Genomic DNA, 57,671 nt, shown 5'->3' with positions numbered 1-57,671 from the left:
GATTGCTTTAGCATACAAGACTTCTGCTGCAGGCGTATTGACCTGGTAAAATGAGGGTGCAGAAATATCATATTTGCGACCTAACATGATGTCGGTGATGAAATCTTGCCCAAACAAGATGTTCCAGTCACTTCCGAAGATGTTATTGCCGGTAGAGGCGTTAACGTTTTGCATGATCGACTTGATGGCTGGAAATTGTTTGGTAAGAGCGCTTATAACACCGTCAACTTTGAAGAAGGAAACCTTGCGTGTGACGAAAATCACCATGATTTCGCCAGTAGCGTGGGCACGACGGACGACAACATTGCGAACAAAACCAGTATTTTCAATCTCGTTATAGGCTTTAAGTCCAAATTGACGCAGTAAATCACGAACGGCAATCACAACTTCATCAATTTCCGGCTGTTGGATAAAGAAATCTTCAACCGGAACCAGTGTGTGAGAATGTTTGCGGAAGAAACCAGTTTCCAGAACGCCGTTAACTGAACGGACAGGAATGCTGGCTTTATTGCGGTACTTTGTAACGCCTGGGCTAGCGATGGTCTCTAGGACTGGAAAATCAGCCTTGTGCGCTGTTTTAGAGAGCAGCTCGACAATTTGCTTGCGTTTGAATTTCAGTTGCTCAGCATAGGCTAAATGACCGAAATCGGCAATGCCTGTTCGTAAGTAGTCAAGATTGATATCTGTGACGCGATGTTCAGATATTGTAAGGTAAGTTTCAACCTTACCAAAACCAAATTTCTTACCTGTTTTCAAAATGCGCATCTCGATTGTCTCACCGGGTAGAGCGTTTTCCACAAAAAACGGATAGCCGTCAATCTTTACGACACCCGAGCCTTCGTGGGTCAAATCTATTACTTGAACTTCAAAAATATCATTTTTATTAAAATTAGTCATGACCTCATTATATCATATCTTTGCGTATGTCGTGCTATCAGCCATGAAAAAACCGAGTCTCCTCGGCAATTCTTCATTTATCAATCCTTCCAATCCCACCAATTTTGCTTATCAGCAGGCAGTTCACCATCGTGATTAGCATAGGTTACGGCTAAGCGGTAAGTATAGAGAACGCATCTATCTAGTTCGCCTTCCCCCAATCCTTGTGCTAAACAATCCGCAGCATAAATTTCTTCTGGGCTGTGACCTCTCAAAGAGGCAATCGTTGGAAAGCCTGCTTTTATCAGGTGATTGGACATCTTTACACCGATACCAGGAATATTCATTAAGTCAGAGGTCATTTTGTCACCTACTTCCGATACATCTTAAACTCCAAGAATAAATCATTGTAAATCCCTAAATATTCAGGACCAAGATTTTGATAAACTTCCAAATTCTTCATGGCTGTCGCATCTGGATAGAAAGCTTTATCTGACGTCATTGCCTTAGGAAGTATGGCTTTAGCTTTCATATTTGGTGTGGCATAGCCAACATACTCAGCATTTTTAGCTGCATTTTCAGGTTTTAACATAAAATTGATAAAGGCATAAGCTGCATCATAATTTTTAGCCGTCTTAGGAATCACGATATTGTCAAACCAGAGATTTGAGCCTTCACTCGGCACAATATAATGCAGATGCTCATTTTCACTCACCATTTCAGCTGCTTCCCCTGAAAAAGTGACCGCAACAGCAGCTTCATTGTTAATCATATACTGCTTGATTTCGTCAGCAACGATTGCCTTGACATTAGGTGTTAATGACTTGAGATGATTATAAGCCTTATTTAATTGCCCCATATCTTTCGAATTGACACTATCACCTTGCTCATTAAGCGCAAGACCGATCACTTCACGCGCCCCATCAATCAACATCAGATTGTTTTTATACTCAGGCGACCACAAATCTCGCCAATGCGCGGGTGGTGTTTTAACCTTCTCATCATTATAGATAATCCCAAGCGTTCCCCAAAAATATGGAATCGAGTAGGCATTGTCAGCATCAAAACTCTGATTTAAGAACCTAGGGTCGATATTCTCCAACCCTTTAATTTTAGAATGGTCAAGCTTATTTAACAGTTTTTCTGACTTCATCTTATCAATCATGTACTCACTGGGAATCGCGATATCATAAGTTGTGCCACCCTGCTTAATCTTCGTGTACATCGCCTCATTCGAATCAAAAGTCACATAGTTAACCTTGTAACCCGTTTCTTTTTCGAAACTTTTCAGTAAACTTTCATCGATATAATCACCCCAGTTGTAAATGGTAAGCTGGTTATTAATCGCTGAACTGCCGCTATCAGCGGATAATTTAACGGATAACAACCCAAGCACAGCAATAATGGCGAGAACTCCCCCCATAAAGTAGACTAATCTTTTCATTTATTTACTGCTATCACCAAAGTTAACACTTGGTGCATCTTTAGCAGAGCCAGCAGCTTTAAAGTAGTCTTTTTTAGTTGCGCCACGCATACCCGCTACAATAGAAGTTGGAAAAAGTGAAATTTTTGTATTGTAAGATTTCACCGTATCGTTATAACGCGTTCGTGCTACTGCAATACGATTTTCAGTACCGGCTAATTCATCTGATAACTGCGTAAATTGTTTATCCGCCTTGATATCAGGATAGCTAACTTGCAAGCGTAATAAACCATTCAAAGCTGAACTAACTTGGTCGTTAGCTGCCGCTTTATCTGTAACAGTTTCAGCTTTACTCATCGCACTTTGCGCCGTAGATATTGCCGTAAAGATTTTTTCTTCATGTTCAGCATAACCCTTAACTGTTTCAACCAAGTTAGGAATTAAATCATTCCGACGTTGTAATTGCGTATCAATATCAGCATAGGCTGAATCTACACTGTTTTCTTCTTTTGTAATCCCATTGCCAATGCTGAAAAATGCAACAATCACAATGACAAGTACTGCTAATATACCTACAACTAAACCATTCTTTTTAATAAAATTCATCTTTTTTCTCTTTCCTATTTTGTAAAGTCAGACACTTATTTAAATGAGTGTCTTATCGACCAGCTCCGCCACCCGATGAAGAACCGCCGCCAAAGCCGCCGCCACCACCTGATGACCCACCAGAACCACCACCATAGCCTCCTGAGCCACCACCACGATTATTGAAAATCGCAATGAGAATCCACAGAAGGATATCGCCATGTCCGGTTAAAATCATACCTAAAATAAAAATAAATATAATCCCGAAAACAATCAAACCACCTATTGAATTACCCGAAGATTGTTCTTGATTATTCTCATAATCATGATGAGAAGGTGATTCAGATGTTTGCTCACTATTAGCATTGCCAGTTAAGACATCTGAAAATGCTGTAATGGTTTGAGAAACTGCAGTATCATAATCATTTTTGGTACGATAGGGGACAAAGTCATTGTCTAAAATTCGACCGACTTTGCCGTCGTTCAACTCTCCCTCGAGGCCTTGACCAACCTCCACCCATACTTTTTTCTCATCCTTTGCAATGAGCATGAGTAAGCCGTTATCACTCTCCTTATCTCCAATACCTGTTTGATTAAAGACCGTATTGGCATATTCTTGAATCGTTTTATTTTTCAACGTATCAACTGTTAAAACAATAATCTGAGCTTTTTTACTCACATCTAGGTTTTCAAGTTGATGATTCAAGTCATTTTTAGTCGTATCGGATAATAAATCAGCCTGGTCATAAATATAGGTATGTTCTTGCCAGGTAATTTTCGATACTGCTTCACCAGCTTTATGGTCACCTTGCCACTTAAAAAAGCCGAAAATACCAGCTAAAGCTACTAGCATGATGGTCATGAAGATGATTTTTTGGGTAAATTTATTTGTCTTCATCTGCGCTCCTCATAATCATATAATAACCGATTACAAGCAAAATTGAAAGTATAAACACTAATGCAGATAACGCGTTGATTTCAAGCGAAATGCCTTGACGGGCGCGCGAGTAGATTTCGACTGATAAAGTCGAGAAACCATTGCCTGTGACAAAGAAAGTGACCGCGAAATCATCCAAAGAATAGGTAAAGGCCATGAAAAAGCCAGCGATAATGCCTGGTGTCAAAAACGGCAAGATGACTTCTGTCATCGTTTGGCGTTGTGTGGCTCCTAAATCATAGGCTGCATTGATCATATCCTGATCCATTTCCTGCAAACGGGGTAGCACCATGAGTACAACGATAGGAATAGAAAAGGCGATATGTGCCATCAAGACAGAGGCAAAACCTAGTTTAAAACCAATTGATGTTAGCAGAATCAGAAAACTCGCACCAATCATGACGTCAGGTGAAACCAGCAAGACATTATTAAGTGATAAAATAGTATTCTGACGTTTCTTTTTTACTTGATGAATATAGATTGTCCCAAAAGTTCCAATAATTGTCGCAATAAATGCTGATAGGAAAGCAAGTAAAAAGGTCTGAACGACAATTAAGATCAAGCGATGGTCAGCAAATAAAGCTTGAAAATATTCGAAAGTAAAGCCGGTAAAAGCATTCATATTGCCATTTTTATTAAAGGCATAAATAATTAGATAAAAAATAGGCAAGTACAAAAGAGCAAAAACAAAAATCAAATAGGCATTTTCAAATTTAAAACGTCGTTTCATGCTTTGCTACCTCTCTCCCGTGTTAAGAACATCACAACAAACATCGTGATAATGAGGACCATGCCGATGGTTGCGCCCATACCCCAGTTTTGGGTGACAAGGAAATGTTCCTCAATGGCAGTCCCCAAAGTAATCACGCGGTTACCACCGATTAATCGCGTCAGCATGAATAAGCTTAGACTTGGGATAAAAACAGCTTGAACACCTGATCTAACACCGTTCATAGAAAGTGGGAAAATAATTTGTGTGAAATTTTGAAACCGTGTTGTTCCTAAATCATAACCAGCTTTAATCAAATTACCATCAATCTCATCTATCGCATTAAAAATAGGTAGGATCATGAAAGGAATTTCAATATAAGCAGCAACAAAAATAAAAGAAAAATCGGTAAACAAGATTTGTTGACTACCAAGTCCCATAAAGTTCAGGAAACCGTTAACCGCACCAGATTGTCCGAAAATCCCAATAAATGCGTAGGCTTTGAGTAAGAGGTTAATCCAGGTAGGTAAAATAATCAACATCAACCAAAGTTGTTTATGTTTTAATTTCGTCAAAAAATAGGCAGTTGGATAGCTGATGATAAGTGTCACTGCCGTAATAATAGCGGCATAAATCACAGAATTCACGGACATTTTCAGATAAGTCCAACTGGTGAAATACGTCCCATAATTAGCCAGAGTCACATTGCCATCAATATCGAAAAATGATTTATAAACCAATAAAGCAATGGGGGCTAGAACAAATAAGAATAGCCAAAGACAATAAGGAATAGCGGATAGTTGTATTTTTTTAGTCATAAAGTTTTTTTGGTGTCATATCGACAAGTTTAAGTTGCCAGCGACGATGTGATTGCGACAAATCTTGAATCGCATTAATCAACATCACTAGCCAGATAAAGGCAATAACAAAGGCGATGATTTCAAAAAATGTCAGAGACAGATAATGAATCCCTAAAAATAAAAAGGCAGATAACATGAGTAAACCAAGCGTGATAGCAGAAAATACGAGAAATTCTTTAGAAATATCTGGTATGAGCCATTTTAAAAGTAAAATTAAAACAATGATACAAATAACGATACCGAACGCAGACAAGTTATGCACGGTCATCGTCCATGAATAACTATTAGCTGGGAAAATCCCGACACAGGCAATTAAGACTGCAATTAAATAATAGAAGAATCGAACGACTGTACTTTTTTTAGTGTAATAGGTACTTTGTGAAAACTCTGAAAACAAGTAGTCAGTAATCGTCAGTAAAATGAGTGCTGAAAAAATCAGCGTCATATTAAATTCCCAATGTTTTTTAGCCTCGTAGGTCCCTAAAAAACTAAAATTAAATTGCCACCAGTCTCGTTGATTATTCAAAGCCATAGCGACGAGGACGCCACCAATGAAGGTAACAAATAGCATAGTGATTAGATTAGATACCTTGACAGACACGGCAGAAGAAATTAAAACGAAATTGATAACTGCTGAAAAGGCTAGAACAAATAACGAGGCCGTCACTGGGTCAAAACTAACCCCACTAAAGGTGTGGCGCATAATATAAAATGTCATAACAGTCACTGCTAAGGTCACTAAAGAATAGGTTAAAGATAAGGTCAATGTTTCTCGCATTTTCGTCAACCAAGATTGCTTATTCCGAGCATGCGGTGTTTTTCGATAAGCTAAAATGAACGAAATAAAACCTGTGAATATGCCGAAAATCGTACTTGCATGAGCAACGGAAATCACATCGTCGCCGGTAAAAGAAATTTGTGATTTTTGAGTGATCAAGAAAGTCATCAACGCCATAAGCCAAGCAAATAAACTTGGCATTAGTAGATGTCTTAAAGAGAAATTTTGACGATTGCTCATTGAGGCACTTTTTAATTTGATTAAAAACCCATTATCAACAGCTTCCAAAATCAAGTCATCTTCATCACCGTTCAGTACTTCTGAGAGTGTATCTGGTACCTCAATATATTTCTTCATTTCCCCCCCTATTATAAATCAGCTAATTAGCTTTCCTTCAGCTGGGTAAACTTATCAATCATGCAGATGTATCAATAAACCATCCCTTTTTCATTCTTTGATGTTTTCCTCTTCAATTGCATTGATTAAACCAGCTTCAACGACCTCTTCATCTACATATTCTTCAATCCGAGCATCAAATTCTTCTTCTGTTTCATTGAGGCGCATGATATGAATATCTTCCGATTCGAAATCAAGACCAATCACTTCTCCAACAATTGCACGTCGTGTTGAATGAATCATCCACTCTTGTCCGAGCTCGTCAACTGCGATGATTTCATAATGCACACCACGGAAAAGTTGCGTTTGTACCTTAACAATTAGCTTTCCTTCATCTGGTAGCGTCAATCTTAAATCTTCTGGTCGAATGACAACCTCAACTGGTTCATTTTTTCTCATCCCACCATCGACAGATTCAAATCTTTTACCATTAAACTCGACCAGATAATCATCTATCATAATGCCTGAGATGATATTAGATTCACCAATAAAATTTGCCACAAAGCGATTAATCGGCTCATCATAAATATCAACTGGTGTTCCTGATTGAACAATCTCACCATCATTGATGATAAATATCCAATCACTCATTGCTAGCGCTTCTTCTTGGTCATGCGTGACGAAAATAAATGTAATACCTAGTTTTTGTTGTAGCGCCCGAAGTTCGTACTGCATTTCAGTCCGTAGTTTCAAATCAAGGGCGCTCAAAGGTTCATCTAGTAAAACAACCTTGGGTTGATTGACAATTGCTCTCGCAATCGCGACACGCTGACGCTGACCTCCAGATAATTTTTGAATACGTCGGTTTTCAAAACCTGTCAAACGGACCATTTTGAGTGCATCTAGCACACGTTTTTCAATCTGTGATTTTTCAACCTTGCGAATTTTTAAAGGAAAGGCAATATTATCAAACACATTTTTATGAGGCAATAAGGCGTAATTTTGGAAAACAGTATGCACATCACGCTGATTGATTGGTATGTCGTTAATACGCTCATTATCAAGATAAATATCACCAGTCGTTGCGTCAGTCAAACCTGCAATAATATTTAGGATTGTTGATTTACCTGATCCCGATGCGCCTAAAAGCGTATAAAATTTTCCCGCCTCTAACTCAAAATTAATATCTCTGAGAATGAGTTGACCGTTGTCTTCAAAGGACTTAGACACATTCTTGAATTCAATGATTGGGTTAGTCGTCAATTTTTTCTTCTCCTAAAATGCGTACTTCCGGTTCTAATGTCACACCAGAAGATACTTTGACTTGCGCAATGACGTAGGCAATTAACTCCTCATAGTCCTTGGCAGTACCGTTATCAACATTGACCATAAAGCCAGCGTGCTTTTTAGAGACTTGAACGCCACCAATCTGATGACCTTGCAGGCCTGCATCTTGAATCAATTGACCAGCGAAGTAGCCAACTGGTCGCTTAAATACAGAGCCACAACTTGGAAATTCCAGTGGCTGTTTTAATTCTCGCAAATGCGTCAATCGTGCCATTTCAGACTTTATCACTTCATAATCCCCACTGCTTAACGAAAATTTTGCAGATAAAGCAATATATTGCTGACTTTGCAGGATTGATTTACGGTAGCCAAACTGCATATCTTCTGCAGAAATCACGAAAATATCACCTGATTGGTCCATGACTTGAATGCTAGATAGGACTGTTGCAATCTCCCCACCGTAAGCACCTGCATTCATAAAGACAGCACCACCAACTGACCCTGGAATACCACAGGCAAATTCAAAGCCTGTCAATGAATTGTCTAAAGCGACTTGTGTCGTATTGATTAAACTAGCACCTGCCTGCGCTTCAATTACATAACCATTGGCACGAATCGTGTTCATTTTTTCGAGTAGAATAACGAAACCACGAATACCACCGTTTCGAACGATAAGATTACTAGCATTGCCTAAAACGATGAAAGGTGTCTGCGTTTCATTGGCAAGTTTAACCAATGTTTGTAATTGATATTTATCTCTCGGAAAAGCAAGAAAATCAGCTGGTCCGCCAACTTTCGTATAAGTATAATTGGAGAGTGGTTCATTAAATTTCATTGTCAATTCCGGAAATTTTTCAAGTATTTCATTTTGAGTTAACATATTTGCTCTTTTCGTATCAAAAATTTTTTCGTGCAAGACTCATCTAGTCATCACATAAAAAATAGCTTGTACCAAAGGGTACAACACTATTATTTTACCATATTTTTAGTCTTTTTCATCAACATAACTTGTCCGATTGTAAAGACAATGATGGCAAGCCAAATGGCTGTAAAACCATATAAGTTTTCTAGTTTAAAGGTTTCATGGAAAAGGAATATCGCCACTGCCAATTGTATCGTCGGATTGATATATTGCACAAATCCAACGACGTTAAGCGGAGCTTGTTTCAACGCCTCTGCAAATAAAAGCAAAGGAATAGCTGTTATAATCCCTGATAAAATCAGATAGATAATTTGAGAAACTGTATAATCACTTGGTGTGTGCTTAGCAAAAAATAGAATAAATATTAATACAAAGGGTGTCACAATGATTGTTTCCACAAACATAGCAACATCACTTGAGATTGTCACGTTTTTCTTTATCAAGCCATAAGTGCCAAATGAAATGGGCAATAGAATTGATATAATCGGTAAATGCCCACTTTGAATTGTTAAAATTAAGACACCTAATAGAGCAAATGCAAGTGATATCTTGGTGAAGTTTTCCAACTTTTCTTTGAGAAAGATAACAGCCAATAAAACAGAAAACAGAGGGTTGATATAATAGCCCAGACTTGCGGCTGTTGCTTGACCATGACCAACTGCGTAAATAAAAACGAGCCAGTTAATTGAAATCAGAAAACTTGCCAAAATCATTGAGAGTAATTCAGATTTATTCGCAAGTAAACCCGATATCTCAGTTTTTAACTTTTTCATTCGACCAAAAAAGAGGAAATAAAGCAACATGGTCAACATCGTTGACAATATTCGATAAGAGAAAACTTCGTAGGCATCAACTCCACTCAGTAATTTCCAAAATATGGAGAGAAACCCCCAAGCAATATAAGAGCCAAACGCCAATAATAAACCTTTTTTCACATATTCCCCCTTTTGACTATCAAATTATTTATTTCTAGTCTTCCTTATTTTATATACCCTCAATCATGTCCTTGTAAAATTAAAAATAGAATTTCCACGAGTTCAAGATTCAACAAGACCGTAAAAATTCTAATTTTATGCGTAAGATGACTGATTAACGTACAATTTTTAGTATTTGATTTAAAGATAAACTTGATAGTATCCATATAACACTTAATGTACGACTTTAGTACCTTGAGTATCGACTGTCAATTCTAATAACTGACCTGAAAATTTTTGTGCATCAAGTTTTGACTTAATTGTTTCCAATTTATCTAATGGCATCATAATCATAACCGTTGGTCCAGCGCCAGATAAATATGTCGCATAAGCCCCTTGAGCATGTCCTATTTCTCGGATTTTAGAAACTTCTGGCACAAGCTTACCACGATAACTTTCATGGAATAAATCTTGCTCCATGAGTTGACCGGCAAGTGCCATATCACCTGTTAAAAGTGCTGCAATCGCAACGTTAGCAATTGCACTAGCTGCCACTGCATCATGATAGGTAAATTCACTAGGTAGCACCTGACGAGAATCACTCGTTTTCAGTTCATAATCTGGAATAAACGCAAGTAAACCAGTCTCTGGCATTGGTGCCGTGACATGATTTGTTTTTCCGTCGATGCTATTAGCAATGACTAAATTGCCAAAAATTGCAGGGGCAACATTATCAGGGTGCCCTTCGATTTTGGTAGCAATCGCTAACTTATCAGCACCTGACAAATTAAGCTGACCAAGTTGGTTGGCGAGTTCAATCCCTGCAACAATAACTGAACTAGAAGATCCAAGACCACGTGCCAGTGGTATCTCACTAAGCATTTTTATTTTGTGAGGCTGTAAGCTCGGAAGCACCTGTAAGGCAGTCTCAAGTAACAAATTCCGTTCATTAGACGGTACTTCTGCCCCCAACTCATGCTGGATATACCAGTGAGTTGTTGGCTCCAATACCTCAATTGTCAAATAAAGATTAACCGCTAGTCCAACAGAGTCAAAGCCTGGTCCAAGATTAGCTGATGTTGCGGGTACTGATATTGTCAAAGTCATCTGTCTTACCTTTAAATTACTTTAATTGTGTTGCGAAGTGTGAAACCGTCTAGATTTGAGATTTTTTCAACTAAACTGTCAAATTGATTCAAGTCCATTTTGTGCGAAATGATAGCAATACTTGCGCGGTGATTATCACCAATATTTTCTTGGAAAACTTGCTCAAATGACACATTTTCGGCATGAAAAAGTTCTGCCAAATGTAAGAGTTGTCCGGCTTTATCTTCTGTTTCAATCGCAAAGTAGTATTTATCGACTAAATCTTCTTTTGTTGCATAAACTGTTTCGCGAGTAAAGGTATTAAAAGCAGGTAATACTTCACCTCTGTCAATCCCTTTAGCAAGTTCAATGACATCTGCAACAACTGATGTCGCTGTTGGTTTTTGACCAGCACCAGGACCATAGAACATGGCTTCATTGATTCCGATAGATTCAACAAAGACGGCATTCATGACACCATTGACAGTCGCCAATTGATGGTTCTTAGGTAAAAATGTTGGCACAACTTCTGCATAAATACCTGAAGGGCGTTCAACAATTTCACCTACTAATTTAATGACAAAGCCTAATTTTTGTGCTAACTTAACGTCTTCTGGTGTAATATTACGGATCCCCTCATGTCGGACATCTTCAAATTTGATTGTCATACCAAATGCAAATTGGCTGAGAATCACCATTTTATAAGCCGCATCAATACCGTCAACATCATTTGTTGGGTCTGATTCTGCATAACCTAGACGACTTGCCTCGGCTAGCGCTTCATCATAAGTCCAACCTTCATCAACCATCTTGGTCATCATAAAATTACTAGTCCCATTGACAACACCGAGTATTTTAGTAATCTTATCAGCTGTATAAGAATTTGCAAGGGTACGAAGAATAGGTATTCCTCCTGCAACTGCTGCTTCATAATACAAAACCACACCATTGTCAGTAGCAACTTTTAACAAGTCTGTACCATGGACTGCCAATAAATCTTTATTAGCAGTCACAACGTGTTTTTTAGCCTGTAGAGCTTGTGTGATGAAAGTTTTAGCTGGCTCGATGCGGCCCATCAGTTCAATGACGATATCGATTGTATCATCGTTTAAGATGGCTGTTATATCTGTCACGAATTCATACTGATGACCTTGTGCTAATAGCCCTTGTTTCTCAGCATCATCTCTGACCAAAACTTTTGCGATTTGAATCTCAGTACCCGCTTGAGCAGTGATTTTTTCGCCATTTTCTTTTAGTAAAAAAGGAATGCCACTTGCTACTGTTCCGAATCCGAGTAAAGCAATATTGATTGTCATGTGTCTTAACGCTCCTTCAAAATATAAAATATCATTAGTGCAATTATAGCAGAATTTTCAGAACATTTCTATATTTTTTTTAATTTAGATGAGTTTAATCGACAAAACTTTCAATGACTTGCCATGCCTCGTCTAAGCCAGTTTTATCAAAACTTGAAAAAATGACAAAGTCGTCCGTACTATCGAATTGCAAAGTTCTCTTAATTATGCTCTCGTGCTTATTCCATTTACTACGTGGAATTTTATCAGCCTTAGTCGCAACCAAAATAACTGGAATTTCATAATATTTCAGAAACTCATACATTTGAATATCATCAGCCGATGGCTCGTGACGCATATCCACCAAGCTCACGACTGCACGTAAATTCGCACGCGTTGTCAAATATTCCTCAATCATGCCACCCCATTTTTCACGTTCTTTTTTAGAAACACGAGCATAGCCATAACCCGGCACATCCACAAAATGAAGCGTATCATCAATATTAAAAAAATTAAGGAGCTGCGTTTTACCAGGACGTCCAGATATCCGAGCAAAGTTTTTACGATTAAGTAACGTATTGATAAAACTTGATTTACCAACATTTGAACGTCCTGCTAGCGCAATTTCTGGCATATCAGTTTCAGGGTATTGTTTACTTGATGCCGCTGAAATTGTCAAGCTGACATTGTGAATATTAAATTTCATGTTTCTCATTTCTATCGCTGTGACCATTACATCATCACATTTTGAATTGCCGTTTACGCGCCTAAGATTAAAGGTTCTTCCGTTCCCCGAACAGCTTCCTCAGTAATGACGACTTTCGTCACATTTTCCATGCTAGGCACTTCAAACATCACATCCATCATCACTTCCTCAATAATCGAGCGCAATCCACGCGCACCAGTTTTGCGTTCAATTGCCTTTTCGGCAATGGCATCTAAAGCACCAGATTCGAATTCTAAGGCAACATCGTCAAAACTAAGGAGACGCTGGTATTGTTTAACGAGTGCATTTTTAGGCTCAGTTAGGATATGTACCAAGTCATCCTTGGTCAAGCGCTCAAGTGCCGCAACAATTGGCAAACGACCGATGAACTCTGGAATTAAGCCAAATTTTTGAATATCTTCAGCCACAATTTCTTGCATATAGGAGTCATTTTCGCCTAATGCCTTGTTGTTAGCACCAAAACCAATGATTTTTTCGCCTAAACGCTGTTTAACAATTTCTTCTATACCATCAAAAGCACCACCTACGATAAAGAGGATATTTTTAGTATCCAACTGAATCATTTCCTGATTAGGATGTTTGCGTCCACCTTGTGGTGGCACACTTGCAACTGTTCCCTCGATGATTTTTAGTAGGGCTTGTTGAACCCCCTCACCCGAAACATCACGTGTAATGGAGACATTTTCAGATTTTTTAGCAATCTTATCAATTTCATCGACATAGATAATCCCACGTTCTGCACGTTCAACGTGATAGTCAGAGGCTTGTAAAAGTTTGAGTAGAATATTTTCCACGTCTTCTCCAACATAACCTGCCTCAGTCAAACTTGTTGCATCAGCAATAGCAAAAGGCACATTAAGTGAACGCGCTAAAGTTTGTGCCAAGAAAGTCTTACCAGAACCAGTCGGCCCAATCATCAAAATATTTGATTTTTGGAGCTCAACATCATCATTTTCCTTGCTTTCCGAAAAGTTAATGCGTTTATAGTGGTTATAAACTGCAACAGAAAGCGCACGTTTGGCGGTATCTTGACCAATCACATATTCATTTAAGACAGCCAATAATTCTTTTGGGGTTTTACTTTCCAAAACATCAGTTTGGCTTTCGTCTTTAAATTCTTCACGCAAAATGTCCATTGATAATTCAACACATTCATTACAAATATAGACATCGCTGCCAGCGATTATCTTCTTAACTTCATCTTGTGATTTACCACAAAATGAACAAAAAATTTCATTATTCATTATCATTTTTTAGATTTTCCCTCTTCTAAACGTCAATAACTTGGGTAATTTGAGCCTTTAAAATAGTGTCTGATAAACAGCATGAATTGAATTCACAAGGTTAGTAAAGGCACACAGTAAAAAGAGAATGGCTAAACCAAATTTCTTTTTACGAAAACATTGTACCGCACAAATTAAACAAATCCAAGCTAAAACAGCCGTAAACACGCCAAATATTGTTTTTTCCATTATCTCTTAATCTCATATCGTTTGACTGTGAATGCATAGTCATTTTTTTCATCAGCTGGGTGGGTGACACTTGATACTTCTTCAAAATTAGTCATTTCTAACGCTTTTGGAAAATAAGTATCCCCTTCAAATTCCCCCGCAATAATCGTTCGGTAGAGTTGTTCAAATGAATCTTTGAAAGCGATAAACATTTCCGCACCACCAGTGATATACAAATCTTTTGCAGACTCTGGTTCTTGTCCATGATACCAATTTAGGACAGCTTCAGGGCTATGAAATACGAGGACCGCTTTATTTGCAACTTGGTAAGTTTCATCTCGTGTCATGACAATCGTTGTCCGTCCGGGTAAAACACGTTTATGCATCCCTTCAAACGTCTTGCGTCCCATCAAAATGACTTGCCCCATAGTTGTTTGCTTAAAATGTTGAAGTTCACTCGGCAAAAACCACGGTAAAATACCTTTTGAGCCAATCAAACCTTGTGCATCCTCTGCCCAAATTCCTGCAATCATATATCACCTCATCTTTTTTAACTCGCTTATCCAATTATACCGTAAAATGCCTTATTTTACCATCATGCAACACAAGACATCATAATACATGATATAGCTTTATATAGCTTTACGCAATCAAACTTCCGCATATTATAAAGTCAATTGCCTTTTTCGAAATCTCAGAAACAACAAAAAATGTTAGAATATAGACATGAATTATATGACCCATACAATTGAACCTTGGATGCCAGTCGGTGCTACCAAACCAAAAGATGACATTGCAAAAATTGCAAGAAGACAAGGCTGGAAGACTATAGAAATTGAGCGTGCAACACAAGAAACAGTTGCCGACAACCTAACACCCCACCTCACTCCATCTGATCTCGTCGTCCACCAATTTCCCAGTTATCTCCCTCTAGAGTTTGAAGAAAACTTCCGAAATGCAGTTCAACAAACTGGCGCAAAGTTCATCATCTTAATTCATGATTTTGAACCTCTACGTCTATCCGAACGTCAAAATAGTGAGCGAGAATATAACCTACTAAAGCGTTCGGATGGTCTAGTTGTCCACACTGCTGAAATGGCCGAAGCCCTAGCCATACCCATTCCGACTTTTGTTTTAGGTCTTTTTGACTACCTCACTGATGCTAAAATCCCTGATAGAAAACTGACCCAAGACCTCATTTTCGCTGGAACCTTAACAAAAGCCATCTGGCTAAAAAACTTCACATTGCCCATTAAAGTCTTCGGCAACCTGCCCAGAAAATGGTCATCTGATGAGTTAGCGCCCACTCTAAAACTTCAAGACATTTTACCACAAGACACTGCACCAGCTGAGTTACCTAATGGCATCGGACTTGTCTGGGATACAGATAGTTCTGAAAACACCCACTATTATGCTTATCAACAGCTCAATAGTCCTCATAAATTGAGTCTCTATCTGGCCGCAGAACTTCCAGTTATCTTACCATCATTCTCACCATTTGCGCCATTTATCACTTCGCATAAATTAGGTACTACTTTAGATACCCTAACACAACTACCTCTCACTTTTGATTACGACCCTGCTCTTGGAAAAAAAGTGGGGCAAGCTTTAAGAAGTGGAGGAAATACCATCACGTTACTGCAAAAAATAGAAACGTTTTATTTATAAAATATTAAAAGATGCGTCAATTGATGCGTCTTTTGATACTTCAGTAAGCTCATCCTCAATCATCATGTGACAAAATAGCACGATGATTAGTCTCTTGAATCTTACGATTATTATCATCATAATACTTACGAAAAGCTTTCAACTGCTCAGTGCTTAATGTCACTGGATGTTTCATCACATACCACTCAACATTTTCGCTTAACGGTGGTGTTGTCAAAGATCCATTATAATGATAGTAATCTTGATCTTTTGGCAACAAATCATTTAATGTCATAGTTCCTGACGTATCGGCATCAATATGGTCTAAAATGGCTTGAAAAGTTGCATTTGCTTCACCCTCCTGAAACATAGCAGCAATCACTGCTATTCTACCATCTTGGGCTTGATTGACAAAATGCACTTCTAACGGATAATGTTTGCCATCAATTTCATGTTCACTAGGGGCATGAAAGTGAAACTGTTTAAGATTATATTGCCGCCCATTAATTTCCGCATTGCCTTTGACTTCCGCCTCAATTGAGTGGCCATTATCAACTACTTTTTCAAAATCAGTAGCATAATTCAAAGTGATAGTGCCACTATCAGTCATCTTTTCTATCTTTGTCGTGTCAATGTTGATTGGTGATTGGCTGTCCCCACTTTCAAATTTCCAATCTTTTTGGTCGTCATAATCCAGATGATGTTTTTTTCCAGACTTGGAAACGTTGGACTGACTAGTGACTGATTTTTTAGCGGTATTACTTGCACATGCTGTTAAACTCACAACTAGTGTAATAAAAGTCAAGGAAAATACTACTTTTTTAAAATATCTCATTTCTTACCATACCCTTCAAGACGTCATTAAAAGACGTTTTATCTATCTATTTATTTGCCACAAAAAAGCACGTTAGCAAAAACGTGCTTTTTCTTGAATTTAAAATTAAATTCAATTATTTAACTGTACGGATACGCATTGTATTTGTACGGCCAGAACCAACTGGTACACCAGCAACGATAATGATATTATCACCAGATGATACAAGACCTGAGTCAATTGCAGTTTTTTCAGCAATTTCAAACATGTCATCAGTTGATGCAGGTTTTTCAGTCAATGTTGGGATAACACCCCAGTTAATCATAAGTGATTTTTCAATTTTTTCATCGAATGTTACTGCCAAAATGTCAGCATTAGGACGATATTTAGAAATTAAACGTGCAGTTGAACCAGACTCTGTCAAAGCAACAATCAATTTGATATCCATAGAGTTTGTTGCATCTTTAACTGCAGATGCAACAACTTCTGTGACGGTAGAACGGTCAAATTTATCAGAAGACAAACGACCATATTCTTTCAAAAGTGCTTGTGCATTTTTATCAACAGTTGCCATTGTGCGAACTGATTCTACTGGGTATTTACCGTTAGCAGATTCGCCTGAAAGCATTGTTGCATCAGTACCATCGATAACTGCGTTGAAAACGTCAGAAATTTCTGAACGTGTTGCACGTGGTTTGTCAGTCATTGTTTCAAGCATGTTAGTCGCTGTGATAACAGCTTTACCAGCAGCATTAACTTTTTGAATGATTTGTTTTTGGTAAACTGGTACCATTTCAAATGGTACTTCAATCCCCATATCACCACGGGCAATCATGATACCTTCAGAGGCAGCAATGATTTCATCAATATTGTCAATACCTTGTTGGTTTTCGATTTTAGGGAAGAGTTGAACGTGTGTGTTACCAGTTTCTTCAAGAATTGCACGTACTTCGTTAACGTCTTTAGCAGATCGTACAAATGAAATAGCGATGAAGTTCAATCCTTGTTCCAAACCAAAACGGATGTCTGCATTATCACGTTCAGCAAGTGCAGGGAAAGGAATTTTAGTGTTAGGGATGTTAACACCTTTTTGTTTAGCAATAATGCCATCATTTTGAACTTCAACTTTAAATTCACGAGTTGCAGCATCTTTATCAGCAAGTGTCAAACCAAGTTTACCATCATCGATAAGGATTGTTTGACCAATTTCAACGTTATCAAAAATATCGAGACCACCAGCAACGTTCAAAGCAATCACATCTTTAGTAGATTTCAAGCCTTGTTTTGTCGCAACACGTAATTTGTCGCCTGTTTTATATTCATATTCTTTAGCATCATCTTCGAACAATTCAGTACGGATTTCTGGACCTTTTGTATCGAGCAAGAAACCAACTTTTTGGTTAGCGATTTCTTCTGCACGACGAACAACTTTCATACGTTCGCCTTGCTCTTCATGGTCACCATGTGAGAAATTAAAACGGAAAACATTTGCGCCTTCTTTGATGAGTTCAGCAATTTTTTGTGCTGACGCTTCAACATCAAGTTTTTCACCCCAGTAACCATCGTCACCGAATTTTTTACCACCACGGATTTCAACAGCTGGTCCAAGTGTTGCAACAATTTTTACGCGTTTGTTCATTTTGATAGAACTCCTTCTATAATTAAGTGGCTTTCACCAATATTTATGAACATCTCAAAAGAGAGGTGTTCTGATACTGCTTACGCAGTGAAGTTAACAAGTGAAATAAAGAAAATTGGTCATTGATTACGACGAAATTTCTTTGTTAAGTTTGTATAAATCAAGGTTCGCTTTATGAGGATTGTTGACAATGATTTTACCATTATCAAGACTAAATAACGCACCTTCTTCTGCCGTACCTAAAATTGGACTTTCGACCAATTTTTCGTTGTGAATACCAACAGCAAGACCACCATGACCTTCTTTAAGTAATTCTACAGCACGAGCACCCATCCATGATGCAAGGACACGGTCACGAGCACTTGGTGTACCACCACGTTGAATATGTCCCAAAGTGCTGACACGTAGGTCACTATCATCACCAGCAGCTTTGATTTTCTCTGCTAGTTCTGCACCGGTCATTACACCTTCTGCAAGAACGATGATGTTATGGTTTTTACCATTTTTGTAGCCATTCTTGATTGATGCAACCAATTCATTAACATCAAAATCTTGTTCAGGAATAAGAATTTCATCTGCACCTGCACCAATACCAGCCCAGAGTGCGATGTCTCCAGCATGACGACCCATTACTTCAACGATAAACGTACGTTTATGAGAAGATGACGTGTCACGAATTTTATCAATCGCTTCTAAAGCAGTTGTTACAGCTGTGTCAAAACCGATTGTATAATCAGTACCAACGATATCATTGTCAATTGTGCCTGGTAAACCAATTGCTGGGAAACCATGCTCAGTTAACCGCATTGCACCGTGGTATGAGCCATCACCACCGATAACAACGACACCTTCGATACCATGTTTTTTAAGTTGTTCAATACCAGCAAGCTGACCTTCAAGCTCAGCAAATTCAGGAAAACGAGCAGAGTACAAGAATGTGCCACCCTGTGAAATTTTTCCGCCAACACCTCTACTTGTTAAAGGGAATATGTCGCCAGCAACCATACCAGCATAACCATAATTAATGCCGAATACTTCCATACCTTCGTAAATGGCTTTACGAACAACGGCACGAATAGCGGCATTCATACCAGGGGCGTCACCACCACTGGTTAAAACGGCAATACGTTTCATTTGAGTATCAATCCTCCAAAGTTTTTTATCTTAATCATTATACCACGTTTGTACTTAATTTGTCAGTGCTAAATATAAGAAAACGTTTTCCTTGACAATAACTAAAAAAAGCGCCTTAACGCTCTCCCTAGTTAATATCTTTGCTCTGCTGTTGATAATAGGTCAACAACATAAGCAATAACGTTTAATTTTTATCAATTGAAAACTCATGCTTGATAAACCAATTTACCATTCAAATAAGTGGCTGATAAGTCAAAGTTATCTTCAAGTACGATGAAATCAGCTGCAAAACCTGGCTTAATTCGACCACATTTGTCATCAATACCAACTGATTTTGCAGGAATCAAAGATGCCATCATAACGGCTTCCTCTGGTGATGCAATACCCCATTCGACAACGTTTTTAAGACCATCTTTAAGTTTTAAAATAGACCCTGCTAAATTACCGCCGTCTTTCAAACGTGCAGTACCATTTTCCACAATAACTGGATATTCACCTAGCATGTAATCACCATCCGGTTCACCACCAGCACGCATGCAGTCAGTAATCAATGCCACGTGGTCGTGTCCTTTTTGTTTCATCAAAATATCACAGGCTTTTGGATGGACATGATGACCGTCACAGATTAACTCAGCATAAGTATGTGGAATTTCATAGATAGCACCAACCATACCAAGCTCACGGTGAGTCAAACCACGCATACCATTGTAGGCATGAACCCAGATACTAGCACCAGCCTCTGCACCACGAACCGCTTGTTCATACGTCGCGTCAGAATGGCCTAAGGCAACTCTCGTACCAGTTGCTGTTACTCTAGAGATGAAATCCTCGACGCCATCACGCTCAGGCGCAACAGCGATTTTAAGTAACATTCCTTTAGCAGCTGCTTGCCATCCCTCGAATTCTTCGAAACTTGGATTACGCATATAAGCTGCGTTTTGTGCTCCTTTGTATTTTTCAGTAAAATAAGGCCCTTCAAAGAAAATCCCTTGAATTTTAGCCCCTGATGCTTCTGTGTAATGTTCACCAATTGTTTCACAGATATCGCGCAATTGTTCATAACTTGCTGTCAAAGCAGTTGGTAAGAATGATGTCACACCAGTTGACAAGAGAGCATCACTCATTGTATGAACGATGCCATCCTTGTCATTGTCCATAACATCAGCTCCTGCATAGCCATGCACATGTGTGTCTACAAGTCCTGGTGCAATAAATTTACCGCTATAGTCTAAAATTTCACCATTGACCGGTACTTGCATCGTATGTTTACCGAATTTGCCATTCGAAGTGACTTCTAAATAGCCACCCACTTTAACTTCATAGGGATAGAAAAATTTGTCTGCCTTGATATAGTAAGTTGTCATTGAGTTTACCTCATTCTTTCTTTAAATACGCTTTTCTTTATTTTACATCTTTTTCATTACTTTGTCAAAAATGGTATAGTCCAATTTAGAATTACAAACAAAAAAACGAGCAAGGATTACTCGTTTTTTGTTTTATTGGATAATGCCAATAATTTTGTTTTAATCTCTTCTTCGAGCTGTGCCAATTCAACTTCACCTTGACGGCGTTTGATTGCCCCTTCACGCTGAATATTCATTGTTTCTTGAATCGTTTCAATTAAATTAGCCTGAGTCGTTTTAAGTGTCTCAATATCGACCACCCCACGTTCATTTTCGCGTGCAGCTTCAATAGAAGATTGCTTCAACATCTCAGAATTTTTAGTTAACAAATCATTGGTGGTACTTGATACAATACGCTGACTAGTTAAAGCATCTTTTTGTTTCAAAAGTGTCAGCGTAATTGCAACCTGATTCTTCCATAAAGGAATAGCTGTATTAATTGATGTTTGAATCTTTTCAGCTAGTTCCTGATTGGTATTTTGGATCATTCTAATTTGAGGCGCTTGTTGAATTGTGATTTGACGCGCTAGTTTTAAATCATATTGACGTTTATCCAGACGATTTTTATAGCTTTCAAGATCAGAAATCTTTTGAACGGCAATCGCATTATCTGGCGTGTTTTCAGCTTCAATCTTTGCTTGTGGAATGACTGTTTCATCAAGTTCCTTTATTTTCAACTCTGCACCTGCAATATAAACATTGAGCGCATGAAAATAATCTAAGTTTTCAGCATAGAGTGTTTCTAAAGTTTTATTGTCTTCCAACAGACCTTTATATTCATGTGTCAATTTAATTGATATTTTATCAATACCAGCACCCAATTTTTGATATTTTTGTGTCACCTCGAAAATTGATTTTTTCACTTTGCCAAACATCTTTTTAAAAAAGCCTGGATCTTCAGCCACGAGATCATTCGGATTAGATTCTTGCAACTGGTACATTAAATCAGTAAGTGCTGAACCTACTTCACCTAAATCTTTAGCTTGTACTTTGTTTAAAACAGACTGTGAAAAATCACCAATCTTTTTCTGTGCAAGAGAGCCATATTCAATAACAGACTGGGAATTATTTTCATCAAGAGACTTAGACAATTCTTTTGCTTTGCCTAACTCTTCTTCCGACAATGTCGCAACAGCATTTTCGGATGTCGGACTTTGTGCAAGTGGATTTTCTACTGTGATGGATTGGTCAGCAGTCATTAAATCATCCAAAATATCATTAGCCATTTTCTACCTCATCTTTTATTTTTTCAATATCATCAGACAACTCTAATTCATACGTTTTCGCAATTTTTTCAGATAATTTTCGAATCACCTTTTGACTTTCGATTTTTAAATCCTGATCGATTCTATCAACACTTTTAACATTGTCATAAGTTTCAGTCAATTCAACCATAGTTGGTAATTGTTTATAAAGAAAATCATGATTTGTCAAAGCCATTTTGGGATGCTTAACAATAAGTTGAAATAGTTTTTTAGCACTCTTCAAACCACCAGTTACATTTTCGATGATTTGTAGCTCAGAATCATGCTTAACTGCTGTTTCCCAACTTTTTATTTGTGCCTTAGCATCTTGCATTGTTTGACGAAAAATGGTGATGTCTTGATCCGACAACCCTTTTTCATGATATGTTTCAATTAAACTTGGGTTCTTTTTCTCTTTTTTATAATCATGTATCAGCCACAAAACGAGCACCACCGCTATTATTATCAATATTGTTATTAATTTCATAACTCTATTTTATCATATTTTCTTGTGCAATTCTCAGTCTAGAGTATGATTTTTTAATTCGAATGTGCTAAAATGATAAAGAATACAAATTGAGTTTCGGCTCCTAACTCCTGGGGAAAAATATATTTTGTCTGCACGAACTACGTTCGCTTACGGCAATACCCTAATTTCTACGGAGCTAAGCCGCCTCAACATCTTAAAATTGGAGGTATTATGACTCAAAAGAAAATTGCCGTCTTAGGCCCTGGTTCTTGGGGAACTGCACTCTCACAAGTTCTCAATGATAATGGTCATGAAGTTCGAATTTGGGGAAATGTTCCTGAACAAATTAATGAAATTAATGAAAAACATACCAACAAACGTTATTTTAGCGATGTTGTTTTAGATGATAAAATTACTGGTTACGATAATCTTTCTGCCGCACTTTCGGATATTGATGCCATTTTGTTTGTTGTGCCAACTAAAGTAACCCGACTCGTCGCTAAACAAGTCGCTGAAGTTTTAGATCACAAAGTCGTGGTCATGCACGCTTCTAAAGGATTGGAGCAAGGCACACATGAGCGCATCTCAACGATTTTAGAAGAAGAAATCCCGACTGACTTACGCTCTGAAATTGTTGTTGTTTCAGGTCCTTCTCACGCAGAGGAAACAATAGTTCGTGATTTAACCCTGATTACTGCAGCCTCTAAAAATCTTGAAGATGCCCAATATGTTCAAGGACTTTTCAGCAACGACTACTTCAGACTTTACACGAATGATGATGTCATCGGTGTTGAAACGGCTGCGGCACTTAAAAATGTCATTGCGGTGGGGGCTGGTGCCTTGCACGGTCTCGGTTTTGGTGATAATGCCAAGGCTGCCATCATTACACGCGGTCTTGCCGAAATTACACGTCTCGGGGTTGCAATGGGTGCCAATCCTATGACCTACATCGGTTTATCAGGTGTTGGTGATTTGATTGTTACTGGTACTTCCATCCACTCACGAAACTGGCGTGCTGGTGATGCTTTAGGTCGAGGTGAAAAACTCTCAGATATTGAGGCAAACATGGGGATGGTCATCGAGGGTGTGTCAACTACAAAAGTAGCACATGAATTAGCAGAAATGTTATCTGTTGATATGCCGATCGTTGATACAATTTATAATGTGATATATAAAAATGCGGATATTCGGGAAAGTATCATCAAACTCATGCGTCGTGAAGGTCGTCCCGAAAATGAATATATTATAGAAATAAAAGGATTGAACTAAAATGAATGAAGATTGCTTAACAAAAAAAGTTCGTAAAGCTGTTATCCCGGCAGCAGGACTCGGCACGCGTTTTTTACCAGCTACTAAAGCACTCGCCAAAGAAATGTTACCAATTGTGGATAAACCAACGATTCAATTTATCGTTGAGGAGGCATTAAAATCTGGTATTGAAGATATTCTAATTGTCACTGGTAAAGCAAAACGACCAATTGAAGATCATTTTGACTCAAATATTGAACTTGAAATGGCACTTAAAGAAAAAGGCAAGGAAGATCTACTGAAACTTGTTGAAGAAACGACAGATATTAACCTTCACTTCATTCGTCAAAGTCATCCTAAAGGGTTAGGGCATGCTGTTCTTCAAGCTAAATCATTTATCGGTGAAGAACCATTTGTCGTTATGCTTGGTGATGATTTGATGGAATCTGAGCTACCATTGACAAAACAACTGATTAATGACTATGAAAAAACACACGCTTCTACAATTGCTGTCATGAAAGTACCGCATCAAGACGTTGACAAATATGGTGTGATTGCGCCTGAAGGTGAGGTCGAAAAAGGTCTCTATAATGTTGCTAACTTTGTAGAAAAACCTGCTGTTGCGGATGCCCCTAGCGATTTGGCAATCATCGGACGTTACCTCTTGACACCTGAAATTTTCAATATTTTGGAAAATCAAACACCGGGTGCCGGTAATGAAATTCAATTGACAGATGCCATTGAGACACTTAATAAAACGCAACGCGTTTTTGCTCGTGAATTCACTGGCCGCCGTTATGATGTCGGGGATAAATTTGGTTTTGTTGAAACGACGATTGAATATGGTCTCGGCCATCCACAAATCAAAAAAGACCTACACGATTACATCATTAAAAAAGGAAAAGAGCTTGAAAAAGCTGACTTGGCTGCTACTAAAACGACATCAGCCAAAAAATAGTCATTACTACTAAAAAACGTTCTGATACTGGAACGTTTTTCTGATTTTAAAATGTCTAACATCACTAAACCATCTTTTTATTTCGCCAAGTTATGCAAAACATCTTTAAAAATGATAAAATATGATAATGAAAACAACCAAAGGTAAGTTTCAGCATATTTTAACTTCAATCAAAGCCTTCCAGATGAAACCGCTGGATTTTGTCCTCGTCATCATTTTGATGATTGCAAGTTTTACACCATTTCTGCTATTAGGTGGCAAGCAAACCATTAGCCATCAAGCACAATTACGGGTGAATAGTCAGGTCATTAAGACATTTGATTTAACAAAAAATCAAACCTACACTTATCAAGATGATGGTGGTGATATTAATAAAATAGAAGTGCGAGACGGTCGTATTGCTATCGTCTATGCCAACTGTGGCGACCAAATCTGCGTTAGAAAAGGCTTTATTAATAAAACCGGACAGACAATAGTTTGTCTGCCACATAAACTTGTCATTGAGGTTATACATTCTGGTAATGATAATGACAACGGAAATAGGATAATAGATTACTAATGAACACACAACATTTGCATCGACTTGTCTATATTGCTTTATTAACAGCGACAGCAACCATTATAGGAATTGTCGAATCTATATTTCCTTCTCCTTTTGCTTTTGCTCCAGGTGCTAAATTTGGTTTTGCCAATCTAGTCGTCTTAATCGCAATTTTTACATTAAAAAAGTCTGATGTCATTATCTTAATGGTGCTCAAACTACTACTAACTGCTCTCTTCACTGGCTTTTCAGTTTTTCTATATAGCATGGCTGGTGGTTTTCTGTCATTATTGGCGATGTATCTCATCAAATTATTAGGACCGAAACTGATTAGTTTGATTGGTGTATCCTTAGTCGGTGGGTTTTTTCATAATGTTGGGCAATTACTCATGGCGACTTGGATTGCCCAGACACCTGCTGTTCTGCTTTATTTACCTTGGTTAGCCATTTTCGGCCTCTTAGCTGGTTTTTTCATCGGTGTAGCAGGCAATGCATTACTCTATAAAATTAAACCTATCAATGCTTTATTGGTAAAAGAAAATAAAAGTTGGATGACACACACATGACCTTTTGGACGCCCTATCCCTATCTTTCAAAACAACTTAAAAAAGTACAGCAAATGATGACTGCTGCCATTCATGTCAAAAATCCTAAGACACAAGCTGCGATTTTAGACTTATTAGCATCTGGTGGCAAACGACTTCGTCCTGCCTATCTTTTACTATTTTCTGAGTTCACGCATTTGGAATCAGATAAAAAAATCGCATTAGCTAGTTCTATCGAAATGTTGCATACGGCTACCCTGATTCATGATGATGTGATTGACCTGGCTGAAACACGTCGCGGTGTCCCAACGATTTCACATCTTTACGGTTCTGAAATTGCTGTTTACGCAGGTGATTATCTCTTTATTGCTGTTTTTAAATTGATGATTCAACATGCCCTAGACTTGTCTAATTTATCTCAACGCATTGATGCCATGGAAAAATTACTCAATGGCGAACTTGGTCAAATGAATCTAAAATTTAATACTGAGCAGACGATTGATGACTATATTGATAATATTTCAGGCAAAACCGCTGAACTGTTCGCGCAAGCTTGTGCCGTTGCGCCATTTGCTGATGGCGCCTATAAATTAGCACAACTAGCTTATGATATTGGTCTCAATATCGGGATAGCTTTTCAAATTATGGATGATTATCTTGATTATACAGCTGATAGTGAAACACTTGGTAAGCCAGTTCTAGCAGATATGCAGCAAGGTATTTATTCTGCACCGGTTCTATTTGCCCTAGCAGCGGATAAACGAGTTGCTGACTTTTTAAATCAAGAAAATTTTGATGCTGTTTTTAAGATTATCCAACACACAAATGCCCTACAAAAAACGCATGATTTGGCTCGCCAATACACTGCAACTGCACTCAAACTTATCGAGAAATTACCCAATAAACCTGTCAAATCTGATATTCGTCAGATTACAAAAGACCTACTAGAAAGACAATTATGACTCCAGAAGATTTTTATAGCTCGCTAGTAACCTTTAACATTCAATTATCTGATACTCAGAAAGCACAATTTAAGACTTATTTTGAGTTTCTAGTCAGTGAAAATGAAAAGATTAATCTAACAGCTATCACCGATGAAAATGACGTTTATCTCAAACATTTCTATGATTCAATTGCACCAATTTTATATGGCGTGATTGATAATTCACCGATTAAATTACTAGATATTGGAGCCGGGGCTGGCTTTCCAAGCTTTCCAATGAAAATCATCTATCCTGAATTACAGGTGACAATCATTGATTCTTTAAATAAACGGATTAAGTTTTTAGCAGCACTATCAGATAAACTTGATTTCGATGCGACTTCTGTCACTTTATTACATGGTCGTGCTGAAGATTTTGGTCAAAACCCAATTTACAGAGGACAGTTTGACTATGTTACTGCTCGTGCAGTAGCGCGCCTCAACGTTTTATCCGAGCTGACACTACCATTTTTAAGAAAAGACGGGAAACTTCTGTCGTTAAAGGCGAGTCAAATGCTGGATGAGATTTCAGAAGGTAAGCACGCTATCGCAATTTTGGGTGGCAAGTTGGGCGATACGTTAGATTATGCTTTGCCAAATGGCGATGAGCGTCATCTTGTTATTGTTGAAAAGAAGAAAGAGACGCCTAAAAAATTCCCTCGTAAGGCTGGTATGCCCAATAAAAAACCACTTTAATTATTTAAAGTTAATAACTGTAGAGCGTTTATAAGAGCGTATCACATCGATTATGATACGTTTTTTCTATGTTCTCAACCTTTCAAAATTGTAAGTTTTAAGTCTATTTTGTAAGATTGGGTTGCTTTATCTTTGGTATAATCAACTTATCTTTATCTCGTCCACTCACAAAAATAGTAGCAATTTAGTAAAATACTTGTTAAAATGGTGAAGTGACACTTCAAAGACAGGAGAATTAAAAATTGATTAAATATATTCAGAGCTTGCCTCAACAAAAGGCATGGCCTGTCATCAAATTTATTTTACAAAGTTTATTTTATTTTATGATTATCATCGCCTTGCTATATCTCTTTAACTACTCAGGAGAAGGACAAGGTCACTTTATATATAACGAATTCTAATCACAAGGAAAGAAGATTACCTATGTTTGTTTCAGACTTTATTGCAACACTTAATCACCACGCTAAACAAAATCCCAATTCACCTGTTTATGATTTATTGGGCCAAACATATTCTTACCAACAACTTAAACAAGACTCAGATACTATTGCAGCCTATATTGATGGTTTAAACTTACCTGAAAAGAGTCCTGTTATGGTTTTTGGAGGGCAAGAATATGAGATGCTAGCTACTTTTGTTGGTTTGACAAAATCTGGTCATGCTTATATTCCCGTTGATGTCAATTCAGCTAATGAACGTTTGACAAACATTATTGAAATTGCTGAACCTAGCGCTGTGATTGCGATTAATCCTTTGCCAGTTGACATCTCAGAGGTTCCTGTGGTCACTGCTACGCAATTATCTGCCGTTCTTGTAGAACCTACTGAGTATGAGTTGACACATCCTGTCACTGGCGATGAGACTTACTATATTATCTTTACCTCTGGTACAACTGGTAAACCCAAAGGGGTTCAAATTTCACATACAAACCTCCTATCCTTTGTGAATTGGACGCTAGAGTCAAGTGAATTTGACTTACCATCACAAGCTAAAATTTTAGCGCAAGCGCCTTATTCTTTTGATTTATCGGTCATGTCTTGGGCGCCTGCTCTCGCCGCAGGCGGCTGTCTCTATGCACTTCCTAAAGAGAAAACTGAAAATTTCAAAGACTTGTTTGCTGTGTTACCTAGTTTGCCGATTCAAGTTTGGGTATCAACACCTTCTTTTGCTGATATGGTATTACTTTCTGAAGACTTTTCTGCTAAAAAGATGCCTAGTCTCACTCACTTTTACTTCTGTGGTGAGGAATTAACCGTTGGTACTGCTAGTAAATTACATCAGCGCTTTCCTAATGCCAGAGTTGTGAATTCTTTTGGTCCTACTGAAAGCACCGTTGCATTTTCTGCTGTTACCATTACAGATGAGATGATTGATAAATCGGATCGTCTGCCAATAGGCTATATTAAGGCTGATTCACCGACTTTTATCCTCAATGAGGCAGGTGAGATTTTGAAACCTGGCGAACAAGGCGAAATCGTCGTGACTGGTCCTGCTGTTTCCAAAGGTTATATCAATAATCCTGAAAAAACAGCGCAGTCTTTCTTTGAGCTGAATGGTCAAAAAGCTTATCATACTGGTGATTTAGGGTTACTTGATGCGTCAGGCATGCTACATTATCGTGGTCGCATGGATTTTCAAATTAAGCTGAATGGGTACCGAATTGAATTGGAAGAAGTGGCGCATGTTCTAAATCTTTCTCAATATGTTACCTCTGCGGTTGCTGTACCTCGTTATAATGAGCAACATAAAGTTCATCAGCTATTGGCTTATATTGTGCTTAAACCTGGGGCTAGAGACGGCTTTGAACGTGACTTGCAATTAACCAAGGCTATCAAAACTGAACTCGAAAATGAGATGATGTCTTACATGATGCCATCCCGCTTCATTTATCGGGAATCACTACCAATTACACCTAATGGCAAGATTGATATTAAAGCTTTGATTGCAGAGGTGAATGATTAATGAGCGAGTTTATACAATCTCTGCCTAATTGGCAGCCTTATGGGACACCTAAGTATTTTGGTATTCTGATACTTGCTTTGCTACCAATTATCATTGCGTTGTTTTTCCGTCGGAGATTGCCAATTTATGAAAGTCTTATTTCGGTAGCCTTTATCAGCCTAATGTTTGGTGGGGCAAAATATCAACAGTTCTTCGCTTTAATTTTCTATCTTGTCTGGCAAGTGATTGTTGTTTTTGCTTATCAAACTTATCGTCAAAAGGCGGATAATAAATGGGTTTTCTATTTCAGCGTCACCATATCACTTTTACCCTTAATGATCGTTAAGGTCATGCCTGCCGTACTGGGTGTCAATTCTCTACTCGGCTTTCTTGGTATTTCTTACTTGACATTTAGGTCTGTTGCCATGATTATGGAAATGCGTGATGGCGAATTAAAAGCTGTTACTTTTTGGCCATTCTTTCGCTTTATGATTTTTATGCCTACGATTTCATCTGGGCCGATTGATCGTTTCCGTCGTTTTAATGATGATTACCTTAACCCTCCTAGCCGGGATGTTTATTTATCCATGATTGAAAAAGCGGTTTGGTCACTGATGTTAGGGGCATTTTACAAGTTTATCATGGCACATATTTTTGGTGATTTACTTTTGCCAAATGCGCAACAATTTGCTTTACATGCTGGTGGACTTTTTAATTGGCAGACACTTTTAGTCATGTATGCCTATGGTTTCTATTTATTCTTTGACTTTGCAGGCTATTCTTTATTTGCGATTGGTGTTTCTTATTTAATGGGGATTAAAACACCTGTCAATTTTAATAAGCCTTTTATCGCTAGAGATTTAAAGGATTTCTGGAATCGTTGGCACATGTCTTTGAGTTTCTGGTTTAGAGATTTTGTTTTCATGAGACTTGTTTATGTCATAATGAAGCGGAAAATCTTTAAAAATAGAAATACAACATCAAGTGTGGCCTATCTATTAAACATGACAATCATGGGATTTTGGCACGGTGTGACTTGGTACTATATTGCTTACGGTATCTTTCATGGCATTGGATTAATCATCAATGACTGGTGGGTTCGTCGTAAGAAAACAATCAATAAGACACGCAAAAAAAATGGGCAGCCACCCTTACCTGATAATAAATGGACGCATGCACTTGGGATCTTTATCACGTTTAATGTCGTGATGTTGAGTCTACTTCTCTTCTCAGGATTTTTAGATCAACTTTGGTTCCACCATTTTCCAAAATAATGGTATGATTATGATAGATTATTTGAGTTGTCAAAACTTGAATAATTTAAGCACTACTCTATTGCAATATTTTTCATGCAATAACGTCATAACTTGACTTAATAACTTATAGGAGAATTTAAAAATGGATATTCAAACAACAGTAATCGAATTAATTGATAACTTATTTATGGAAGATATTTCTGACATGATGGACGAGGATTTATTTGATGCGGGCGTATTAGACTCAATGGGTACTGTCGAACTTGTGATTGAGCTAGAGAGTAAATTCAACATCAAAATTCCAGTCTCTGATATGGGGCGTGATGACTGGAATACTGGCAATAAAATTGTGCAAGGCGTAAAGGATTTACAAAATGCTTAAACGACTTTGGTTCATTTTTGGTCCACTTCTCGTTGCCTTTGTCGGTTTATTCGCCTTACTTCTACTTGCACCTGAAAGAAAATCACATCATTTATCTGATGAAAAGCGTGCAGCGACCGCTTTGACACCGATAGTTTTCAAAAATGCTGCTTTGAAAAAAGAGGCACTTTCTGATCCTAATCATCGGTTCGTTCCTTTTTTCGGTTCAAGTGAATGGCGCCGTCTGGATGAGATGCATCCTTCTATCTTATCAGAGGCTTATAAGCGAGACTATACGCCATTTTTACTCGGCTTAAAGGGTGCTGAATCATTGACCCACTATTTTGGATTGCAACAAATTAAGCCGCAATTGGAAGGTAAACAAGCTGTTTTCGTTATTTCACCTCAGTGGTTTGTTAAAGAAGGACAAGTTCCTGGTGCTTTTAATTACTACTACGCTAGCGATCAGGGGTACAGTTTCTTAAAACAATCGACTGGTTCTGCAGAAGATAAGTATGCTGCTAAACGTTTTCTAGCTTTAGCTCCCGAAAGTCCCATTAGTCGATTTATGAAAAAAATTGCTGATGGCAAACGTCTAACGACATTTGATAAATGGCAAATAAAATTAGCACAACGTTTGGCTAGCCGTGAAGACAATCTTTTTGCGGGCATGCAATTTGGAGATAATTACCAAGATAAGGTGAAACCTCGTGCTGCCAAACTGCCACAGCCTTATAATTTAGAAGTCTTGCAAACGAAAGCCAAACGTCTTGGTGAGGAACATACGAATAATAATCAATTCGGTATTCTGAATAGTTTCTATTATCAACAGATTAAGCATAGACTTAACCAACTCAAGAATAGTCAAACTAACTTTTCCTATCTACATTCGCCTGAATACAATGATTTTCAACTGATTTTAAGTGAATTTGCTAAAGATCATACTGATGTGATGTTTGTTATCCCACCAGTCAATGAAAAATGGCAAGCCTATACAGGTTTAGGACAAGAAATGTACGCTAAAACAGTGGATAAAATTCGCTATCAACTTAGCTCACAAGGATTTAATCAAGTTGCTGACTTGTCTAAATGTGGTAATGAGCCTTACTTTATGCAAGACACCATTCATTTAGGATGGAACGGTTGGCTAGCCTTTGATAAGGCTGTGAATCCTTTTCTCACAAACAAGCAGCCAACGCCTAATTATCACTTAAATGACTACTTCTTTAGTCGTGAATGGGCTGAACAAGATTGAAGTATCCAGCATCATTTTCCAATAATAAAATAGACAAACCGCACGTTGTTCTCAAAACGAACAACGTGCGGTTTGTCTATTTTGATACTTTCGAGAATGCGTTTAAAAGTCTCTTTTTTTTCGTAAATCACGTTTCAGTTGTTCGCGTCTCTTGACTGCTGCGACAAAGCCTTCTTTGCGATTTGGCGTATATTGGTCAAATTTGCCGTCAAAGAGTTTTTGGACAAGACGATTCAGTTCGACTTGTTCGTCGTCAGTCAAAACATCGAAAAATTGACCATAGAAATCATTGTCTTGCATGGTGAACTTTTCTGCGGCCTCACGTCCTAATTCAGTCATAGTGACCAGGGTCACACGCTTGTCCTTGGCATCTTTGGTCTTTTCGACCAAGGCTTTTTTCTCTAATTTGCTGACGAGTTCTGAGGCGGATTGCTGGCGAATTTCGAGTTTTTCAGCGATTTCGCCTGTTGTTTTAGCGGCACCACTGGCACTCAAAAATTGAAGCACGCGCGTTTGCGCATTGTTTTCAGCACCTCTTCTGCCGCCGGGGCCGCCCGGTGGGAAGGGTTGTCGAAAAAAGCGTAGCAATTTTCCCAAATTGTCGTATAATTCTTTTGATATATTAGCCATGATTTACCTCAGTTTATGTGTACCATTATTATATCAAAATATCAGATGGTTTTGCTATATTTGATAGTTGTCAATGGGGCAAAGATGACAACAATGACAAGACTTAAGCCTAAAAGTAGCCAAAAATTTGAGTGAATAGCGCCATTATTGAGCAAGTCGCGAAGTGCCGTTACAAAATGGCTAACTGGATTGAGATTGACGAAAGCTTGTAAAAATTTTGGCAAGGTTTTAACTGGTATAAAGGCATTTGAGAGGAAGGTCAAAAGCATCATCACAGTCATGGAGATGCCTGTAATCGCTGCTGAACTTGTGATAACTTGCCCAATAAAGGCAAAAATCCAACTGATTGACCAGCTAAAAAAGACAGCGAGAATGATGGCAAGGATGACGGCGACAAAGCTACCACCGATATGCCAGCCTAGGATAAGTCCAGTTACGATGACAAAGCCCGTACATAGCAGATAACGTACAAGGTCAGCAACAAGTGGTCCTGCAAGTGGTGTAATACGTGCGATGGGTAAGGATTTAAATCGATCGAACACGCCTTTTTCAATATCTTCTCGCATTTGTACGCCTGTTGCTGATGTCGCTGTCAGTAGGCTTTGGACGAGAATACCCGGAATCAAAGTCGACAAGTAATTTTTCATATCTCCTGCTATCGCACCGCCAAAGAGATAGGCGAACATCAGGGTAAACAGGACTGGAGTAAAGGTCACATCAAAAAGTTTTTCTGGGTTGTGATAGATTTTAAGTAGACTACGTTTCGCAAAAGTCAGTGTATCACGACATGCTTTAGTCAAGCGTTTAAGTGTATTTTTCATTTTTTTCGTCCTTTTATTTATTTTCTTCGGTTAACTTAAAGAAGACATCATCAAGTGTTGGTTTTTGCATTGAAAATACTTTGATTTCGATTTTTCTTTGCTCTGCTTTGACAAAGAAATCAGAAATTTGCAGCGTATTCTCTACAGGTACCTGTATTTCATTGCCATTTATGACAAGTTCTGATGACCGGTCAAAAACTTCTTTGATTAATGCAATCCCTGCATTTGTCGCATTGCCATCAAATTTGACAATGAATTTCAACTCGCCAACTTCACGTTTGAGTTCATCTGGTGTTCCCTCAATGACAAGTTTTCCTTTATCAATCAAGGCAATATGGTCAGCCAATTGATCAGCTTCTTCCAAATATTGCGTCGTAAGTAAGACTGTTGTCCCTTTCGCTATCATCTCACGAATCACATCCCACATTTGTTCACGTGTCCTAGGGTCAAGTCCCGTTGTCGGTTCATCAAGGAAAACTAGTGGCGGATTGGCGATGAGACTGACCGCTAAATCTAGACGACGACGCATACCACCTGAAAAATTTCTGATTTGGTTGTCCTTAGCCTCTAGCAAGGTAAAATCTTCTAGTAGCTGTGTTGCTTTTGCTTTCGCTTCTTGCTTGTTCAAACCATTTAGCGCAGTAAAAATCATCAAGTTTTCCCAAGCTGTTAAATCTTCGTCAACTGAGGCATATTGCCCAGTCAAACCGATATGCTTTCTGACTTCTGCTGCTTCTTTTCGAGCATCGTGACCGAAAATTTCGATTGTGCCCCCGTCAGCTTTGAGTAGGGTTGACATCATGCGGACTGTCGTTGTCTTGCCCGCACCGTTCGGACCCAAAATGGCGAATACTTCACCTTTTTGAATCGTCAAGTCGACATGATCAACAGCTTTTTTACCTTTGAAAATTTTAGTTAGTCCCTTGACTTGGATTGCGATTTCATTAGTGTCCATCATAAGCGTTCTCTTTTCTTTTTATTTCCTGTTGAAATTAAACAGGTACCTTTGTAAAAATAATTATACAGGTGCCTGTTCATTTTGTCAAGAAAAAAGATTATTTTTTGAACGACTCAAAAGACTATCCGATTTAAATTTGAGTAGTTCTAAAAAATGCCAAACAAAAACACGCTAACTGCGCGTGTTTTCAAATTACTATCAATCTTCATACCCATTCGGATGTTTCTGATGCCATGTCCAAGCATTTTGGATGATGTCTGCTAGTTTTTCTGTAGGTGTCCAAGCGAGGATTTCTTGTGCTTTACTGCTATCTGCCACCAAAGCATCTGGGTCACCAACTCGACGTGAACCCATTTCAGCTGGGATAGCATGGCCAGTCACTTGACGTGCTGTCTCTAGAACTTGTAGGTTTGAATAACCTGTTTTTGTCCCTAAATTAAAGGCATCGGATTGACCGCCTGATTTCAGGTATTCAAGTGCCTTAATATGCGCATCAATTAAATCTGTCATGCCAATATAATCACGAACACAAGTGCCATCTTCAGTCTTGTAATCATCGCCATAAATCATGATTTTGTCGCGTTGACCGAGGGCAACTTGCAAGATAATCGGAATCAAATGTGTTTCGTTTTTATGTGCTTCTCCAATAGAACCGTCATGTTTGGCTCCAGCAACATTGAAATAACGTAGGGCAACATAAGTCATACTAGTCGCAGCAGCTTGCCAAGCCATCATTTTTTCCATGATGAGTTTGCTTTCACCATAAGGATTGATTGGTTTTTGAGGTGTTTTTTCCGTGATCGGCATCTCTTCTGGAATACCAAATGTTGCTGCCGTACTTGAGAAAACAATATGTTTAACCTCAAAGTTTTGCATCACTTCAAGTAGTGTCATCGCACCACCGACATTGTTTTCGAAATACATGAGCGGTTTTGTCATAGACTCACCCACTAAAGAATAGGCACAGAAGTGCATCACACCTTCGATATTTTTTTCCTTGGTAAAAACAGCCGACAAAAAGGCTTTGTCCCGAATGTCCCCCTCATAAAATCTAGCCTTATCTGCTACCGCTGCACGATGACCAGTCGACAAATTATCAACAACTGCAACATCATAACCACGCGCAAGAAATTCATCCGTTGCATGGCTACCGATATATCCTGCACCCCCTAAAATCAAAACTGTCATGTCAAACCCTCATTCCCAATTTGTTTTACATCAATAGACATCTATCATGTAAGCATTTTAGCCACTTGCTAACCCTTAAATTATATCATAAAAGTGTCATCTTTTCGCCATTCAGCGTGATTTCAAAAGTGTAGGATTTGGCATTAGCCGTTAAAACAGCGACACTTTCCCTAGCTGCATCAAAACGAGTGATGACGATGTCAGTCTCACTTGGCGTTTCAATTTCAATACCGCCATCAAGGTCAAAAGCTTGTGTCGTATTTCGGAATTTCAGTAAATTCAGCAATTTTTGAACAACAGGACGTTTAAGTTCTGTTTTAACTTCATCTACTTCATAATAATGTCGGTTAATATTGCGGCCTTCCTTTGAAGACTCAAGCAAGTCAAGGTCGTTTTGCCCTGCTAATAGACCAACGTAGTATACTTGAGGAATGCCTGGTGCAAAAACTTGGAAAGCACGCGCTAGCAAGTAAGCATCATCATTGTCACCTAAAGCTGAATAGTAAGTTGAATTAATTTGATAAATATCCAAGTTATTATAGGCTTCCGATGAGAATATTTTCTTGACGTTGGCACCGACCTTGTACAGTTCCTCAGAAGTATATGAGGTCTCTTCATCTGTGAGAATATCCTTGGCATCAACAACACCAATCCCATCATGCGTATCAAGGGTTGTAAATTGTTTCATTGGCGACATCTTTAACCATTTAGCAAGTTGCTTAGTTTGACCAGAATAGAGCGTATAAAGACTAACCATTGGCAAGGCGAAATCATAAATATAAAAATCATGGTCAGCAATTTTATGTTGAATGCTATAATGTTCATGAATTTCTGGTAGAATTTCACACCCCTTTGCTATAGTGATTTTTCTGACATCGTTTAACAAGTCCCAAATTTCTGGCTCAACAAAGAAATCATTGGTATCTAATTTCTTAATCGCATAAGCAAAGGCGTCTAGACGTACAATATCACATCCATGGTCAATCAACTGTTCCAAGGTTTCTTTGATGAATTTTCGTGTCACATTTTGAGTCACATCAAGGTCAATTTGCTCTTCTCCAAAAGTATTCCATACTAACTCAGTCGTACCATCTCTAAAGCTCACCTCTTGGAAAGGTGCTTTATCTTTACGTTTATAGATTAAATCAATATCTGCTTGAGTTGGTCGATTTTCAGGCCAGAAATTTTGATTGCGTAAGAAGAGATTGGCAAATTCAGATGCCTCTTTCTTTTCTTTAAAATCAATAAATTCAGGACTCTGACGCGATAAATGATTAATCATAAAATCAAACATTAAATAATAATCTTCACCAATGGCTTCGACATCTTGCCAATTACCAAAAGCGCTATCGACTTGTCGATAATCTTGGGGCGCAAACCCCCTATCACCTGTAGAGGGAAAGAAAGGCAACAAGTGAACACCACCAATCGCACCTTTTAAATCTTCCGCAAGAATTTTTTGAAGGTCTTTTAGATTTTTTCCAAGACTATCAGCATAAGTAATCAACATGACTTTGTTTTGAATTGGCATATTTTCTCCTTTTGATTTTTGTCAATCGTTTGATATTTATAGTATAGCAGAACACTTTTGAAATGTAAACGTTTTCTTTGCGTTTTTGCGAATAAATAGATGGCAACTGAATAAAAAAAATCAGAAACAGTAATTGCTTCTGATTTTTTGATTCAATTATAAAGGTTTATCTTAATGACGGAAATGCCGTGCTCCCGTGAAGACCATGGCAATACCGTGTTTATCTGCCTCGTCAATCGCATCTTGGTCACGTACCGAACCACCGGGTTGGATAATCGCTTTGATTCCTGCTTTGGCAATTTCTTCGACATTATCTGCAAAGGGGAAGAAAGCATCTGAGGCAAGGACGGCACCATCAAGTCGGTCTGCTGCCTGTTCAATGGCAATTTTAACAGAGGCAACGCGGTTAGTCTGACCAGGTCCAACGCCTAAAGTTTGGTGATTGTTTGTAATGATAATACCGTTAGATTTAACATATTTGACAGAGCGCCAAGCAAACTCAAGTGCCTCAATTTCTACTGCTGTAGGTTGACGTTTGGTCACAATTTCCCAACTGTCTTGTAGTTCAACTGTCGTATCTTGGTCTTGAACAAGTAAACCGCCTAAAACACCAGTAACTTCTTTTTGACTTTCAGACACTTTTTGTTGCTCAAAATTCAAAGCTAGAATCCGCAAATTTTTCTTCTTATTAGTCAAGATAGCTAAGGCTGAATCAGAATAGCTAGGTGCGATAATAATTTCAAGGAAAATCGGATGCATTTTTTCAGCAGTTGCAGCATCAACTTCACGATTGAGGACAACAATCCCACCAAAAATTGAAACTGGGTCTGCTTCATAAGCATAGTCCCAAGCTTTTTCAATCGTCTCAGCGGTTCCAATACCACAAGGATTCATATGTTTCAAAGCGACAACAGTCGGCGCTGTAAAGTCACGAATGATGCGAATCGCTGCATCGGCATCACGGATATTATTAAAGGACAGTTCCTTACCGTTAAGTTGTTTGGCTTGAGCAATTGAGTAGTCCGTCGGCAATGCTGATTCGTAAAAATCAGCATTTTGTTGTGGATTTTCGCCATAACGCATAGGCTGTTTTAGGTCGTAAGTCAAGGTTAATTTTTCTGGCTTATCAACGCCAACTTGCGCTGTGAAATATTCTGCAATCAAGGCATCATAAGCAGCTGTGTGACGGAAGACTTTCGCTGCTAATTTTTGACGCGTTTCATAAGTCGTATCACCATTTTCAGCAAACTCTGTCAGAACGATATCATAGTCGGTCGGGTCAACAACAACCGTTACGCTAGCATGGTTTTTCGCAGCAGAGCGTAGCATTGAGGGACCACCAATATCGATGTTTTCAACTGCATCAGCATAGGTTACATCTGGTTTGAGAATCGTTTCTTTGAAAGGATAGAGGTTGACAACAACAAGGTCAATCGGCGAGATGTCGTGATTTTTCATGGCTGAAACGTGTGTATCGAGGTCGCGGCGTGCCAAAAGGCCACCATGAATTTTAGGGTGCAAGGTTTTCACGCGCCCATCCATCATCTCCGGGAAACCTGTTACGTCATCAATAGCAATGGTTGCAACACCTGCAGCATCTAGCGCTGTTTTCGTGCCGCCAGTTGAGATAATTTCCCAACCCAGTTCCCGTAGTTTTTCGGCAAATGCTACAATACCTGTTTTATCACTTACGCTGATTAGTGCTCGTTTTGTCAATGTCTCACTCCTTAAATATTAGTTGATAAGTTAATTTTAACGATTTTTAATGGTTTTTGATAGCAAAAAAACGTATATCTTTACAAAATATACGTTTATCGTTCGGAAATTGATAATATTGTGAAAAATTTTTTTAAACTTTATCTATAAAGTCTAAAATTTTTGCTTGGATTTTGTCTTTGATAGACCAAATTCATCTTGTAAGTAGTCAGGACTACCAACTTGACCAAACCTTTCGTTAACGCCAATTTTTAACAGTTTAGCATTAAGACCGGCTTCTGCTATGACATCAGCAATTGCACTTCCAAGACCGCCTGTGACTGAATGATTTTCAATACTAATGATCAAGTCATGCGTTTTAGAAAGTTCAATAACTAAATTGTTATCAAGTGGTTTAATCGTAAACATATCTACGACCGTTACATCAGCCCCTTTTAATGCTAATTCTTCTGCAATATCTAACGTTTCACTGATGAGTTGTCCTGATGCAAATAAAGCGATATGTCTCCCTTGTTTGAGGATATTGCCTTTACCCAATTCAAACCTTGCATCTGTTTCATAAACCTCGCGAACAGCTTTACGATTGGCACGAATATAATGAATACCTGCTTTATCTGCCAATTCGCGAATCAGCCAAGCGAGCTGGATGCCATCTGTGGGGTCACAAACGATACTGTTTGGAATCATACGCATCAAGGCGACATCTTCCCATGATGTATGTGTGCCACCATTTGGTCCGACAGCAAATCCTGGGTCAGATCCGAAAATATTAATTGTCGTCTGCGCATAGCCACCTGAAATGAATAGTTGGTCAAAGGCACGTCGTGTCGCAAAAGGTGCAAAGGTATGACAGAAAGGAATATGTCCAGTTAAACTGAAGCCACTCGCAACCCCCATCATATTTGCCTCAGAAATGCCGACATTAATGAGTTGTTGACTATGAGTTCAAATTGCTTGTCTATATTTTTGATTGACTGTACTGAATGATTAAAAACCTTAATTATCACCTTTCATCACTGTATTTTAATGATGAAATCAAATACAAAAAAAGCAAGCTTTACGCTTACTTCTCTTCATCATTACGGCATATAAGCCATCAAATCTGTCAGGTCGACAATATCAGCGCGTAATTTATCACCAATGGTTGTGTCTTTAATCAAACGACGTTTGGGTTTTTCTTCTAAGAAATATTTTAAGGATTCGTTGCCTTTACCCTTAGCCAAAATTTCTTCAATAGAGGTGAAAGGCGCGTGTGTCACGATTTTAAAACCATAGGAGTCATTTAAAAGCGAGTAACCTGCGATACCTGTCGTTTTCTGATAGGCTTTACTCATACCGCCATCTATCACCATGAGTTTCCCATTGGCTTTGATTGGACTTTCGCCACTTGCGACTTTGACTGGTGTATGCCCGTTAATGACAACTGATTGTGGGTCATTCAAGCCAAATTCTGCCAAAATCATCTCTATCGTTTCTGGTCTTTCTCGATAGGCAAAATAGGGATTTTCGCCTTCCTTATGCGTGCGCTTATCTGCTATAAAATAGCGCTCAAATGTTGTCATGGACGAGCGGCCGAATAAAGGTGAACATTTACCAGCCCAGGCGTACCACATCAAATCAGTCGAGTAATCATCATAAATCTCAGTATGGCGAATCCCACGCCTAATATGCTCTTCAAATTTATCAAGCAATGCTCTCCCTGAATAAAGATTACCGCCAATCCTCATCGCTAAAAAAGTGCCATCCCTTTTCAAAGGAATGCAACCATGGTACAGCAAATGACGGTTATAAACAAGGTAGGCAGAGCCTTTTTCGACTAGAAACTGCATATGGCGCTGGAATTTTTCGGATTTTTGTAGGGACGACAAGATAGCAGCCATGACGTAGGCCTCGCTTTCAGTTAACTCATTAGGATGAGCCTGTGAGACGGTTTGAAAGCATGTGTTCTCAAGTGGATATTCTTTGTCATTTAAGGTAATGGTTTTGTGCGCAAAGTCAATCTGTTCTAATAAATTACGGTCTGCCATTTCAAACTCAGGCCGGCGCGCGATGATTTGCCCCTCTAGCTTGAACTGAATCATGGTCAAAGCCTGATGCACTTTCGTCAAGCGTGCTTGATTTTCGACGCCTAGCAACTCATCGTCCGGTCTTGCTGTCGGTTTGAAAGCTGGATTCAGTTCATAATGTTCCTCAGCAAACAAGAATAATGGCCGCAAGTTCAGAGAATAGGCAGTTTCTAACTCATAAAGATAGTTATATTTCACCGCAATTCTGAGTAGCGTTGCAAGACTCGCCATATTCCCAGCATAAGCCCCCATCCACAGCACATCATGGTTGCCCCACTGAAAATCCACGTTATGAAACTGAATGAGACGGTCCATCACCTTATCCGCGCCCGCACCACGGTCAAAGACGTCTCCAACCACATGCAGATGGTCAACCGTCAACTGCTGAATCGTCATACACAAACTGCGGATAAATTTATCCGCCTGATTCAGCTCAATCAAACGCTTAATGATTTGCTGATAATAATCTGCTTTCTCAGATTGATTCGTCTCTAAACTGAGCATTAATTCTTCCGTAAAATAACGGAAATCTTCGTTAACCGCCTTACGAACTTTAGAACGAGAGTATTTAGTCCCCAGAAAACGTAACAGCTTGATCAGACGATTAATCGTTTGACTCGACCACTCATTGGCTGCCTCCAAATCCTTTGGCTTACGTTGCAACATATCCGTCGGATAGGCAATGAGCATCGCCAAACGCTCCATTTCCTCTGGCGCTTCATCGACAAAAATCTCATCAATTTTTTCCTTAATATTTCCTGCACCTGTCCGAATGATGTGGTTAAACGCTTTATATTCGGCATGAATATCACTGATATACAACTCAGTCCCTTTAGGCAAATTAAGGATAGCCTCCAAGTTAATCAACTCACTCGCAACCTTGTCCTTGGTTTCATACTTTTCAGCTAATAAAGAAAGATATTTATTTTCTTGCATGCTTGTCTTCTTTCCTGATAGGATTTTGATAGGTCTATTATAGCATGGAAATAGTGTGTTTAGGATTGAGGAAGATGAAATTATTGACTATCAAGCTCTAGTCTCTGTTGATAGTCTAGATAGAGGTCGAACTTCTTCTTTGAATAAAGACAATTAATTTTCCGAGTAGCATGATTGTGATTGTCAAGAAAAGTCCTAAGGGGTACCAATTACTCATCATAATTTCCAAATACGTTGCATTTGAATTTGTAGTAAACGGCATAGGGAAAATAACATAAAATCCAAGCAAGTCGCGGTTCGCGACTTATGGAAGAACTAATGACAACGTGGCTTAGCGATTTGGCGTTGGCACTTTGCGCTTTAGCGCATTATGTGCCACGCTATGTACAGTAGACTTGATTTTTGAAAAAAATCTTAGTCGCTGGACTATCGCTTAGCCGTTGACTAGAAGTGATAAAAAATAGCTCAAAAGTTGTGTTCTTGTTTTATAGCGAACCGAGTATATGTCGTTCTAACTCTGCTTTCGCTTTTTCTTTATCAGACGATGCAAACACCAGAGCCCCCCCTAGACTGTCTGCCACATAACCTTTCAAAATTATTTTTAACGGTTCAAGTCCATTTAAACCTAGCTCAACTAATTCTTCATATGACTGCATCATACCGCCCCAAATTTTTTGATTGTCTTTTGATTTGCTCACATCAGTCACTTTTCTGCTGTTAGAGTCACTCTAACATTTTTGATGAACACTCACATGTACAAAAATAAAAATCATCTTCTTCAACTAAAAACGCCCTACAACATGATTCCTAGGGCGTTTTCATCTAGACTGATCTTAAGGCTTCTAATGCCAAGGCAAAATTGCCTAATGTCGCTGAACCGTTGTTAGCGATTGATGTCAGCTGGAGATAATCTTCAAGCGGTGGTGTCGGGATATAATCATTTAGCAATACCTTGAAAAACTTACGAACACGAGCAATCATGTGGTCATGGGACATAACACCGCCACCGAAAATGATTTTTTCTGGTGCTAAAGTGAGCGTTGCTGAAATCGCAGCCTGTGCAATATAATAAGCTTGAATATTCCAAATTTCCGAATCCGATGCTATATTTTCACCACGTTTGCCAGTTCGTGCTTCTAAACTGGGGCCTGCCGCAAGACCTTCCAAGCAATCCCCGTGAAAGGGGCAGATACCTTTGAAATCTAAATCTTGTGGATGACGTTTAACAAATTGGTGTCCCATTTCTGCATGAGAAATGCCACCGATAAATTGACCTTGCTGAATAGCGCCAGCACCTATACCTGTGCCAATTGTGAAATAGACCAAATTTTGAATATCTTGCGCAAGCGTCTCACCATAAGCCGAGGCATTAACATCTGTTGTAAAGTACATAGGCACATCTAATTGGGCTTTCAAGAAACCAATCATATCCATATTAGACCAATAGGGTTTAGGGGTTGCCATCACGTAACCGTAAGTTTTAGAGCCTTGAAAAACGTCAATCGGACCAAATGACCCAACCCCAATCGCTGCGACATCATACTGCTTAAAATAATCAATCGCTTGTTGCAACGTTTTTTTAGGTGTTGTTGTCGGAAAACTGATTGAATTTTTAACTTCAAATTGTTCATTTCCCACCGAGCAAACAAATTTTGTACCACCTGCTTCAATACTGCCAAATAACATTGGATTCACTTTCCCTTCCAGATTGTTTTCATTTTCCAATAGTTTAATTGTGAGAGATAAAGGGCTTGCTCTGAAATAATCTTAAATAGATTATCTTCCCCAAGTGGATAGACCCTGTTTGTCATTACCTGTTGCCCGTCATTAATGAATAGCTCAATTGAATTGGTATCTACTAAAATTCTCAATTTCAATTTCGCAAGTTCATGATTAAATGGTGCAGTGGATCCAGTTTTTTCTCCTGCCCCAGATTTTTCACGAATACATGTCAGCTTACCTTTTGTAAGATCTACAAGAAGTTCAATATATTCATCAACTGTTTCAGAAGCTTTCAAATAAATACTAAAGACCTCAGCCTTAGATTTTTCCAAATCAATCTCAATTTCAATATCAGCAGCTTCATGAAGCTGAGTTGAAAAGTCATTTTGATTTGAAATCATTATCTCTGACGTGCTTACGCCGTCATAACGAAGCTCCTCTATTTCTTTCACGGGATATTGATATAACTGGTTGTTCTGATAGCTTAATTTTCTGGAGACTGTCATAGCACCTACCCAGCCATCTTTTTTCTCTGGCATTTCTGCAAACCAGATATTCATCCAGCCAATCATAATTCTGCGGTTTTGATCGTCAATTAAAGTCTGTGGGGCATAAAAATCATGACCGTAATCAATAAAATCGTAAGCATCTTGTACAAATTTTCCTGTTTCAGAATCAAAAATACCTGAAATCGCAAGGGGACTACTATTTTTCAATCCATACATCGGAGACACAAGCAAAATATCTTGGTCATCCACCTTAAACAAATCTGGGCATTCCCACATATCTCCCTGCTCACCATTACTCTGAGCACAGATACCTAGATAATTCCAGTTCACTAGATTTTGTGACCGATATAAGGCAGCCTTCCCTAGCCCCTCCTTTTTAGTGCCGATAACGGCGTAGTACTGACCATTTTCTTCCCAAACTTTAGGATCTCTAAAATCTTCTGTCCCTTCTTCTGGAAAAGAAGCGATAACAGGATTTTCATGACATTTTTCAAAATGTAGACCATCAGAAGAGATGGCAATATTTTGTGTTTGTTTGGGATGCCTACCATCAACATTTCCTGTATACATCAAGATCAATTGCTTATCTCTAACGACGGCACTACCGGAAAAACAACCATGACCGCGTTCTATTTCAGAAAATTCATAGTCTTCAGATGGTACTAAGGCAACAGGCAAATATTCCCAATGCACGGCATCTTTACTCTTAGCATGCCCCCAGTGCATCGGTCCCCATTCAACTCCGTAAGGATCATATTGATAAAACAAATGATACTCATGGTTGAAATAAACTAAGCCATTTGGGTCGTTCATCCAGCCAATTGGTGGCATAAAGTGATAGTGTAAACGTGATGGGCTTTTGACCACAGCAACGCTATTTTTAGCAATATAAGCATTTGCTTGTGTCAACTTTTTTTGCTCAGTACTAATTTCCATAGTTATTACAACCTTTCTATGTTTTGTTATGATATTTTATAGTACTTATACTTGCGGCGTAGGTCTAAAAGCATTGACACTCTTATCCATCATAACCTGTTCATCGCTTCCAGAATCAAGAACTGTATTTTTAATTGATTCTTTTTCTATCAAGACTGTTGTAACAGCTAGTGAGCTGGTAACTTCTGTCGTCAATAAAGCATCTACTTGGGCAGCATAGCAAGAATCACTTATCTTGGCATGTGATGCTGTTGCAACGGCATGGTTGTTAGCAATATAGTTTTCACTACCTGAAACAAGATGAATGATAGTCGGTTTTGCACCGAGTGGTCGGATATATTGTGCATCAATAATTTCCGAAAAGTGGTTGCCAATGATAGAATTGTGATCACCACTGATATAAAGCAAGCCATATAAATCATCTAAGCCGTTGTTCTTTTCTTGCAAGGGTGCCCAAGGTTCATGATCATGTAAAAAATGATTAGCAGTAATCAAGTTTTCCGAACTGTTTTTCTCTAGCACTACCATACCTGGATAAAAAGCATGAAGGCGATTGTTAGTCACAAGAGAGCGTGTTACGCCTTCAAAATGGATACTGCTTGCCCCTCGTGGAAAAATATTATTTGCGGTAATCAGAAGGCCACCAAAATTCTGTGCATAAATTGAATAGCCTTTAAAACCAGCACCCATCAAATTATCGGTTACTTTTGAAGCTTGTCCCCAACCTCGCAACTCAAGACAATTCCCACATTCAGCAATGAAATTATCATGAACGGTTAAGGCATCCGCATGATAAATCGTGAGACCATGTTCTAAATAAATCAATCCCATGCCTGTTATCCTGAAAGAATCACAAGCACTCGCAATATAAATCCCTGTTTTACCATTGACATAAGTATTTTCTGGATTGGGTTCTCCTGAGCCGTCGTCTACAAAATGCAGACCGTCAATACAAAAACCAGCAAATTCTACCGAACTGATACGAGGGTCGCCCTCGCGTCTGACCAAAATCGCCGCACCTGCTTCTTCTGCACCATCTATTGCAACTGGTAAATCATTCAGAATCCGACTGCCTCCGGGCCATAATTCATGCAAATCTGCACATTCATTTTCAGGAACATTGAAACGAATACTTGACGACGTAAAGCCATGTCCAGAACCCTCGATTTTTAAGTAACTGATGTCAATCACCGCTTGAGTGATCAGATGATAATCACCAGGCGGCAGATAGATTACCGCACCAGGTTTTCCGCCATCGTTTACATCTGTGTTTGCCTGTCTACTTTTAATATCCGCAATCATGCTATTGATGACTTCCCCAATATCAGTATAGGGATTGCCTATCGGCCATTTTGTTACATCATAAACATTATTATTAGTCATATACTTCACTCCCATTAACCTTTAACTGCCCCAGCAGTAATCCCTTTTACAATGAATTTTTGTGCCACAATTGACAGGACCATTACTGGTAAGCTAAAGATAAGCGCACCTGCGCACATTGGCCCCAAGTCCATGCTATAGGCTGATAAAAACTCAGATAAGCCGACAGTAAATGTCTTGGCACTCGTACTGGTCAAGAGTAACGACAGTAGAAACTCATTCCAAGACAGGAATAGGGTGAATACAAATGCTGTCGCAAGTCCTGGCGTACAAATCGGCAGGATGATATAGATAAAGGTTTTAAGACTAGAAGCCCCATCCATACAAGCTGCTTCATCTAAGGTCACTGGAATCCCTTCATAAAATCCAAGCATCACCCACATGACAAAAGGCATATTGATTGCTGCATACACAATAATCAAGGCCACCTTAGTATCATATAAGCCCAGATTTGTAATCAGTTCATATATGGGAACGGCAATACTTGATGTCGGTATCATTTTCAGGCAGAGCACAATGACGACGAGTAAGCTCGCTAGCTTGGCACCCGAACGTTGAATAGCATAGGCAGACAAGGCTCCTAAAATGATGGCAATCAGTGTGCTGACTATTGCGACTAAAAAACTATTGAAAATATAGTGTAGTACTGGCATCCGCTCAAACAAACTTGTAAAATTTTCCACAGATAGCACTTTGGGAAAAAATTTCGCGGGTATGGATACAACCTCTGCACCCGGTTTGAATGATGAACTGATGAGATACAGATAGGGAAACAACCAAATAACTGCGCAGATTGCCGATATGATTATCATGAGTTTTCCCTGTAAATTATTTTTCTTCTCCATTATTCACTCCTTTCTATACAGTTTGTTTCTTTTTAGGATTCCATAACCCTTGCATGGCGACAAGAGTGAAGATAACAAGTACCACAATTAGTATCAGTGCCATTGCGCTGGCGTAACCGACTTTATTATAACGGGTCAGTGTCTTATATATCACGACACTAATAAGCTCAGACGAACCGTTTGGCCCACCTTGTGTCATTGCCCAAACAATATCGAAGGTTCTTGCCGCATCAATAATTCTGATAGATAAAGCTGTTAGTAAAATCGGTTTGATATTTGGTAATTTGATACTAAATATCTTCTGCCACCAAGTGGCACCATCAATGGTTGCTGCCTCAAGCATAGCACCGTCTAGTCCCTGCAATCCTGCTAGAATCATCAACATCATAAAGGGTGTTGTCAGCCAAATATCAGCTAAAGTACAGGAAAGCAAGGCCCATTTTTCATCAGCAAGCCAAAGAATTTGACTGGTATTTTTTAAAATTCCCACATTTACCAATAACTGATTAATAATCCCAAACTGAGAACTGAGCATCAATTTCCAGATGAGTCCTGCCACAAGAGGTGCAATCATCAATGGCGTTAGAATCAGTGAGCGAATTGTTTTATTGCCTTTAAAATTTGCTTCAAAAACAAGGGCAAGGACTGTCCCCAATATCAATTCCACGACAACTGCGATTACAACGTAAAATAATGTATTTTTAAGGGGTTGCAAGAAACTTTCATTCGTAAATGCCTTGATATAATTATCAAATCCAACAAATTCCCTCAAACCGTTTGGATTGAAATTGAATAAGCTGTCTAAGCCCATTTTAAAAATTGGGTAAATCATAAACAGTCCCATAAACAAGGCACCCGGCAAAAAGAATGCAAGGATTGTTTTTCTGGATATTAACTGCATCATATTTCTCCTTAAAACTATTCCACAATAGCCTCTATCTTAGTTTTCGCATCTTTGAGTGCCTTTTCAGGAGTAGCTTTTCCTGAAAGAGCAGACTGAATCGAACTAGCGAGCACTTCTTCAATTTCTGTCCAATAAGGGGTAGCGGGTCTGTTTTGTGAATATTTATGATCAAGTGTTTGCAAAACAGCATTTAAATGCTCATTACCCGGTTCAGTGCCATATTTCTCATATACTGAAGTTCGGCCTGCAATTTTAAGTGAACCCTCAGTCATATATTTTTCATTATTGTCATACATGAATTTAATATATTCTACTGCAACATCTTGATGCGCTGAGTTTTTCATAACGCTTTGATACCAAGGACCTGTCGTTGCAGCAACACCAGCAGAACCACCAATCATTGGTGCTACACCAACATTCTGATTATCTAAGGCATAGGCTGCAGGATACTGGTGACTCCAATTAAGTTGCATGGCGAGTTTGCCATTATTGAACATCTCTTGAGACTCTGTTGAGGCAACTGATAAGGTCTCATCTGGAACATCTCCAGATTTATAAAGGTCAACTAGGTATTGTAAGGCCTCAACATATGGTTTTTCATCAATTAAGACTTTGTTTTTATCGTCAAGGACAAGAGGCATCGCACCTGCTTGTGACGCATGGTCAAGTAAACTGCAGACCGTATCACCAGAAGCCATGCCAAATACTGTGGTACCGTACATCCCATCTTTGGTGAAGAATGCGGCACATTCTTCATATTCTTGCCATGTTGTTGGAACTTTCAAATCGTGACCGTATTTTTGCTTGAAAGCACTTTTATTGGTTTCGTCTGCAAAAAGGTCTTTTCTATAAATCAATACTTTACTATTGAGCCACATTGGCAAGCCCAGCAAGTTCTGATTTAAAGTACCTCCAGCTTCTAAGGTTGGTAGGAAATCTGATGTGATTTGCTTATCAACTTGATTGTTAAGTGGCAGCAAGTTTTGTTCAAATGCAGAAAGCCACAGCACATCTAAACTGACGACATCATGAGTTGCTGCCTTTGCCTTGATTTCAGTTGAAACCTTGTCATACATCCCTGTATACGGCACCGCGTCTACGATGACTTCATAACCTGTTTTCGCTTTAAATGCCGCAGCTGTGCTTTTGGCTACCGTTTCAGCAGGTCCACCACTCTCTACAAGGACGGTAATTTTTTTGTCTTTACCAGTTTTTTCACCACTGGAATTTTTGCCACATCCTGTAAGGGTCAAGACGCTCATAGCTGTCAAGGTTGCTAAGGCAAGTACACCAATTTTTTTAAGACTTATTTTTCTCATTTTTCTGCTCCATTTCTTTTATGTCGATTCAAGATTAACTAATGGCTGAAGATAATCCAGATCTTGTATGCGCTTACAAATATATCCTCATAATTAATTACAGCATGATTATTTCCTCCTGCATTGACTGTTGGATGACCGACGTGCTGAATCTTATCCTTTCTTCCATGATTTGTAATTCTTTTATACCCCAATTATAGAATATGAAATAAATAATGTCAAGCGGTTTCATAAATAATTTCAAAAAATGTTCAAAAAATTTTTTAGGATTTTGGCAAAAACATCTCAAAAATTTGCTATATAACTGTTCTGACAGCTATTATTCAAGAGTAAAATAAAATTACTAACTCTATCAGATTGAAAAAATGACAAAAATTGAACTATTTTCAATGTTTATTATGAAAATATTTTCATTTTATCTTGTAAAATTGCTGATGACATTGTATGATAGTAGTATAACTTATAAATTGCTATCCTTTAGGATAGCAATTGTTAGCAATACAGAAAGGTAACAGACCATGACGATAGATAAAACGGGAATAAAGGATATTGCTGAAAAAAGTGGCGTATCATTGACCACCGTTTCCAGATATTTCAACAAGCCAAATCTTTTATCCCTCAAAACAAAAGATAAAATCCAAGCCGCTATTCAAGAACTTAATTACAGCCAAGATAATGTTGCGAGAACCCTTGCAACTGGCAAGTCTAATCTTGTTGGCATCATTTTCCCTTCATTACATCTTGGTTTTTACACAGAATTAATGAATCAACTCATTCAACAGGGTAAAGAAAAACATTATAGCTTTATTGTTTACACCTCACGCGATACAAAGGAAGAGGAGTTAAGCTTAATTGACACCTTGAAATCTTATCGCGTCAAAGGGATTATTTTGCTCAGTCATATTTTAAGTCCTGAAGAGATTGAACAACTTGAAGTGCCAATTATTTCTATCGAACGAGCTGGTGGCAACTACTGTCAGATCAATAACGATAATTATACTGGTGGCAAACTTGCTGGCGAAAAATTGATAGCAGATAACTGTGAAGTATTCCTACACATCAACAATGGCTACTATGAAAATTGGCCATCATTTAAGCGTATTGTCGGCTTTGAATTCTCGGTCAAAGGCATGCCTCATGAAACAATTATCAATGAGGATTTAACTGATCCCTACTCTAAAATTGCTTCAACTGCTATGTCTGCTATTGTGGATAGTTTGCTTGAAAAATATGTAGGCAAAAAATTAGGCATCTTCTGCTCCAATGATGATATTGCTAATATGCTGCAAAGAGAATGTATCCGTAAAGGACTTAAAATGCTAGAAGATGTTGAAATCATTGGCTACGATAATTCTCCAGTGTCTGATTATGCGATTTATCCGATTACGTCAATTGACCAAAATATTCCCTTAATGGCGCAAATCGCAATCAATTCACTGGAATCTTATATTCCCCACGAAAATGTGGTGCCTGCGACACTTATGGATAAAAGTACGACTGTATAGCATTATTCCAAATACATCAATTAATAAAAAATAACTTACCTATTCACCGACAATAGGTAAGTTATTTTTTGTAGTATGTTGTCTGAGTTTCAGCTAACGCCGAAACATTAAACAGGCTCTACCGGCTCAAACAGCCGTGGCATTATTTTAGACTACTTTTCAAATGACCACCAACTAATAATCTTTCTTAATTATTTTGCCAGCTGACACAAGTGAATAAAGTTATCTTAGCTTGCTTGCCTTTGACGGGATTTTGAAGGATTTTATCTTCGGGTACCTCGTCTCTCGTCATAAAATAGATGTCATCTTGGACAATTTCGTCAGCTGTATATACCTACTCTTTTTTATCAACCGTTTCTTACGATAATCTCATCACCTTTTTTGACTTGGTTTATGTCCGTGAACAAGACACCTTTATATGGCGTAGAGTGCCCAGACAAGATCAAGTTGCCTTGACCAGCAGGTGTGTCCGTCAGATATGTACTCGCACCCAAGCTTAACGTGTAATCGGTTGTCCCCTTAAAGAGATGATGATTGCTACTACTACTGCTAGTATGATGTATTTCATGTTTCTTTTTTTGGTTTTGCCATCTATCTTGTCACAGTAATAAAAGACATATAGATGCACCCAATGGAGTACAATTATATGCCTTCTATTTTTTATGCTTCATTTCTTTCTTGATGAAGTTTTAATATATTATTTAACTTCTCAATAGGATACTCTTCTAGGTACTCAAATTCTTCTTGATTTTCAGAACCAGAGTCCTTTTTTATTTTTGATATAATCAGCTCTTTCAAAACAGGTTGCGTTAAGCCACTCGGTAACATCTCAATTGATGTTTCATATAAAAACTTTTTAAATGAGCGATTATCATTTGTTCCGTAGAACCTGATTAATTCATCAGTGAAGTCCTCTTGAACATCTAGCGGTGTCGCCAGTACAGCACAATTATTTTGCAACAAAATGTGATTTGTTATCATTTAAGCTGTACGTTTGTTACCATTATTGAACCACTGTCCTCTGGAAACCGATGCCAACATCTCCATCCCTCTATCAATTGGGTTTTGAAGGATATTTATTCGTTCAATTTCCTCCTTGACACTTTCATAATTCGGAATATCTGGCTTATAATTTGTACCAGAAATAAAAACAAACTCACTTTTCAGCTTACCAGGATTTGAATAGTGTCCTGCTCCGACAATCTTATTATACTCAGAAATGAGTTGATAATCGATCGGATAATCAATATTCTCAAACAAAAATTGCCAAGCATGTTTCAGATTTTTAATCACAACAACTGTTTCAACGTCAACATTCTTTGGTTAACGCCCTTCGTAGATTTGCTGAGTTTGTGGGAACGTTACACCGCGTGTCAACTCGATATTCGCAATTTTCCATATACTATCAACAACCAAACGTTTGGATGCTTCTATTGCAACTTCTCTATCAACTTTTATATAGTCGTAAGTCACGATTAATTCTTCATTTCCTTCTTTAATGATGAGCTATGCTTCAGCCCAATCATATTTGATTAACTCAGGTCTTTCAACCTTTTTCATTTGTTCAAGTTGCTCCAATTGATAGTTGAAATCCAACGTCAACAATAGTTTAGCGTTAAGACCAGTAACAATCTCAATCCGAATAGCAATCTCAGGCGACATAAACTTCTTTCGATTGAGAATGTCAGAAACATGCGGTTGGCTGATACCGATACGCTTTGCGAACTCCTTCTGCGTAACGTTGTGGTACCCTAAAATTTCCTTAAGGGTATCACTTGCAGAAGTCATTGCCTGAACATTTATAGGCCAACTCCGATCTAATTTCTTATACATGCTTTATCTCCCTTAAAAATAATACTCAAAACTAGTATACAACTATCTAGCTATATATTTCTATTATTTCTTTTCCTATACCTCTTGGTAATCATAAGCCACACATTTCAAATATCTTTTTTTATATACAAAAACCACTATTCACAATAAATAGTGGTTTAATCTTAGCAGACTTTTTGGCATACAATCATATGATTTTTAACAAATAATCCATATTTCTAATCCGTCAAAACGTTGAAAATAAGGCTTTTCACTTTAAACAAACTTGTGGGGTCATTCCCACTCAACAGTAGCAGGTGGCTTAGCCGTAATATCATAAACCACGCGGTTAACACCTTTGACTTCATTGGTAATGCGACGAGAAACTTCCGCGAGGACTTGCCAGTCAATCTCAGCGAAGTCTGCGGTCATGCCGTCGATAGATGTAATGGCACGAATGGCGATAACTGTATCGTAGCTACGAAAATCACCTGTGACACCAACTGAGCTAACACCTGTATCAACGGTGAAGTATTGCCAGATTTTTTCGTTAAGACCTGCTTTAGCGATTTCTTCGCGGAGAATCAAGTCTGAGTCACGTACTTTTTCAAGGCGTGGCTCTGTAATTTCACCCATGATACGGATAGCAAGACCTGGACCAGGGAAGGGTTGACGCCATACTAAATCATGTGGCATACCAAGGACTTCACCAAGTTCACGAACTTCATCTTTGAAGAGTTTGTTCAAGGGCTCAATCAGCTCAAACTGCATGTCCTCAGGCAGTCCACCAACATTATGGTGGCTCTTAATCGTTTGTGCTGTATCTGTACCCGATTCGATGACATCAGTGTAAAGCGTGCCTTGGGCAAGGTAGTCAACACCGTCAAGTTTTGAGGCTTCATCGTCAAAAACTTCGATAAATTCATTACCAATGATTTTACGTTTTTTCTCAGGGTCAGAAACACCAGCTAGTTTGCTCATAAAGCGGTCTTTGCTGTCTACTTTAATAATGTTAAGGCCGAATTTGCCGCCCAAGTCGTTCATGACTTGTTCTGCCTCACCTTTACGCAGTAAGCCATGGTCAACAAAGATAGACGTTAATTGGTCGCCAATCGCACGTTGCAAAAGCACGCCAACAACAGATGAGTCAACACCGCCTGAAAGACCAAGCAAGACTTTTTTATCGCCAACTTTTTCGCGAATTTCTTTGATTTGGTGCTCAACGAAACCTGCCATTGACCAGTCACCTGATGCCTTAGCGATTTTTTTAACGAAATTTTCAATAATGTTATGACCATATTCGCTGATTGTTGTTTCAGCATGGAATTGAACGCCGTAAAGCCCCTTTTCATCATTTGCAATCGCTGCAATTGGTGTTTGCACGGTATGAGCGGCAACTTTAAAACCTTCTGGTAGAACAGTGACATTATCAGAATGGCTCATCAAAACTGTCTGTTCAGCGGGTGTCCCTTCAAGCAATTTAGATGTGGCATCGAGATTAATTTTAGTTGCACCAAATTCCCCATTCCCTGGGTTAGCTTCTACTTTACCCCCAAGTTTTTGTGTCATAAGCTGCATGCCATAACAGATGCCCAAAACGGGAACGCCAAGCTCGAAAACACCTGGGTCAATATCAAAAGCGTCTGCCTCATAAACTGAGTTAGGACCACCCGAGATAATAATAGCTTTAGGATTATAGGCCTTGATTTCAGCCAAGGTCATTTTATGGCTTTTCAGCTCAGAAAAGACACCAAACTCACGAATACGGCGAGTAATCAGTTGATTGTACTGGCTACCGTAGTCGAGGACGATGATTTTCTGCATTTCTTGCATATCAGTGGTTGTCAAAGTAGAACTCCTTCTTTTGTGTTATTGCAAAAATTAGATTATATCTATTTTACCAAAAAAAATGCCCTTTTGCATTTATATTTTTAGTATCAGTTGTTAGTCTTTTCTTAATTTGTCTAATGTGGCTTGGAACAATTTCGGTGGATCAAGTTCGAACTCTAACCACTGATGCGAAGTAGGATGCTCAAATCCTAGCATCTGCGCATGTAAAAATTGCCCATGATTAGGTTTCAATGCATTTTTCGGACCATACAAGGGGTCTCCAGCGATCGGATGCCCGATATATGCCATATGCACACGAATTTGATGCGTACGCCCCGTCTCAAGCGTCAAACTCACCAAAGTGAAATCACCAAAGCGCTCCAACACCTCGAAATGCGTCAAAGCAGGCTTACCACCCGAAATAACAGCTTGCTTTTTACGATCCTTGGCATTGCGACCTATCGGCGCCTCAATCATACCACGGTCATTGAGTAAATTCCCATGGACAATGGCAACATAACGACGTTTCGATGTATGTTCTTTAAGTTGAGCAGCTAGAAATTCATGCGCTTGATCATTTTTAGCGACCATTAACAGACCACTGGTATCCTTATCAATACGGTGCACAATGCCTGGTCTGATCACACCATTGATGCTAGACAAATTCGTCATATGATACATCAGAGCATTAACGAGTGTACCTGTTTGATGACCAGCTGACGGATGGACCACCATACCCTGAGGTTTATTAATCACTGCGACATCATCATCTTCATAGACAATGTCAAGTGGTATATTTTCAGCCTCATAGGACAGAACTTCTGGCTCAGGGATATCAAATGACACGATATCATTTTCTAGCACCTTATACTTAGCTTTTTTGACTTGCCCATTAACCAAAACAGCGTCTGCTTTAATCAGATCATTAGCCTGAGTCCGTGAGACATCTGAGTTGTCTGAGATAGCCTTGTCAAGTCGCAATCCAGCGGACTGGGCTTTCATTTTTATTTTCAATTTATCTTAACCTTCATCTTTTTCTATCAAAATACCAATAAAGAGCACTACGAATCCTATTGATAGCAAAATATCTGCTACATTGAAAATAGGAAAGTTGATAAAGTCTAACTGAAACATATCAACAACATAGCCTTGGCGTACTCGGTCAATAAAGTTACCCAAGGCACCTGAAATAATCAAGGTCAGCCCAATAGCATACCAATTTTTCGACAGATTTTTGAGCCAAAACCAGGTAGCTACTGCCAAGACAAGTATTGTTGTCAAGACAAAGAACCACTGCTGTCCCTCTAAAATCGACCAAGCTGCACCATTATTTTGGAGATGCGTCAGTGATAAGATACCCCTAATAACTGGCTTTTGCTCTGATAGTCTAATATTTTTTACAATGGCTATCTTAACCACTTGGTCAAAAACAATGCCTAATATCATCACGATTAATAAACTTATTTTTTTAATCTTCATCGTTCTATTATATCAAAAAAAGCAAGCCTCTGCTTGCTAAATTTGCCAATTAAGGGTTTAGACTCTGATAGATGTCTCACTGAATGTTTACGCCTTATTGAATGTTACATCTAAAAGTTGTATCTCATTTTCATCTATTCTTGTAAATGATAACTTAGTATGTTTAAAAGGTTTAATCAATAATGTTTGATCTTTCAATTTATTTTGTCCAACCAATAAAATCAGAGAATTATCATCTGTTTTTAAACAGTATAATCCTTTCGGAATATTATCAATTTTGTAATACCCTGTAGGGTCAGGAAAAAGTTGCACAAATCTCTGATGTCGTTTTAGTGCCTTCTTGCCTTTTTTATCATAAAGGGTCATGGTTTTTGTAAAGGGGTTATGATTAGCATCAATAATCTTAATCAAAATATCAATCCTTTGTTTAGAGAGTAAATAATGATGAATTAGACGGTATAAAAACCATATCATTAGAAAAATGAAATCTGCAAATCCGATTATCATAAAAAATCGAATGATAATTCTATTTTGATTACTTTTATTTACCCCTTTTTTGACCGTTTCTGTATAAGGTATACGGCTACCAGTCACTAACAAGCGATGTGAGTTGATCATATAAGGGGTACAAGTAAGCAATGTAACCAAATCCTTACCTGGTTCTATTTTTAAGATATCCGTCTGTTCCGGTTCTACAACCTCTGTTTTAAATACTCTATAGGCGAGTTTTCGTCCTAAAATTTCTATTACAAAAAAATCTCCCTTTCCTAATTTAGGTAGGTCCGTAAATAATTCTCGATTAGGCAAACCACGATGTGCTGAAATCACTGCATGCGTATTTTGTCCCCCCAAAGGATAAGAAGTCCCATTAAGTGTCGTTGCACCAATTTCCAACAAATCATTGTTTGTCAAATCAAATAAAGGAATCTTAACATTAATCTTGGGAATTTCAATTGATCCTAGAAGATGGGCTTTATAGTAAGCATCAGAGACACGTGTTGCTTTTTTTTCATTAAATGGATCAGCTGAGGGTGTCAAGCCTCTCGTCGCTAATTGACTATTCTCCTTTTTCAATTCTTCTTGCTTTGATTTATAAATGCCTTGTAATTCCTTTTTATACGCTGTCACACGTATATTATCTAAGTAGTCATTTAAGTTACTGATATAAAATGGGTACAGCATAATAAGAGTACCAATCAAGAAAATACAATATATAAAAATGTTAATTAAAAAACGTTCCCTGAACAGCTCCTGATAAAATA

At 38.5% G+C, this 57,671-nt stretch carries 60 protein-coding genes (1 of these 60 running past the window's edge); 13 read left to right on the top strand and 47 right to left on the bottom strand.

Translation table 11 applies throughout. The features are described 5' to 3' along the window. The 17 genes from rlmD to RR45_RS03030 all read right to left on the bottom strand — a co-directional run. On the bottom strand, positions 1 to 897 hold the 5' portion of the coding sequence (gene rlmD / locus RR45_RS03110; RefSeq protein WP_031365574.1) for a 23S rRNA (uracil(1939)-C(5))-methyltransferase RlmD. 471 nt of this gene lie to the left of the window's left edge; only the first 897 of its 1,368 coding nucleotides appear in the window; it begins with the start codon at positions 895 to 897; its stop codon lies beyond the left edge, outside the window. Positions 898 to 977: 80 nt separating this feature from the next. Continuing rightward, entirely contained in the window at positions 978 to 1,238 is a 261-nt protein-coding gene (locus RR45_RS03105) for a helix-hairpin-helix domain-containing protein (protein WP_031365575.1), read from the bottom strand. Positions 1,239 to 1,246: 8 nt separating this feature from the next. After that, positions 1,247 to 2,320 carry an ABC transporter substrate-binding protein gene (locus tag RR45_RS03100; RefSeq protein ID WP_031365576.1) on the bottom strand — a complete coding sequence of 358 codons (1,074 nt, stop codon included), beginning with the start codon at positions 2,318 to 2,320 and terminating at the stop codon, positions 1,247 to 1,249. Then, positions 2,321 to 2,905: a LemA family protein gene (locus RR45_RS03095; RefSeq protein ID WP_031365577.1), complete on the bottom strand. Its 585-nt coding sequence runs from the start codon at positions 2,903 to 2,905 to the stop codon at positions 2,321 to 2,323. It lies immediately after the preceding gene. 52 nt (positions 2,906 to 2,957) lie between these two features. Then, complete coding sequence (locus RR45_RS11505; RefSeq protein WP_084463358.1) at positions 2,958 to 3,782, bottom strand: TPM domain-containing protein; 825 nt, start codon at positions 3,780 to 3,782, stop codon at positions 2,958 to 2,960. Continuing rightward, positions 3,769 to 4,551 (bottom strand): ABC transporter permease, encoded by a 783-nt coding sequence (locus RR45_RS03085; RefSeq protein WP_031365579.1) that lies wholly within the window; start codon positions 4,549 to 4,551, stop codon positions 3,769 to 3,771. The genes RR45_RS11505 and RR45_RS03085 overlap by 14 nt, the downstream gene beginning before the upstream one ends. After that, positions 4,548 to 5,348, bottom strand: coding sequence for an ABC transporter permease (locus tag RR45_RS03080; protein ID WP_031365580.1), 801 nt, complete (start codon positions 5,346 to 5,348; stop codon positions 4,548 to 4,550). Before RR45_RS03080 ends, RR45_RS03085 begins: the two co-directional genes overlap by 4 nt. Beyond that, positions 5,341 to 6,525 (bottom strand): DUF998 domain-containing protein, encoded by a 1,185-nt coding sequence (locus RR45_RS03075; RefSeq protein ID WP_031365581.1) that lies wholly within the window; start codon positions 6,523 to 6,525, stop codon positions 5,341 to 5,343. The genes RR45_RS03080 and RR45_RS03075 overlap by 8 nt, the downstream gene beginning before the upstream one ends. Positions 6,526 to 6,615: 90 nt before the next feature. Further along, on the bottom strand, positions 6,616 to 7,767 hold the full coding sequence (locus RR45_RS03070) for an ABC transporter ATP-binding protein (protein ID WP_031365582.1): 1,152 nt from the start codon (positions 7,765 to 7,767) through the stop codon (positions 6,616 to 6,618). Beyond that, positions 7,757 to 8,671, bottom strand: a complete 915-nt coding sequence (gene murB, locus RR45_RS03065) for a UDP-N-acetylmuramate dehydrogenase (protein WP_031365583.1) — start codon at positions 8,669 to 8,671, stop codon at positions 7,757 to 7,759. Before murB ends, RR45_RS03070 begins: the two co-directional genes overlap by 11 nt. Before the next feature lie 89 nt (positions 8,672 to 8,760). Next, positions 8,761 to 9,648, bottom strand: coding sequence for an EamA family transporter RarD (gene rarD, locus RR45_RS03060; RefSeq protein ID WP_031365584.1), 888 nt, complete (start codon positions 9,646 to 9,648; stop codon positions 8,761 to 8,763). Positions 9,649 to 9,861: 213 nt separating this feature from the next. After that, positions 9,862 to 10,728, bottom strand: coding sequence for a homoserine kinase (gene thrB / locus RR45_RS03055; RefSeq protein WP_031365585.1), 867 nt, complete (start codon positions 10,726 to 10,728; stop codon positions 9,862 to 9,864). A 17-nt stretch (positions 10,729 to 10,745) separates the two neighbouring features. Continuing rightward, positions 10,746 to 12,029 carry a homoserine dehydrogenase gene (locus RR45_RS03050; protein ID WP_031365586.1) on the bottom strand — a complete coding sequence of 428 codons (1,284 nt, stop codon included), beginning with the start codon at positions 12,027 to 12,029 and terminating at the stop codon, positions 10,746 to 10,748. Positions 12,030 to 12,123: 94 nt separating this feature from the next. Next, positions 12,124 to 12,714, bottom strand: a complete 591-nt coding sequence (gene yihA / locus RR45_RS03045) for a ribosome biogenesis GTP-binding protein YihA/YsxC (RefSeq protein ID WP_031365587.1) — start codon at positions 12,712 to 12,714, stop codon at positions 12,124 to 12,126. Between the two features lie 53 nt (positions 12,715 to 12,767). Further along, positions 12,768 to 13,985, bottom strand: a complete 1,218-nt coding sequence (gene clpX, locus RR45_RS03040) for an ATP-dependent Clp protease ATP-binding subunit ClpX (RefSeq protein ID WP_031365588.1) — start codon at positions 13,983 to 13,985, stop codon at positions 12,768 to 12,770. Positions 13,986 to 14,036: 51 nt separating this feature from the next. Continuing rightward, a complete protein-coding gene (locus tag RR45_RS11145) occupies positions 14,037 to 14,207 on the bottom strand; it encodes a hypothetical protein (protein WP_031365589.1) in 171 nt (56 codons plus the stop codon). Then, positions 14,207 to 14,719: a dihydrofolate reductase gene (locus RR45_RS03030; protein WP_031365590.1), complete on the bottom strand. Its 513-nt coding sequence runs from the start codon at positions 14,717 to 14,719 to the stop codon at positions 14,207 to 14,209. The genes RR45_RS11145 and RR45_RS03030 overlap by 1 nt, the downstream gene beginning before the upstream one ends. Positions 14,720 to 14,912: 193 nt before the next feature. Between RR45_RS03030 and RR45_RS03025 the strand changes: the two genes are divergently transcribed. After that, complete coding sequence (locus RR45_RS03025) at positions 14,913 to 15,854, top strand: glycosyltransferase (RefSeq protein WP_072353421.1); 942 nt, start codon at positions 14,913 to 14,915, stop codon at positions 15,852 to 15,854. Positions 15,855 to 15,909: 55 nt separating this feature from the next. On the opposite strand, the gene RR45_RS03020 is transcribed toward RR45_RS03025, so the two are convergent. The 6 genes from RR45_RS03020 to RR45_RS02995 all read right to left on the bottom strand — a co-directional run bounded on the left by RR45_RS03020 (position 15,910) and on the right by RR45_RS02995 (position 22,554). After that, positions 15,910 to 16,668 carry a carbonic anhydrase gene (locus RR45_RS03020; RefSeq protein WP_072353420.1) on the bottom strand — a complete coding sequence of 253 codons (759 nt, stop codon included), beginning with the start codon at positions 16,666 to 16,668 and terminating at the stop codon, positions 15,910 to 15,912. Between the two features lie 115 nt (positions 16,669 to 16,783). Continuing rightward, complete coding sequence (gene pyk, locus RR45_RS03015; protein ID WP_031365593.1) at positions 16,784 to 18,286, bottom strand: pyruvate kinase; 1,503 nt, start codon at positions 18,284 to 18,286, stop codon at positions 16,784 to 16,786. Positions 18,287 to 18,412: 126 nt separating this feature from the next. After that, complete coding sequence (gene pfkA, locus RR45_RS03010) at positions 18,413 to 19,420, bottom strand: 6-phosphofructokinase (protein WP_031365594.1); 1,008 nt, start codon at positions 19,418 to 19,420, stop codon at positions 18,413 to 18,415. Positions 19,421 to 19,626: 206 nt separating this feature from the next. Then, on the bottom strand, positions 19,627 to 20,784 hold the full coding sequence (nagA, locus tag RR45_RS03005; RefSeq protein ID WP_031365595.1) for an N-acetylglucosamine-6-phosphate deacetylase: 1,158 nt from the start codon (positions 20,782 to 20,784) through the stop codon (positions 19,627 to 19,629). Positions 20,785 to 20,900: 116 nt separating this feature from the next. Next, positions 20,901 to 22,049, bottom strand: coding sequence for a toxic anion resistance protein (locus RR45_RS03000; protein WP_031365596.1), 1,149 nt, complete (start codon positions 22,047 to 22,049; stop codon positions 20,901 to 20,903). Continuing rightward, positions 22,042 to 22,554 (bottom strand): 5-bromo-4-chloroindolyl phosphate hydrolysis family protein, encoded by a 513-nt coding sequence (locus tag RR45_RS02995; protein ID WP_031365597.1) that lies wholly within the window; start codon positions 22,552 to 22,554, stop codon positions 22,042 to 22,044. Before RR45_RS02995 ends, RR45_RS03000 begins: the two co-directional genes overlap by 8 nt. A gap of 213 nt (positions 22,555 to 22,767) precedes the next feature. On the opposite strand from RR45_RS02995, the gene RR45_RS02990 reads away from it, so the two are divergent. The 11 genes from RR45_RS02990 to dltD all read left to right on the top strand — a co-directional run bounded on the left by RR45_RS02990 (position 22,768) and on the right by dltD (position 32,319). Further along, positions 22,768 to 23,805, top strand: a complete 1,038-nt coding sequence (locus RR45_RS02990; protein ID WP_031365598.1) for an NAD(P)H-dependent glycerol-3-phosphate dehydrogenase — start codon at positions 22,768 to 22,770, stop codon at positions 23,803 to 23,805. A 1-nt stretch (position 23,806) separates the two neighbouring features. Further along, positions 23,807 to 24,742, top strand: coding sequence for a UTP--glucose-1-phosphate uridylyltransferase GalU (gene galU, locus RR45_RS02985; RefSeq protein WP_031365599.1), 936 nt, complete (start codon positions 23,807 to 23,809; stop codon positions 24,740 to 24,742). A gap of 127 nt (positions 24,743 to 24,869) precedes the next feature. Further along, positions 24,870 to 25,301: a NusG domain II-containing protein gene (locus RR45_RS02980; protein ID WP_031365600.1), complete on the top strand. Its 432-nt coding sequence runs from the start codon at positions 24,870 to 24,872 to the stop codon at positions 25,299 to 25,301. Beyond that, positions 25,301 to 25,849, top strand: coding sequence for a Gx transporter family protein (locus tag RR45_RS02975; RefSeq protein ID WP_031365601.1), 549 nt, complete (start codon positions 25,301 to 25,303; stop codon positions 25,847 to 25,849). The genes RR45_RS02980 and RR45_RS02975 overlap by 1 nt, the downstream gene beginning before the upstream one ends. Next, positions 25,846 to 26,790 (top strand): polyprenyl synthetase family protein, encoded by a 945-nt coding sequence (locus RR45_RS02970; protein ID WP_031365602.1) that lies wholly within the window; start codon positions 25,846 to 25,848, stop codon positions 26,788 to 26,790. The genes RR45_RS02975 and RR45_RS02970 overlap by 4 nt, the downstream gene beginning before the upstream one ends. Then, a complete protein-coding gene (gene rsmG / locus RR45_RS02965; protein WP_031365603.1) occupies positions 26,787 to 27,506 on the top strand; it encodes a 16S rRNA (guanine(527)-N(7))-methyltransferase RsmG in 720 nt (239 codons plus the stop codon). Before RR45_RS02970 ends, rsmG begins: the two co-directional genes overlap by 4 nt. Positions 27,507 to 27,769: 263 nt before the next feature. After that, positions 27,770 to 27,907: a teichoic acid D-Ala incorporation-associated protein DltX gene (locus RR45_RS02960; RefSeq protein ID WP_040525429.1), complete on the top strand. Its 138-nt coding sequence runs from the start codon at positions 27,770 to 27,772 to the stop codon at positions 27,905 to 27,907. Between the two features lie 22 nt (positions 27,908 to 27,929). Further along, entirely contained in the window at positions 27,930 to 29,468 is a 1,539-nt protein-coding gene (gene dltA / locus RR45_RS02955) for a D-alanine--poly(phosphoribitol) ligase subunit DltA (protein WP_031365604.1), read from the top strand. Beyond that, positions 29,468 to 30,721, top strand: a complete 1,254-nt coding sequence (gene dltB / locus RR45_RS02950; RefSeq protein ID WP_031365605.1) for a D-alanyl-lipoteichoic acid biosynthesis protein DltB — start codon at positions 29,468 to 29,470, stop codon at positions 30,719 to 30,721. The genes dltA and dltB overlap by 1 nt, the downstream gene beginning before the upstream one ends. A 124-nt stretch (positions 30,722 to 30,845) precedes the next feature. After that, positions 30,846 to 31,085: a D-alanine--poly(phosphoribitol) ligase subunit DltC gene (dltC, locus tag RR45_RS02945; protein WP_031365606.1), complete on the top strand. Its 240-nt coding sequence runs from the start codon at positions 30,846 to 30,848 to the stop codon at positions 31,083 to 31,085. Further along, positions 31,078 to 32,319: a D-alanyl-lipoteichoic acid biosynthesis protein DltD gene (gene dltD, locus RR45_RS02940; protein WP_031365607.1), complete on the top strand. Its 1,242-nt coding sequence runs from the start codon at positions 31,078 to 31,080 to the stop codon at positions 32,317 to 32,319. Before dltC ends, dltD begins: the two co-directional genes overlap by 8 nt. A 102-nt stretch (positions 32,320 to 32,421) precedes the next feature. Here dltD and RR45_RS02935 read toward each other — a convergent pair whose 3' ends face one another. The 15 genes from RR45_RS02935 to RR45_RS02865 form a co-directional block, all read right to left on the bottom strand. Continuing rightward, positions 32,422 to 32,949, bottom strand: coding sequence for a MarR family winged helix-turn-helix transcriptional regulator (locus RR45_RS02935; protein ID WP_072353419.1), 528 nt, complete (start codon positions 32,947 to 32,949; stop codon positions 32,422 to 32,424). A 41-nt stretch (positions 32,950 to 32,990) separates the two neighbouring features. Continuing rightward, positions 32,991 to 33,770, bottom strand: a complete 780-nt coding sequence (locus RR45_RS02930; RefSeq protein ID WP_031365609.1) for an ABC transporter permease — start codon at positions 33,768 to 33,770, stop codon at positions 32,991 to 32,993. Between the two features lie 13 nt (positions 33,771 to 33,783). Further along, positions 33,784 to 34,728 (bottom strand): ATP-binding cassette domain-containing protein, encoded by a 945-nt coding sequence (locus tag RR45_RS02925; RefSeq protein ID WP_031365610.1) that lies wholly within the window; start codon positions 34,726 to 34,728, stop codon positions 33,784 to 33,786. Positions 34,729 to 34,926: 198 nt separating this feature from the next. After that, positions 34,927 to 35,916, bottom strand: a complete 990-nt coding sequence (gene galE, locus RR45_RS02920; RefSeq protein WP_031365611.1) for a UDP-glucose 4-epimerase GalE — start codon at positions 35,914 to 35,916, stop codon at positions 34,927 to 34,929. Positions 35,917 to 36,001: 85 nt separating this feature from the next. Continuing rightward, on the bottom strand, positions 36,002 to 37,447 hold the full coding sequence (gene gtfA / locus RR45_RS02915) for a sucrose phosphorylase (protein ID WP_031365612.1): 1,446 nt from the start codon (positions 37,445 to 37,447) through the stop codon (positions 36,002 to 36,004). 171 nt (positions 37,448 to 37,618) lie between these two features. After that, on the bottom strand, positions 37,619 to 39,163 hold the full coding sequence (gene purH / locus RR45_RS02910; RefSeq protein WP_031365613.1) for a bifunctional phosphoribosylaminoimidazolecarboxamide formyltransferase/IMP cyclohydrolase: 1,545 nt from the start codon (positions 39,161 to 39,163) through the stop codon (positions 37,619 to 37,621). 153 nt (positions 39,164 to 39,316) lie between these two features. Next, positions 39,317 to 40,090 carry a transketolase family protein gene (locus RR45_RS02905; RefSeq protein WP_279625288.1) on the bottom strand — a complete coding sequence of 258 codons (774 nt, stop codon included), beginning with the start codon at positions 40,088 to 40,090 and terminating at the stop codon, positions 39,317 to 39,319. A gap of 152 nt (positions 40,091 to 40,242) precedes the next feature. After that, positions 40,243 to 42,165: a fructose-bisphosphatase class III gene (locus RR45_RS02900; protein ID WP_031365615.1), complete on the bottom strand. Its 1,923-nt coding sequence runs from the start codon at positions 42,163 to 42,165 to the stop codon at positions 40,243 to 40,245. A 485-nt stretch (positions 42,166 to 42,650) separates the two neighbouring features. After that, on the bottom strand, positions 42,651 to 42,863 hold the full coding sequence (locus RR45_RS02895) for a hypothetical protein (protein ID WP_031365616.1): 213 nt from the start codon (positions 42,861 to 42,863) through the stop codon (positions 42,651 to 42,653). Positions 42,864 to 42,987: 124 nt separating this feature from the next. Then, positions 42,988 to 43,851, bottom strand: coding sequence for a fructokinase ScrK (gene scrK / locus RR45_RS02890; RefSeq protein ID WP_031365617.1), 864 nt, complete (start codon positions 43,849 to 43,851; stop codon positions 42,988 to 42,990). 5 nt (positions 43,852 to 43,856) lie between these two features. Beyond that, positions 43,857 to 45,332: a glycoside hydrolase family 32 protein gene (locus RR45_RS02885; protein WP_031365618.1), complete on the bottom strand. Its 1,476-nt coding sequence runs from the start codon at positions 45,330 to 45,332 to the stop codon at positions 43,857 to 43,859. Between the two features lie 45 nt (positions 45,333 to 45,377). After that, positions 45,378 to 46,715: a NosD domain-containing protein gene (locus RR45_RS02880; protein ID WP_031365619.1), complete on the bottom strand. Its 1,338-nt coding sequence runs from the start codon at positions 46,713 to 46,715 to the stop codon at positions 45,378 to 45,380. Positions 46,716 to 46,729: 14 nt separating this feature from the next. Further along, positions 46,730 to 47,560: a carbohydrate ABC transporter permease gene (locus tag RR45_RS02875; RefSeq protein ID WP_031365620.1), complete on the bottom strand. Its 831-nt coding sequence runs from the start codon at positions 47,558 to 47,560 to the stop codon at positions 46,730 to 46,732. Between the two features lie 13 nt (positions 47,561 to 47,573). After that, positions 47,574 to 48,464, bottom strand: a complete 891-nt coding sequence (locus tag RR45_RS02870) for a carbohydrate ABC transporter permease (protein ID WP_244148276.1) — start codon at positions 48,462 to 48,464, stop codon at positions 47,574 to 47,576. 14 nt (positions 48,465 to 48,478) lie between these two features. Next, on the bottom strand, positions 48,479 to 49,783 hold the full coding sequence (locus RR45_RS02865) for a sugar ABC transporter substrate-binding protein (RefSeq protein ID WP_031365622.1): 1,305 nt from the start codon (positions 49,781 to 49,783) through the stop codon (positions 48,479 to 48,481). Between the two features lie 518 nt (positions 49,784 to 50,301). On the opposite strand from RR45_RS02865, the gene RR45_RS02860 reads away from it, so the two are divergent. Continuing rightward, the gene (locus RR45_RS02860; RefSeq protein WP_244148275.1) at positions 50,302 to 51,288 is read left to right on the top strand and encodes a LacI family DNA-binding transcriptional regulator; all 987 of its coding nucleotides are present in this window, start codon (positions 50,302 to 50,304) and stop codon (positions 51,286 to 51,288) included. A 347-nt stretch (positions 51,289 to 51,635) separates the two neighbouring features. On the opposite strand, the gene RR45_RS11595 is transcribed toward RR45_RS02860, so the two are convergent. The 9 genes from RR45_RS11595 to RR45_RS02820 all read right to left on the bottom strand — a co-directional run. After that, positions 51,636 to 51,851 carry a sortase domain-containing protein gene (locus tag RR45_RS11595; RefSeq protein ID WP_084463355.1) on the bottom strand — a complete coding sequence of 72 codons (216 nt, stop codon included), beginning with the start codon at positions 51,849 to 51,851 and terminating at the stop codon, positions 51,636 to 51,638. Between the two features lie 97 nt (positions 51,852 to 51,948). Continuing rightward, positions 51,949 to 52,251 carry a hypothetical protein gene (locus RR45_RS02850; protein ID WP_143188706.1) on the bottom strand — a complete coding sequence of 101 codons (303 nt, stop codon included), beginning with the start codon at positions 52,249 to 52,251 and terminating at the stop codon, positions 51,949 to 51,951. Positions 52,252 to 52,269: 18 nt separating this feature from the next. Then, positions 52,270 to 52,581, bottom strand: a complete 312-nt coding sequence (locus RR45_RS02845) for a hypothetical protein (protein ID WP_072353416.1) — start codon at positions 52,579 to 52,581, stop codon at positions 52,270 to 52,272. Between the two features lie 30 nt (positions 52,582 to 52,611). Beyond that, on the bottom strand, positions 52,612 to 52,761 hold the full coding sequence (locus RR45_RS11140) for a hypothetical protein (RefSeq protein WP_167362555.1): 150 nt from the start codon (positions 52,759 to 52,761) through the stop codon (positions 52,612 to 52,614). A gap of 33 nt (positions 52,762 to 52,794) precedes the next feature. Further along, complete coding sequence (locus RR45_RS02840) at positions 52,795 to 53,121, bottom strand: helix-turn-helix transcriptional regulator (RefSeq protein WP_031365624.1); 327 nt, start codon at positions 53,119 to 53,121, stop codon at positions 52,795 to 52,797. A 273-nt stretch (positions 53,122 to 53,394) separates the two neighbouring features. Continuing rightward, positions 53,395 to 54,933 carry a glutamine-hydrolyzing GMP synthase gene (gene guaA, locus RR45_RS02835; protein ID WP_031365625.1) on the bottom strand — a complete coding sequence of 513 codons (1,539 nt, stop codon included), beginning with the start codon at positions 54,931 to 54,933 and terminating at the stop codon, positions 53,395 to 53,397. 111 nt (positions 54,934 to 55,044) lie between these two features. After that, the gene (locus RR45_RS02830) at positions 55,045 to 55,938 is read right to left on the bottom strand and encodes an RluA family pseudouridine synthase (RefSeq protein ID WP_031365626.1); all 894 of its coding nucleotides are present in this window, start codon (positions 55,936 to 55,938) and stop codon (positions 55,045 to 55,047) included. A gap of 12 nt (positions 55,939 to 55,950) precedes the next feature. Continuing rightward, on the bottom strand, positions 55,951 to 56,403 hold the full coding sequence (gene lspA, locus RR45_RS02825) for a signal peptidase II (RefSeq protein ID WP_031365627.1): 453 nt from the start codon (positions 56,401 to 56,403) through the stop codon (positions 55,951 to 55,953). A gap of 93 nt (positions 56,404 to 56,496) precedes the next feature. Further along, a partial coding sequence (locus tag RR45_RS02820) for a class C sortase (protein ID WP_342351803.1) occupies positions 56,497 to 57,671 on the bottom strand: 1,175 nt, incomplete at its 5' end.

The sequence above is a fragment of the Pseudolactococcus chungangensis CAU 28 = DSM 22330 genome (assembly GCF_002441885.1).
In the GTDB taxonomy this organism is placed as follows: domain Bacteria; phylum Bacillota; class Bacilli; order Lactobacillales; family Streptococcaceae; genus Pseudolactococcus; species Pseudolactococcus chungangensis.
The sequence above is the reverse complement of the archived record's forward strand: the minus strand, read 5'-3'. Positions and strand labels throughout refer to the sequence as shown.

Bases quoted from the DNA above. Each gene is read 5' to 3' on its own strand.
- RR45_RS03085 (WP_031365579.1), bottom strand. From the start codon at position 4,551: ATGAAACGACGTTTTAAATTTGAAAATGCCTATTTGATTTTTGTTTTT.
- RR45_RS02980 (WP_031365600.1), top strand. From the start codon at position 24,870: ATGAAAACAACCAAAGGTAAGTTTCAGCATATTTTAACTTCAATCAAA.
- RR45_RS02930 (WP_031365609.1), bottom strand. From the start codon at position 33,770: ATGAAAAATACACTTAAACGCTTGACTAAAGCATGTCGTGATACACTG.
- scrK (WP_031365617.1), bottom strand. From the start codon at position 43,851: ATGTTATTTGGCAGTATTGAAGCAGGTGGTACAAAATTTGTTTGCTCG.
- galU (WP_031365599.1), top strand. From the start codon at position 23,807: ATGAATGAAGATTGCTTAACAAAAAAAGTTCGTAAAGCTGTTATCCCG.
- RR45_RS11505 (WP_084463358.1), bottom strand. From the start codon at position 3,782: ATGAAGACAAATAAATTTACCCAAAAAATCATCTTCATGACCATCATG.
- RR45_RS03050 (WP_031365586.1), bottom strand. From the start codon at position 12,029: ATGACAATCAATATTGCTTTACTCGGATTCGGAACAGTAGCAAGTGGC.
- RR45_RS03105 (WP_031365575.1), bottom strand. From the start codon at position 1,238: ATGACCTCTGACTTAATGAATATTCCTGGTATCGGTGTAAAGATGTCC.
- RR45_RS02990 (WP_031365598.1), top strand. From the start codon at position 22,768: ATGACTCAAAAGAAAATTGCCGTCTTAGGCCCTGGTTCTTGGGGAACT.
- dltC (WP_031365606.1), top strand. From the start codon at position 30,846: ATGGATATTCAAACAACAGTAATCGAATTAATTGATAACTTATTTATG.
- yihA (WP_031365587.1), bottom strand. From the start codon at position 12,714: ATGAAATTTAATATTCACAATGTCAGCTTGACAATTTCAGCGGCATCA.
- RR45_RS03020 (WP_072353420.1), bottom strand. From the start codon at position 16,668: ATGAGATATTTTAAAAAAGTAGTATTTTCCTTGACTTTTATTACACTA.
- RR45_RS02900 (WP_031365615.1), bottom strand. From the start codon at position 42,165: ATGCAAGAAAATAAATATCTTTCTTTATTAGCTGAAAAGTATGAAACC.
- murB (WP_031365583.1), bottom strand. From the start codon at position 8,671: ATGTTAACTCAAAATGAAATACTTGAAAAATTTCCGGAATTGACAATG.
- RR45_RS02885 (WP_031365618.1), bottom strand. From the start codon at position 45,332: ATGGAAATTAGTACTGAGCAAAAAAAGTTGACACAAGCAAATGCTTAT.
- pyk (WP_031365593.1), bottom strand. From the start codon at position 18,286: ATGAACAAACGCGTAAAAATTGTTGCAACACTTGGACCAGCTGTTGAA.
- RR45_RS03030 (WP_031365590.1), bottom strand. From the start codon at position 14,719: ATGATTGCAGGAATTTGGGCAGAGGATGCACAAGGTTTGATTGGCTCA.
- RR45_RS02995 (WP_031365597.1), bottom strand. From the start codon at position 22,554: ATGAAATTAATAACAATATTGATAATAATAGCGGTGGTGCTCGTTTTG.
- dltA (WP_031365604.1), top strand. From the start codon at position 27,930: ATGTTTGTTTCAGACTTTATTGCAACACTTAATCACCACGCTAAACAA.
- RR45_RS02880 (WP_031365619.1), bottom strand. From the start codon at position 46,715: ATGACTAATAATAATGTTTATGATGTAACAAAATGGCCGATAGGCAAT.
- RR45_RS03095 (WP_031365577.1), bottom strand. From the start codon at position 2,905: ATGAATTTTATTAAAAAGAATGGTTTAGTTGTAGGTATATTAGCAGTA.
- RR45_RS03025 (WP_072353421.1), top strand. From the start codon at position 14,913: ATGAATTATATGACCCATACAATTGAACCTTGGATGCCAGTCGGTGCT.
- galE (WP_031365611.1), bottom strand. From the start codon at position 35,916: ATGACAGTTTTGATTTTAGGGGGTGCAGGATATATCGGTAGCCATGCA.
- gtfA (WP_031365612.1), bottom strand. From the start codon at position 37,447: ATGCCAATTCAAAACAAAGTCATGTTGATTACTTATGCTGATAGTCTT.
- RR45_RS02865 (WP_031365622.1), bottom strand. From the start codon at position 49,783: ATGAGAAAAATAAGTCTTAAAAAAATTGGTGTACTTGCCTTAGCAACC.
- guaA (WP_031365625.1), bottom strand. From the start codon at position 54,933: ATGCAAGAAATGCAGAAAATCATCGTCCTCGACTACGGTAGCCAGTAC.
- RR45_RS02935 (WP_072353419.1), bottom strand. From the start codon at position 32,949: ATGGCTAATATATCAAAAGAATTATACGACAATTTGGGAAAATTGCTA.
- RR45_RS02870 (WP_244148276.1), bottom strand. From the start codon at position 48,464: ATGATGCAGTTAATATCCAGAAAAACAATCCTTGCATTCTTTTTGCCG.
- dltB (WP_031365605.1), top strand. From the start codon at position 29,468: ATGAGCGAGTTTATACAATCTCTGCCTAATTGGCAGCCTTATGGGACA.
- RR45_RS03080 (WP_031365580.1), bottom strand. From the start codon at position 5,348: ATGACTAAAAAAATACAACTATCCGCTATTCCTTATTGTCTTTGGCTA.
- RR45_RS02975 (WP_031365601.1), top strand. From the start codon at position 25,301: ATGAACACACAACATTTGCATCGACTTGTCTATATTGCTTTATTAACA.
- RR45_RS03100 (WP_031365576.1), bottom strand. From the start codon at position 2,320: ATGAAAAGATTAGTCTACTTTATGGGGGGAGTTCTCGCCATTATTGCT.
- pfkA (WP_031365594.1), bottom strand. From the start codon at position 19,420: ATGAAACGTATTGCCGTTTTAACCAGTGGTGGTGACGCCCCTGGTATG.
- RR45_RS02860 (WP_244148275.1), top strand. From the start codon at position 50,302: ATGACGATAGATAAAACGGGAATAAAGGATATTGCTGAAAAAAGTGGC.
- RR45_RS02840 (WP_031365624.1), bottom strand. From the start codon at position 53,121: ATGTATAAGAAATTAGATCGGAGTTGGCCTATAAATGTTCAGGCAATG.
- RR45_RS03075 (WP_031365581.1), bottom strand. From the start codon at position 6,525: ATGAAGAAATATATTGAGGTACCAGATACACTCTCAGAAGTACTGAAC.
- RR45_RS02875 (WP_031365620.1), bottom strand. From the start codon at position 47,560: ATGGAGAAGAAAAATAATTTACAGGGAAAACTCATGATAATCATATCG.
- clpX (WP_031365588.1), bottom strand. From the start codon at position 13,985: ATGATAATGAATAATGAAATTTTTTGTTCATTTTGTGGTAAATCACAA.
- RR45_RS02970 (WP_031365602.1), top strand. From the start codon at position 25,846: ATGACCTTTTGGACGCCCTATCCCTATCTTTCAAAACAACTTAAAAAA.
- RR45_RS03000 (WP_031365596.1), bottom strand. From the start codon at position 22,049: ATGGCTAATGATATTTTGGATGATTTAATGACTGCTGACCAATCCATC.
- rsmG (WP_031365603.1), top strand. From the start codon at position 26,787: ATGACTCCAGAAGATTTTTATAGCTCGCTAGTAACCTTTAACATTCAA.
- nagA (WP_031365595.1), bottom strand. From the start codon at position 20,784: ATGACAACTTACTATATCAAGGCAGACAAATTTTTCTATCCCTATGAA.
- RR45_RS02925 (WP_031365610.1), bottom strand. From the start codon at position 34,728: ATGATGGACACTAATGAAATCGCAATCCAAGTCAAGGGACTAACTAAA.
- dltD (WP_031365607.1), top strand. From the start codon at position 31,078: ATGCTTAAACGACTTTGGTTCATTTTTGGTCCACTTCTCGTTGCCTTT.
- RR45_RS11145 (WP_031365589.1), bottom strand. From the start codon at position 14,207: ATGGAAAAAACAATATTTGGCGTGTTTACGGCTGTTTTAGCTTGGATT.